Origin of the sequence: Streptomyces sp. NPDC017676 (assembly GCF_044329325.1) — a bacterium.
GTDB lineage: Bacteria > Actinomycetota > Actinomycetes > Streptomycetales > Streptomycetaceae > Streptomyces.
Genome location: NZ_JBIRJA010000001.1, coordinates 864,577 through 921,793 on the forward strand (window position 1 = coordinate 864,577; position 57,217 = coordinate 921,793).

Annotated in this window: 45 protein-coding genes and 1 pseudogene (2 of these 46 running past the window's edge); 25 read left to right on the forward strand and 21 right to left on the reverse strand. The window is 71.8% G+C overall.

The genetic code is table 11. From position 1 onward, the window contains the following. From ACH4LD_RS03890 to ACH4LD_RS03900, 3 genes are all read left to right on the forward strand, one after another. A protein-coding gene (locus ACH4LD_RS03890; RefSeq protein ID WP_398053513.1) for an exo-alpha-sialidase crosses the window boundary here: on the forward strand, positions 1-379 show its 3' end. The gene continues 695 nt to the left of window position 1, outside the view; only the last 379 of its 1,074 coding nucleotides appear in the window; its start codon lies off the left edge, out of view; the stop codon is at positions 377-379. 37 nt (positions 380-416) lie between these two features. Next, on the forward strand, positions 417-1,130 hold the full coding sequence (npdG, locus tag ACH4LD_RS03895) for an NADPH-dependent F420 reductase (RefSeq protein WP_132783744.1): 714 nt from the start codon (positions 417-419) through the stop codon (positions 1,128-1,130). A 71-nt stretch (positions 1,131-1,201) separates the two neighbouring features. After that, positions 1,202-1,414: a hypothetical protein gene (locus ACH4LD_RS03900; protein WP_398053514.1), complete on the forward strand. Its 213-nt coding sequence runs from the start codon at positions 1,202-1,204 to the stop codon at positions 1,412-1,414. On the opposite strand, the gene ACH4LD_RS03905 is transcribed toward ACH4LD_RS03900, so the two are convergent. Next, complete coding sequence (locus ACH4LD_RS03905) at positions 1,404-2,207, reverse strand: site-2 protease family protein (protein WP_398053515.1); 804 nt, start codon at positions 2,205-2,207, stop codon at positions 1,404-1,406. The two genes, ACH4LD_RS03900 and ACH4LD_RS03905, sit on opposite strands and share 11 nt — an antisense overlap. A gap of 112 nt (positions 2,208-2,319) precedes the next feature. Here ACH4LD_RS03905 and ACH4LD_RS03910 point away from each other — a divergent pair, with 112 nt between their 5' ends. Next, positions 2,320-2,835, forward strand: a complete 516-nt coding sequence (locus ACH4LD_RS03910) for a DUF6578 domain-containing protein (RefSeq protein WP_398053516.1) — start codon at positions 2,320-2,322, stop codon at positions 2,833-2,835. Between the two features lie 140 nt (positions 2,836-2,975). Further along, positions 2,976-6,233 carry a BTAD domain-containing putative transcriptional regulator gene (locus tag ACH4LD_RS03915; RefSeq protein ID WP_398053517.1) on the forward strand — a complete coding sequence of 1,086 codons (3,258 nt, stop codon included), beginning with the start codon at positions 2,976-2,978 and terminating at the stop codon, positions 6,231-6,233. Between the two features lie 13 nt (positions 6,234-6,246). On the opposite strand, the gene ACH4LD_RS03920 is transcribed toward ACH4LD_RS03915, so the two are convergent. The 3 genes from ACH4LD_RS03920 to panB form a co-directional block, all read right to left on the reverse strand. Then, positions 6,247-7,068 (reverse strand): ABC transporter permease, encoded by an 822-nt coding sequence (locus tag ACH4LD_RS03920; protein ID WP_398053518.1) that lies wholly within the window; start codon positions 7,066-7,068, stop codon positions 6,247-6,249. Next, the gene (locus ACH4LD_RS03925) at positions 7,065-8,090 is read right to left on the reverse strand and encodes an ATP-binding cassette domain-containing protein (protein WP_398053519.1); all 1,026 of its coding nucleotides are present in this window, start codon (positions 8,088-8,090) and stop codon (positions 7,065-7,067) included. Before ACH4LD_RS03925 ends, ACH4LD_RS03920 begins: the two co-directional genes overlap by 4 nt. Before the next feature lie 225 nt (positions 8,091-8,315). After that, the gene (gene panB, locus ACH4LD_RS03930) at positions 8,316-9,197 is read right to left on the reverse strand and encodes a 3-methyl-2-oxobutanoate hydroxymethyltransferase (RefSeq protein WP_132783750.1); all 882 of its coding nucleotides are present in this window, start codon (positions 9,195-9,197) and stop codon (positions 8,316-8,318) included. Between the two features lie 179 nt (positions 9,198-9,376). Here panB and ACH4LD_RS03935 point away from each other — a divergent pair, with 179 nt between their 5' ends. The 5 genes from ACH4LD_RS03935 to ACH4LD_RS03955 all read left to right on the forward strand — a co-directional run bounded on the left by ACH4LD_RS03935 (position 9,377) and on the right by ACH4LD_RS03955 (position 15,499). Beyond that, on the forward strand, positions 9,377-10,963 hold the full coding sequence (locus ACH4LD_RS03935; protein ID WP_398053520.1) for an MFS transporter: 1,587 nt from the start codon (positions 9,377-9,379) through the stop codon (positions 10,961-10,963). A gap of 76 nt (positions 10,964-11,039) precedes the next feature. Continuing rightward, on the forward strand, positions 11,040-11,669 hold the full coding sequence (locus tag ACH4LD_RS03940; protein WP_398053521.1) for a TetR/AcrR family transcriptional regulator: 630 nt from the start codon (positions 11,040-11,042) through the stop codon (positions 11,667-11,669). Between the two features lie 186 nt (positions 11,670-11,855). Beyond that, entirely contained in the window at positions 11,856-12,905 is a 1,050-nt protein-coding gene (locus tag ACH4LD_RS03945; RefSeq protein ID WP_398053522.1) for an endonuclease/exonuclease/phosphatase family protein, read from the forward strand. A 96-nt stretch (positions 12,906-13,001) separates the two neighbouring features. Then, entirely contained in the window at positions 13,002-14,225 is a 1,224-nt protein-coding gene (locus ACH4LD_RS03950) for an MFS transporter (protein WP_398053523.1), read from the forward strand. Positions 14,226-14,968: 743 nt separating this feature from the next. Further along, a complete protein-coding gene (locus ACH4LD_RS03955; RefSeq protein ID WP_398053524.1) occupies positions 14,969-15,499 on the forward strand; it encodes an STM3941 family protein in 531 nt (176 codons plus the stop codon). 353 nt (positions 15,500-15,852) lie between these two features. Here ACH4LD_RS03955 and ACH4LD_RS03960 read toward each other — a convergent pair whose 3' ends face one another. Both ACH4LD_RS03960 and ACH4LD_RS03965 read right to left on the reverse strand, forming a co-directional pair. Then, positions 15,853-16,209, reverse strand: coding sequence for an ATP-binding protein (locus ACH4LD_RS03960; RefSeq protein WP_398053612.1), 357 nt, complete (start codon positions 16,207-16,209; stop codon positions 15,853-15,855). An 8-nt stretch (positions 16,210-16,217) separates the two neighbouring features. Next, entirely contained in the window at positions 16,218-16,439 is a 222-nt protein-coding gene (locus ACH4LD_RS03965; RefSeq protein WP_030653361.1) for a hypothetical protein, read from the reverse strand. Positions 16,440-16,584: 145 nt separating this feature from the next. Between ACH4LD_RS03965 and ACH4LD_RS03970 the strand changes: the two are divergent. Beyond that, positions 16,585-17,414 (forward strand): annotated as a pseudogene (locus tag ACH4LD_RS03970) (helix-turn-helix domain-containing protein). Next, positions 17,386-17,589: a DUF397 domain-containing protein gene (locus tag ACH4LD_RS03975; RefSeq protein ID WP_398053525.1), complete on the forward strand. Its 204-nt coding sequence runs from the start codon at positions 17,386-17,388 to the stop codon at positions 17,587-17,589. Before ACH4LD_RS03970 ends, ACH4LD_RS03975 begins: the two are co-directional and overlap by 29 nt. A gap of 72 nt (positions 17,590-17,661) precedes the next feature. On the opposite strand, the gene ACH4LD_RS03980 is transcribed toward ACH4LD_RS03975, so the two are convergent. The 3 genes from ACH4LD_RS03980 to ACH4LD_RS03990 form a co-directional block, all read right to left on the reverse strand. Continuing rightward, on the reverse strand, positions 17,662-19,605 hold the full coding sequence (locus ACH4LD_RS03980) for a protease pro-enzyme activation domain-containing protein (RefSeq protein ID WP_398053526.1): 1,944 nt from the start codon (positions 19,603-19,605) through the stop codon (positions 17,662-17,664). Between the two features lie 210 nt (positions 19,606-19,815). Then, a complete protein-coding gene (locus tag ACH4LD_RS03985) occupies positions 19,816-20,445 on the reverse strand; it encodes a DUF305 domain-containing protein (protein ID WP_398053527.1) in 630 nt (209 codons plus the stop codon). Beyond that, a complete protein-coding gene (locus ACH4LD_RS03990; RefSeq protein WP_398053528.1) occupies positions 20,445-21,128 on the reverse strand; it encodes a DUF3105 domain-containing protein in 684 nt (227 codons plus the stop codon). Before ACH4LD_RS03990 ends, ACH4LD_RS03985 begins: the two co-directional genes overlap by 1 nt. A gap of 137 nt (positions 21,129-21,265) precedes the next feature. On the opposite strand from ACH4LD_RS03990, the gene ACH4LD_RS03995 reads away from it, so the two are divergent. The 3 genes from ACH4LD_RS03995 (at position 21,266) to ACH4LD_RS04005 (ending at position 24,866) form a co-directional block, all read left to right on the forward strand. Beyond that, positions 21,266-21,718: an RrF2 family transcriptional regulator gene (locus ACH4LD_RS03995; RefSeq protein WP_398053529.1), complete on the forward strand. Its 453-nt coding sequence runs from the start codon at positions 21,266-21,268 to the stop codon at positions 21,716-21,718. A gap of 308 nt (positions 21,719-22,026) precedes the next feature. Further along, the gene (gene glnA / locus ACH4LD_RS04000; protein WP_103811020.1) at positions 22,027-23,388 is read left to right on the forward strand and encodes a type I glutamate--ammonia ligase; all 1,362 of its coding nucleotides are present in this window, start codon (positions 22,027-22,029) and stop codon (positions 23,386-23,388) included. Positions 23,389-23,516: 128 nt separating this feature from the next. Beyond that, a complete protein-coding gene (locus ACH4LD_RS04005; RefSeq protein WP_398053530.1) occupies positions 23,517-24,866 on the forward strand; it encodes an MFS transporter in 1,350 nt (449 codons plus the stop codon). Positions 24,867-24,888: 22 nt separating this feature from the next. Here ACH4LD_RS04005 and ACH4LD_RS04010 read toward each other — a convergent pair whose 3' ends face one another. The 4 genes from ACH4LD_RS04010 to ACH4LD_RS04025 form a co-directional block, all read right to left on the reverse strand. After that, entirely contained in the window at positions 24,889-27,252 is a 2,364-nt protein-coding gene (locus ACH4LD_RS04010; RefSeq protein WP_398053531.1) for an Orn/Lys/Arg decarboxylase N-terminal domain-containing protein, read from the reverse strand. Positions 27,253-27,437: 185 nt separating this feature from the next. Next, positions 27,438-28,457, reverse strand: a complete 1,020-nt coding sequence (locus ACH4LD_RS04015; RefSeq protein WP_398053532.1) for a TolB family protein — start codon at positions 28,455-28,457, stop codon at positions 27,438-27,440. Then, a complete protein-coding gene (locus ACH4LD_RS04020) occupies positions 28,454-29,731 on the reverse strand; it encodes an MFS transporter (protein WP_398053533.1) in 1,278 nt (425 codons plus the stop codon). Before ACH4LD_RS04020 ends, ACH4LD_RS04015 begins: the two co-directional genes overlap by 4 nt. Position 29,732: 1 nt before the next feature. After that, positions 29,733-30,581 (reverse strand): alkaline phosphatase family protein, encoded by an 849-nt coding sequence (locus ACH4LD_RS04025; RefSeq protein ID WP_398053534.1) that lies wholly within the window; start codon positions 30,579-30,581, stop codon positions 29,733-29,735. A gap of 175 nt (positions 30,582-30,756) precedes the next feature. Here ACH4LD_RS04025 and ACH4LD_RS04030 point away from each other — a divergent pair, with 175 nt between their 5' ends. Both ACH4LD_RS04030 and ACH4LD_RS04035 read left to right on the forward strand, forming a co-directional pair. Then, complete coding sequence (locus ACH4LD_RS04030; protein WP_398053535.1) at positions 30,757-31,635, forward strand: DUF72 domain-containing protein; 879 nt, start codon at positions 30,757-30,759, stop codon at positions 31,633-31,635. Between the two features lie 531 nt (positions 31,636-32,166). Then, positions 32,167-35,187 carry a bifunctional [glutamine synthetase] adenylyltransferase/[glutamine synthetase]-adenylyl-L-tyrosine phosphorylase gene (locus ACH4LD_RS04035; protein WP_398053536.1) on the forward strand — a complete coding sequence of 1,007 codons (3,021 nt, stop codon included), beginning with the start codon at positions 32,167-32,169 and terminating at the stop codon, positions 35,185-35,187. On the opposite strand, the gene ACH4LD_RS04040 is transcribed toward ACH4LD_RS04035, so the two are convergent. Then, positions 35,169-36,029, reverse strand: coding sequence for a phosphatase PAP2 family protein (locus ACH4LD_RS04040; protein WP_398053537.1), 861 nt, complete (start codon positions 36,027-36,029; stop codon positions 35,169-35,171). The two genes, ACH4LD_RS04035 and ACH4LD_RS04040, sit on opposite strands and share 19 nt — an antisense overlap. A 68-nt stretch (positions 36,030-36,097) precedes the next feature. Then, entirely contained in the window at positions 36,098-37,132 is a 1,035-nt protein-coding gene (locus ACH4LD_RS04045) for a LacI family DNA-binding transcriptional regulator (RefSeq protein WP_398053538.1), read from the reverse strand. Between the two features lie 377 nt (positions 37,133-37,509). Here ACH4LD_RS04045 and ACH4LD_RS04050 point away from each other — a divergent pair, with 377 nt between their 5' ends. The 7 genes from ACH4LD_RS04050 to ACH4LD_RS04080 all read left to right on the forward strand — a co-directional run bounded on the left by ACH4LD_RS04050 (position 37,510) and on the right by ACH4LD_RS04080 (position 50,108). After that, on the forward strand, positions 37,510-38,778 hold the full coding sequence (locus ACH4LD_RS04050) for an extracellular solute-binding protein (protein ID WP_398053539.1): 1,269 nt from the start codon (positions 37,510-37,512) through the stop codon (positions 38,776-38,778). Positions 38,779-38,882: 104 nt separating this feature from the next. Beyond that, entirely contained in the window at positions 38,883-39,887 is a 1,005-nt protein-coding gene (locus tag ACH4LD_RS04055) for a carbohydrate ABC transporter permease (protein WP_132783771.1), read from the forward strand. A gap of 19 nt (positions 39,888-39,906) precedes the next feature. After that, positions 39,907-40,812 (forward strand): ABC transporter permease subunit, encoded by a 906-nt coding sequence (locus ACH4LD_RS04060; protein WP_132783772.1) that lies wholly within the window; start codon positions 39,907-39,909, stop codon positions 40,810-40,812. Between the two features lie 117 nt (positions 40,813-40,929). Next, entirely contained in the window at positions 40,930-42,666 is a 1,737-nt protein-coding gene (locus tag ACH4LD_RS04065) for an alpha-amylase family glycosyl hydrolase (protein WP_398053613.1), read from the forward strand. Positions 42,667-42,843: 177 nt separating this feature from the next. After that, on the forward strand, positions 42,844-44,220 hold the full coding sequence (locus ACH4LD_RS04070) for an alpha-amylase family protein (protein ID WP_398053540.1): 1,377 nt from the start codon (positions 42,844-42,846) through the stop codon (positions 44,218-44,220). Between the two features lie 93 nt (positions 44,221-44,313). Next, the gene (gene pulA / locus ACH4LD_RS04075; protein WP_398053541.1) at positions 44,314-49,713 is read left to right on the forward strand and encodes a pullulanase-type alpha-1,6-glucosidase; all 5,400 of its coding nucleotides are present in this window, start codon (positions 44,314-44,316) and stop codon (positions 49,711-49,713) included. Positions 49,714-49,745: 32 nt separating this feature from the next. Beyond that, positions 49,746-50,108, forward strand: a complete 363-nt coding sequence (locus ACH4LD_RS04080; protein WP_132783775.1) for an isomerase — start codon at positions 49,746-49,748, stop codon at positions 50,106-50,108. A 1-nt stretch (position 50,109) separates the two neighbouring features. Here the strand turns inward: ACH4LD_RS04080 and ACH4LD_RS04085 are convergent, their stop codons facing one another. The 3 genes from ACH4LD_RS04085 to ACH4LD_RS04095 all read right to left on the reverse strand — a co-directional run bounded on the left by ACH4LD_RS04085 (position 50,110) and on the right by ACH4LD_RS04095 (position 53,420). Further along, a complete protein-coding gene (locus tag ACH4LD_RS04085; RefSeq protein WP_132783776.1) occupies positions 50,110-50,799 on the reverse strand; it encodes a TetR/AcrR family transcriptional regulator in 690 nt (229 codons plus the stop codon). A gap of 157 nt (positions 50,800-50,956) precedes the next feature. Then, entirely contained in the window at positions 50,957-52,870 is a 1,914-nt protein-coding gene (locus tag ACH4LD_RS04090) for a hypothetical protein (RefSeq protein WP_398053542.1), read from the reverse strand. Between the two features lie 49 nt (positions 52,871-52,919). Further along, entirely contained in the window at positions 52,920-53,420 is a 501-nt protein-coding gene (locus ACH4LD_RS04095; protein ID WP_398053543.1) for a tetratricopeptide repeat protein, read from the reverse strand. A gap of 114 nt (positions 53,421-53,534) precedes the next feature. On the opposite strand from ACH4LD_RS04095, the gene ACH4LD_RS04100 reads away from it, so the two are divergent. After that, positions 53,535-53,927, forward strand: coding sequence for a hypothetical protein (locus tag ACH4LD_RS04100; protein WP_398053544.1), 393 nt, complete (start codon positions 53,535-53,537; stop codon positions 53,925-53,927). A gap of 88 nt (positions 53,928-54,015) precedes the next feature. Here ACH4LD_RS04100 and ACH4LD_RS04105 read toward each other — a convergent pair whose 3' ends face one another. From ACH4LD_RS04105 to ACH4LD_RS04115, 3 genes are all read right to left on the reverse strand, one after another. After that, positions 54,016-55,575 (reverse strand): DUF1996 domain-containing protein, encoded by a 1,560-nt coding sequence (locus ACH4LD_RS04105; RefSeq protein WP_398053545.1) that lies wholly within the window; start codon positions 55,573-55,575, stop codon positions 54,016-54,018. 180 nt (positions 55,576-55,755) lie between these two features. Then, on the reverse strand, positions 55,756-56,775 hold the full coding sequence (locus tag ACH4LD_RS04110) for an NAD-dependent epimerase/dehydratase family protein (RefSeq protein ID WP_398053546.1): 1,020 nt from the start codon (positions 56,773-56,775) through the stop codon (positions 55,756-55,758). A gap of 307 nt (positions 56,776-57,082) precedes the next feature. Beyond that, on the reverse strand, positions 57,083-57,217 hold the end of the coding sequence (locus ACH4LD_RS04115; protein WP_398053547.1) for a winged helix-turn-helix domain-containing protein. The gene runs 441 nt beyond the window's last position; the window shows 135 of its 576 coding nt (coding positions 442-576); its start codon lies beyond the right edge, outside the window; the stop codon is at positions 57,083-57,085.

The window sequence follows — 57,217 nt, forward strand, 5'->3', positions numbered from 1 at the left end:
CAACGACTCCCCGTCCCCCGGCAACCGCGCCGACGCCTGGTCCAGGGACGGCGGGAAGACCCTCGTCAAGCCGTTCCGGCCGCAGGCCGGGCTGACCGCGCCGGTCTGCGAGGCCGCCGTGCTCCAGCTCCGCGACCCCGACCTGCTCCTGTTCTCCGCCCCGGCCGACCCCGCCGCCCGCGCCCTGATGACGATCCGGGCCTCCGAGGACGGCGGCGTCACCTGGCGCCCGGCGTTCACCGTCGACGGGCTGCCCGCCGCCTACTCCGACCTGGTCCGCGTCGACCCCGACACCGTCGGGCTGCTGTACGAGACGGGCGACTTCAGCGCCTATACGACGATCACCTTCCGCCGGGTGCCCGTACACCGGCTGACCTGAGCCGGTACGGACCCGGCGGCGGACGTAGAGTCGGCCCATGACCTCTACCGACAGCGCACAGACCCCTGCCAAGGCCCCCGCCAAGGACCCCTGGGACCTGCCCGACGTCTCCGGGTACGTCGTCGGCGTGCTCGGCGGCACCGGGCCGCAGGGCAAGGGCCTCGCCTACCGGCTCGCCCGGGCCGGCCAGAAGGTGATCATCGGTTCCCGCGCCGCCGAGCGGGCCCAGGCCGCCGCCGCGGAACTCGGTCACGGCGTCGAGGGCGCCGACAACGCCGAGACCGCGCGCCGCAGCGACATCGTGATCGTCGCCGTACCGTGGGAGGGCCACGGCGACACCCTGAAGTCGCTGCGCGAGGAGCTGGCCGGGAAGCTCGTCGTGGACTGCGTCAACCCGCTCGGCTTCGACAAGAAGGGCGCCTACGCCCTCAAGCCGGAGGAGGGCAGCGCCGCCGAGCAGGCCGCCGCCCTGCTGCCGGACTCCCGGGTCGCCGCCGCCTTCCACCATCTGTCGGCCGTGCTGCTCCAGGACCCGGAGATCGAGCAGATCGACACCGACGTCATGGTGCTCGGCGAGGAGCGCGCCGACGTGGAGATCGTGCAGGCGCTGGCCGGGCGCATCCCCGGCATGCGCGGCGTCTTCGCGGGCCGGCTGCGCAACGCCCACCAGGTCGAGTCGCTGGTCGCGAACCTGATCTCCGTCAACCGCCGGTACAAGGCGCACGCCGGGCTCCGCGTCACCGACGTGTGAGCCGGATCCGGCCATGGGGGACACTGGTGGCCTCAAGCAGTGTCCCCCGACAGCATCCGGAGCCGACCCCCATGCCCCTCCTGCCCCCGCCCAGCCCGACCCGGCGACTCGCCCTCTACACCTTGATCGTCTGCCTCCTCGCCGTGGCCGCCGCGGTCGTCTCCTTCGTCCGGGGCAGCTGGCTGGGCATCGTCTGGGTGCTGCTGGCGGGCCTGTCCTCCAACATGACCTGGTACTACGTCAAGCGTGGGAAGACGGCCCGCAACGGGTCCGTCACGAGCTGACCGCGGAGCAGTACTCGTCGGTGTCCTGCCAGAACCGGTACAGGTCCTGACCGCAGTAGCGGGAGAAGTCGTCCACGTTCAGCGCCCGCAAGATCGAGTCGATCACGTCGAAGAACGCGTTGTTGACCGACGGCACCCACAGCAGCGCGAACACGAACAGCAGCCCGAACGGCGCGAACGGCTCCACCTGCCGCTTCACGCTGTACGACAGCCACGGCTCGATCACCCCGTAGCCGTCCAGGCCCGGAACCGGCAGGAAGTTCAGCAGCGCCGCCGTCACCTGGAGCAGCGCGAGGAACGCCAGCGCGAACCGGAAGTCCGCGGGCACGCCGTCCAGCGCGTCCAGCCAGAACGGGGCCGTGCACACCGCCGCGAACAGCACGTTCGTCAGCGGGCCCGCCGCCGAGATCAGGCTGTGCCGCCAGCGGCCCCGGATGCGGGCCCGCTCGATGAACACCGCGCCGCCGGGCAGACCGATCCCGCCCATGATCACGAACAGCACCGGGAGCACGATGCTCAGCAGCGCGTGCGTGTACTTCAGCGGGTTCAGCGTGAGGTAGCCCTTCGCGCCGACCGTGATGTCCCCGCTGTGCAGGGCGGTGCGGGCGTGCGCGTACTCGTGCAGGCACAGGGAGACGATCCAGGCCGCCGTCACGAACAGGAACACCGCGATGCCCGGCTGCGCGGCGAACCCGCTCCAGGCGGCCCAGCCGGTCACCGCCGTCACGGCCAGGATGCCGACGAACACGGGACTGATCTGCCGGTCGCCGTGACGGGTGGTGGCGGTGGTCATGGGCGAGCTCCTGTGCTGCGGCCGGGGACGGTCGGGAACTGCGACCGTACCGGCCGCGGACACGAGGGGAAAACGTCTCGCGGTGGCCGTCCGGTTCCGGGAAGGTGAAGGAATGCCACGGATCAGGGTGTATTACGCGGATTGGCAGATGGAGTGCTGCGGCAGACCGTTCGCCGTCGGCGACGAGGTCGCCTGGCGGCTGGTGCCGGCGGGTGAGGAGGACGACTGCTACGGCGCCACGGCGTGGGTGGAGAATCACGGCGGGCCCGACGAGGAGACGGTCGGCCGCGTGGACGCCGTCGAACTGGTGCACCAGCAGTACGTGGTCCACACCGACCCGCGCGCCCGCGAGCGCGTCGACCGGGCCCTCGACCCGGACGAGGAGCCCGGCGGGCTCGTCCTGCTCCCGTCCCCGTACCGGTGGGAACCGGTTCCCGGCGCCCACGTCCTGGAGCCGGTGGCCGCCTGCCCGAAGTGGTTCGCGGAGGAACACCCCGGACCCGGTCCGGGCCCCCGGCGGATCCGCCGCACCACGGGCGCGCTCGTCACCCTGGACGTCACCGGCACCAGGTCCGTCCGCCGCCGCCCCCGGAAACCCCGCCGCACCCGGGGTTCCGGACACGGCTGAGACCCCGCCGAGGGTCTCCGGCGGGGTGGCGTCGCGGGCGTGGGGATCGCGCCGGCGGTCCGCGGGGCGCCGCCCGCCCCCGGACTCCCCGGCGCCGCGCCGGAGGAGCCCGGTGACTGGCGCTGATCCCTCCAGGGACAATGGACCCCGTGCGCTATCGGCTGCTCGGCACCACCCAGGCGATCCGCCCCGACGGTACGGCCGTTCCGGTCGGCGGGGCGCGGCTGCGTGCCCTGCTGAGCGTGCTCGCGCTCAGGACGGGGCGGACCGTGCCCGCCGGTGTGCTGGTGGACGAGGTGTGGGGCGCCGACCCGCCCGCCGACGCCACCGGCGCCCTCCAGGCACTCGTCGGCCGGCTCCGCCGGACCCTCGGTGCCGACGCGGTCGTCTCCTCCGACGGCGGCTACCGGCTCACCGCCGCCCCCGACGACGTCGACCTCGGCCGCTTCGACCGGCTGACCGGCGACGGCCTCGCCGCCCTCGCAGACGGCGACCCGGCCAAGGCCGCCGCCGTCCTCGACGACGCCCTCGCCCTGTGGCGCGGCCCCGCCCTCGCCGACCTGCCCGACCGCACCGCCGAGGCGGCCCGCTGGGAGACCCGCCGGCTCGACGCCCTGCGCGCCCGGCACACCGCCGCCCTCGCCCTCGGCGAGGCCGAGCGGGCGCTGCCCGAGCTGACCGCCCTGTGCGACAGCCACCCGCTGGACGAGCCGCTCCAGGCGCTGCGCCTGCGCGCCCTGCGCGACACCGGCCGCCCCGCCCAGGCGCTCGCCGCCTACGAGGACGTACGACGTCTCCTCGCGGACCGGCTCGGCTCCGACCCCGGCCCCGAACTGCGCGCCCTGCACGCCGAGCTGCTGCGCGAGGAACCGGCCGAGCGGCCCGCCGAGGCCCGCCCGGGCAACCTGCCCGCCCGGCTCACCTCCTTCGTCGGCAGGGAAGCCGACCTCCGGACCATCGGCGCCGACCTGGCCACGGCCCGCCTGGTCACTCTCCTCGGGCCCGGCGGCGCCGGCAAGACCCGGCTGTCCCAGGAGGCCGCCGAGGCGGTACGGCACACCGTCCGGGACGGGGTGTGGCTCGCCGAGCTGGCCCCCGTGGACGCCTCGGACGCCGTACCGCAGGCCGTGCTCACCGCGATCGGCGCCCGCGAGACGGTGCTGCACGGCGCCGGCGTGGACGGCATGCGCGCGGTCTCCGACCGGCACGGCGACCCCGTCGAACGACTCGTGGAGCACTGCGCCCGGCGCCGCATGCTGATCATCCTGGACAACTGCGAGCACGTGGTGGACGCCGCCGCCCGGCTCGCCGAGCACCTGCTGGCCCGCTGCCCGGAGCTGACCGTCCTCGCCACCAGCCGCGAACCCCTCGGCGTGCCGGGGGAGCTGGTGCGGCCCGTGGAGCCGCTGCCCGAGCCGGTCGCGCTGCGGCTGCTCGCCGACCGGGGCGCGGCGGCCCGCCCCGGCTTCCGGGTGGAGGACGACCCGGAGGCGTGCGCCGAGATCTGCCGCCGCCTGGACGGACTGCCCCTCGCGATCGAGCTGGCGGCGGCCCGGCTGCGCATCCTGACACCCCGTCAGATAGCGGACCGGCTGGACGACCGCTTCCGGCTGCTCACCTCCGGCAGCCGCACCGTGCTGCCCCGCCAGCAGACCCTCAGAGCCGTGGTCGACTGGTCCTGGGACCTGCTCGACGAAGCCGAACGGGACGTCCTCGCCCGGCTGTCGGTGTTCGCCGGCGGCTGCGACCTGGCCGCCGCCGAGGCGGTGTGCGGGCCGGCCGCCCTGGACGCCCTCGGCTCCCTGGTCGACAAGTCCCTGGTGGTGGCCGCCCCCGCGGCCGACGGCGGCATGCGCTACCGGCTGCTGGAGACCGTCGCAGAGTACGCCGCCGAACGCCTCGCCGAGACCGGCCACCGCGCGGAGGCCCAGCGTGCCCACCTGACCCACTACCGGGAACTCGCCCGCACCACCGACCCGTTGCTGCGCGGCCGCGAGCAGCGTGCCGCCATCGACCGGTTCCAGCTGGAGTACGAGAACCTGCGCACCGCCTTCCGGCACGCCGTCGCCGAACGCGACGAACAGGAGGGCCTGTGCCTGGTCCTGTCCCTGTTCTGGTTCTGGCAGATGCGCGACCAGCGCATCGAGATCCGCTCCTGGTGCCGGGAGGTCATGGCGCTCGGCCCCGACCCGTTCACCGAACCGGTCCGCCGCGCCGAACCGGTGTGGCAGCGCTGCACCGACGCCCCGCCGCCGTACACCGGGGAGATCCTCGCCGAGGCCCGGCGCGGGGTCCATCTGGCCCATCTGGCGTGCATGGACACCGAGATGGACCTCTGGCAGACCCCCGAGGCGAAGGCGAAGCTCCGCGCCGTCGCCCAGGCCTACGAGCCCGGCCTGCCGCAGACCTGCCGGCCCCCGGGCATGCTGTGGTTCTTCGCCGGGCTGCTGACCGGCGGCACCGACCGGGTGCGCACCATCGTGGACGCCAACGTGCGGACCTGCCGGGAGACCCCGGGCTACGAGTGGGAGCTGGCCGGCGCCCTCCACCTGCGCGCCAACCTCCTGGCCAACCGCGCCTCCTGGGCCGGTGACGCCACCCGCGACGCCGAGGAGTCCCTGGAGATCTACCACCGGCTCGGCGACGCCTGGGGCACCACCGAGGCCCTGTCCGCCCGCGGCGAGGCCAACGAGCGCAAGGGCGCCTACAGCGAGGCCGCCGCCGACTACCAGGCCGCCATCGAACACGCCGAACGCCTCGGTGCCCGCGGCCAGGTCGACGTACTCCGCGCCCGGCTGGGGAGCGTGCTCGTGCAGGCCGGCGAGAGCGAACGCGGCGAGCGGATGCTCCGTGACGTCGCCATGAGCGAGGCGGGCACCCCCAACGAGGCTGTGCCCTTCGCGCGGCTCTTCCTCGCCGGCTGGCTCAGCCTGACCGGCCGCACCGCGGAGGCCCGCGAACAGCTCCGGCTGACGCGCGAGGAGGTCACCATCGCGCGCTTCGTCGTGTTCGACGCGCTGATCACCTCCCAGGAGGCATGGGTGGACGCCGTGGACGAGCGCACGGAGGAAGCCCTCACCCGGGTCCGCAAGGCCCTCCGTCTCGCCTCCGACCCGTTGTCCGAGGCCCTCAACCCGCACCTGAACTCCATCTGCCTCACCATCGCGGCGATGGCCCTCGCCCGCGCCGACGGCGGCAGCCGCGCCGCCGACGCCGCCCGCTGCCTGGGCGCCGCCGACGCGCTGCTGCCGCCCGGCCACGTCCCCTCCGACGTGGAGCGGCGGTGCCACGCCGTGACCGAGGCGCGGATACGGCAGGCGCTCGACCCGCGGTCGTACGAGGCCGCGTACGCCGAGGGCGGTGGCCTCTCCCTCGCGGAGGCCACCGCCCTGGTCTGAGCGCCGGGGTACCTCAGCTCTTCGTGCGGAACTTGTGGATGGCGACCGGAGCCATGACCGCGGTCAGGCCGACCGACCAGATCAGGGTCACCCACAGGTCGTGCGCGACCGGGCCGCCCTCCATCAGGCCGCGCGCGGTGTCGGCCAGCGACGACAGCGGGTTGTAGTCGGTGAACGCCTGGAGCCAGCCCGGCATCGAGGCGGTCGGCGCGAAGATCGACGAGCCGAACTGGAGCGGCATCAGCACCAGGAAACCCATCGCCTGCACCGACTGCGCGTTCTTCATCACGACGCCGAGGGTCAGGAACACCCACATCAGGGCCGAGCCGAACACCGCCGACAGCCCCACGGAGGCCAGCAGACCGGTCCAGCTGTTGATGTCGTAGCCCACGAGCAGGGCGACCACCATCAGCACCACGGTCGCGAACAGCATCCGCATCAGCTCCACCGCGATCTTCGCGAAGAGCACGGAGCCGCGCCCGATCGGCAGGGACCGGAAGCGGTCCATGACACCGGAGTTGAAGTCCTGGTTGAAGCCGGTGCCCACGCCCTGGGCCATGTTCATGCCCATCATGGCCATGAGGCCGGGGATGACGTACTGGACGTACTGCTCCTGCCCGCCCCCCAGGGACTTCCCGATGGAGCCGCCGAAGACGTACACGAACAGCAGCGTGAAGACGACCGGGAACAGGATCGCGTCGAACATCGACTCCGGGTCCTGTCGGATCCACAGCAGGTTGCGGCGGATCAGCGCGCCGGTGTGGCGCAGATGGGCCCGCAGCGGGATCGGTGTGTCGGTCTTCGGGGCGGCCGGGGACAAGGTGGCGGCGGTCATACGGCGACCTCCTGACGGTCGTCGGCGGGCATGGCGTCCTGCGGGGCACTGGCGCGGTGGCCGGTGAGCGACAGGAACACCTCGTCCAGGCTGGGCAGTTCGGTGGTGATGGAGGAGATCGTGATGCCGCGCGCGGTGACCGCGCCGACCACGGCGGTGAGCTGCTCGTCGCTGAGGATCGGCACCAGCAGGGTCCCGGTCTCGGTGTCCACGGTCGTCGCGGCGAGCCCGGTGATGCCCAGCTCGTCGAGCATCGTGGCGAGCGGGCCCAGCTCCAGCGGGTCCACCGGCCGCACCCGCAGCGTGCGTCCGCCGACGCGGGCCTTCAGCTCCTCGATCCCGCCGTTCGCGATGACCTTGCCCCGGTCCACCACGGTCAGCTCGGTGGCGAGCTGCTCGGCCTCCTCCATGTACTGGGTGGTGAGCAGCACGGTGACGCCGTCGCCGACCATCGCCTTCACCTCGTCCCAGACCTCGTTGCGGGTGCGCGGGTCGAGGCCGGTGGTCGGCTCGTCCAGGTACAGCACGGCGGGCCGGCCGATCATGGACGCGGCCAGGTCCAGCCGCCGCCGCATACCGCCGGAGTACGTGCCAGCGGGCCGCCTGGCCGCCTCCGTCAGCGAGAACCGCTCCAGCAGCTCGTCGGCGCGGGCGCGGGCGTCCTTGCGGGGCAGGTCCAGCAGCCGGCCGATCAGGTACAGGTTCTCCCAGCCGGGCAGCTTCTCGTCCACCGAGGCGTACTGCCCGGTGAGGCCGATGACCCGGCGCAGCTGGCGGGGCTGCCGTACGACGTCGTAGCCGGCCACCGTGGCCTGCCCGGCGTCGGGGGTGATGAGGGTGGACAGGATCCGTACGAGGGTGGTCTTGCCGGCGCCGTTCGGCCCGAGCACACCCATCACGGTGCCCTCGCGCACGTCCAGGTCGACGCCGTCCAGCGCCTTGGTCTCGCCGTAGTGCTTGACCAGTCCCCGTACGGTCACGGCGGAGCGTCCGCCGACGGGGGTGTCGTCGATGCGTGTCATGCGGACGACAGTGCCAGGCCCCACCGACAAACCACCGACAGCCGACCGACACCCGCCGACAGACGGCCGACACCACCGCCACATCCCCGACGATCACCGCAACCATCCATTGAGGCACCACGACGGCGAGCACCACATCCGCGAGAGCGGCGCCGGTTCAGGCGCAAAGAGGGCAGCCCACCGACGGGGGAAGATCGGCGGGCTGCCCGGTGGTGCCGCGATGGTCTAGTGGACGGAGTGCTCCTCCAGCGGGAACGTCCCGCCGACGACGTCCTCCGCGAACGCCTTGACCGCGTTGCCCATGACCTCACGCAGGTCGGCGTACTTCTTGACGAACTTCGGGACCCGGCCGGAGGTCAGCCCCAGCATGTCGGTCCACACCAGGACCTGCGCGTCCGTCTCCGGGCCCGCGCCGATGCCGACGGTCGGGATGTGCAGCACCCGCGTCACCTCGGCCGCCAGCTCCGCCGGAACCAGCTCCAGCACCACCGCGAACGCCCCCGCGTCCTGCACGGCCTTGGCGTCGCGCAGCAACTGCTGCGCCGCCTCCTCGCCACGCCCCTGCACGCGGTAGCCCATCGCGTTGACGGACTGCGGAGTCAGCCCGATGTGGGCCATGACCGGGATGCCGGACTCCACCAGCAGCCGGATCTGCTCGTGCGACCGCTCGCCGCCCTCCAGCTTGACCGCGCCGACCCCGGCCTCCTTCACCAGCCGGGTCGCCGAGCGCAGCGCCTGCACCGGGCCCTCCTGGTAGGAGCCGAAGGGCAGGTCGCCGACGATCAGGGAGCGGGTGGTGCCGCGTACGACGGCCGCCGACAGCATGGTCATCTCGTCGAGGGTGACGGGGACGGTGGTGTCGTACCCGAGGTGGCAGTTGCCCGCCGAGTCGCCGACCAGGATGACCGGGATCCCGGCCTCGTCGAAGACGGACGCGGTCATCGCGTCGTAGGCGGTGAGCATGGGCCACTTCTCGCCCCGCTCCTTGGCGAGGGCGATGTCGCGGACGGTGATGCGGCGGGTGCCGCCCTTTCCTCCGTAGAGGCCCCCGTACAGCGCCTTGCTGCCGTCGGAAGGCTTGTTCTGGGCAGCCGAAAGCTGCGTCATGGCAACGGCTCCTTCAGTCATCTCGAGGCGCCCTGACGGCGTCCCCGGACCGACTCCATGGTGGCACCTCGTGCCATTCGGGGCCAGGGGTACCCCCTGTGAGCCGAGCCGCGTAAGGTCTTGGTAAAGAAATAAGATACGAGACGGTTCCGTATCGGAATGATCGTAGGCTCGAACACATGACAAGTCCCGTCCCTGCCTCCCGAATACCGGAAGCGGTCCACCGGCGCCGCTGGGCGATCCTCGGCGTGCTCATGCTCAGCCTGCTGATCGTGGTGCTCGACAACTCGATCCTGAACGTCGCCATCAAGACCATCGCCACCCCGGCGCCCACCGGCCTCGGCGCCACGCAGAGCCAGATCGAGTGGGCGATCAACGCCTACACCCTCGTCTTCGCCGGCCTGCTCTTCACCGCCGGACTCGTCGGCGACCGGCTCGGCCGCAAGAAGGTGCTGCTCGGCGGCATCCTCGTGTTCGGCATCGGCTCCGCGCTCGCCGCCGAGTCCGGCTCGCCCGGCCAGCTCATCGCCTACCGCGCGCTGATGGCCCTCGGTGCCGCCTTCGTCATGCCCGCCACCCTCGCCGTGCTCATGAACGTCTTCGAGCGCGAGGAACAGCCCAAGGCCATCGGCATCTGGGCCGGCGGTGTCGGCCTCGCCATCGCCATCGGTCCGATCACCGGCGGCGCGCTCCTCGACCACTTCTGGTGGGGCTCGGTCTTCCTCATCAACGTGCCCATCGTGATCGTCGCGCTCGTCCTGATGACCTGGCTGGTGCCCGACTCCCGCGACCCGCGGCCCGGCCGCCTCGACCCCATCGGCGTGGTCCTGTCCGTCGTCGGCCTCGTACTGCTCGTCTACGGCATCATCAAGGGCGGCGAGCTGGCCGACTTCACCGACGCCAAGGTGCTCGTCACCATCGCCGCCGGGCTCGTCGTCCTGACCGCCTTCGTCGTCTTCGAGAAGCGCAGCGACCACCCGTCGCTGGACGTCACCTACTTCCGCAACAAGGTCTTCTCGGCCGCCATGAGCGCCATCGCGCTGGTCTTCTTCGCGCTGATGGGCGTCACCTTCTTCGGTGTCTTCTACACCCAGAGCGTGCGCGGCTACTCCCCGCTGGAGTCCGGCGTGCTGATGCTGCCCCTCGCCGCCGCCCAGCTGATCTTCGCGCCCCGCGCCCGGCTGCTGGTCGACCGGTTCGGCAACAAGGCCACCACCACCGGCGGTCTGCTGCTGATCGCGGCGACGCTGGCCGCGTTCGCCACGTTCGAGGCCGACACGCCGATCTGGCTGCTGGAGGTCGTCTTCTTCCTCATGGGCACCGGCATGGCGCACATCATGACCCCGACCTCGGTCGTCATCATGCAGGCCCTGCCCCGCGAGAAGGCCGGCTCCGCCTCGGCGCTCAGCAACACCTTCCGCCAGGTCGGCGGCGCCCTCGGCATCGCCGTCCTCGGCTCGGTGCTCGCCACCGCGTACCGCAACGGCATCGAGGACAAGCTCGGCCTGCTGCCGCCGGGCCTGCGCGAGACCGCCGGCGAGTCCATCGAGGCCACCCTCGGCGTCGCCGAGAAGCTCGGCCCGCAGGGCAAGGCCCTGGTCACCCCCGCCAACGACGCGTTCCTGCACGCCATGCACGTCACCGCCCTGTGCGGTACGGGCGTCGCGCTGATCGGCGCCGTGGTGACCTTCCTGTTCCTGCCGGGCAAGCCGCCCGCCGGTCAGCGGCAGGAGACGGAACCGGAGTTGGTCACCGCCGGGGAGTGAGGTCCGCGTACGGTTCCACGGGGGGAGGAGGCGGCTGCGGGACAATTCCCGCAGCACAGTGAGAGGACGGATCGTCGTGAGCCTTGCCGAGAGCCGGCCGCGCCCGGACGGACCCGCGCGGGGCCGGCCCCGCAGCGAAGCGGTGGAACGCGCCATCCTGGAAGGCGTGATGAAGCTCCTGGAGGAGGGCGTGCCCCTCGCCGAGCTGTCCATCGAGCGGGTCGCCCGCACGGCCGGGGTCGGCAAGGCCACCATCTACCGCCGCTGGAGCGGCAAGGAGGAACTGTTCGTCGACGTCGTGCGCGCCGCCGAACCCCCCGACCCCGAGCTCCCCGGCACCTCCCTGCGCGACGACCTCGTCGCCCTGCTGGAGTCCCTGCGCCGGCGCGGCCTGGTCAGCCGCTCCTCGGCGATCCTGCACAACGTGTACGCGCAGATGAAGAGCAGCCCGCGGATCTGGGCGGCGTACCACGCCAGTGTCATAGCGCCTCGCCGCGACCTCGCCCTGGACCTGCTGCGCCGCGCGCAGGAGAACGGCGAGATCCGCGCGGACATCGACCTGGACCTGGCCAACGACATGTTCGTCGGCCCCATGCTCGTCCGCTCCGTCATGCGCCCCGACGCCGATCTGCCCGAGGGACTGGCGGAGCAGATCGTCGACGCGGTCCTGGACGGCCTACGCCCCGTCAGGTCCACGGTGCCGTAGCACTAATGTGCGCGTTTCGTCACAGACCCCGCGCGCCCCGGGGGTCACCGGAACTCGCGACCCCGGCTCGTTCGTCCTCGTCTTCCGTACGGCCGTCATGGGACGGCGGAACGGAGCCGATCATCCCCTAGGGTCGGAAGAGCACGGGGGCGAACGGTGTGCACGGCAGGCAGTGAGGCAGACGGTATGGCGCAGCAGGCGTACATGACGGAGACGGTGGACGACGGCTCGGGGCCCGAGCGACCGGGATCCCGGCTCCGACGCCTCACGCACCGCCTGTTCACCGGGTGGCGGAACGATCCGCGCGTCTGGCGGCGCGGCGCGGTCCTCGCCGTACTCGCCCTGCTGCTCGCCCTGGTGATGCTGCTGCACGCGCACATCCCCAACGCGGTGGGCAACCTCGGCTCGCTCACCGAGACGTTCCTGCCCTGGCTGGGCCTGGCCGTCCCGGTGCTGCTGGTCCTCGCGCTGATCCGCCGGTCGGCGAGCGCGCTGATCGCGATCGTGCTCCCGGCGATCGTCTGGCTGAACCTCTTCGGGGGGCTGCTGACCGACAGGGCGGGCGAGGGCGGCGACCTCATGGTGGCCACCCACAACGTCAACGCCGACAACCCCGACCCGGCCGCGACCGCCACCGACGTGGCCGCGTCCGGCGCCGACGTCCTGGCCCTGGAGGAACTGCCCGCCTCCGCCGTGCCCGTCTACGAGAAGGCGCTCGCGTCGACGTACAAGTACCACGCGGTCGTCGGCACGGTCGGGCTGTGGAGCAAGTACCGGATGTCCGGCGTCCACGCCGTCGACATCAAGCTCGGCTGGAAGCGGGCCATGCGCGCCACGGTCGCGACGCCGAAGGGCCCGGTCGCGGTCTACGTCGCCCACCTGCCCTCGGTGCGGGTGAAGATGGAGGCGGGCTTCACCGCCCGGCAGCGGGACAGGAGCGCCGACGCGCTGGGCGAGGCCATCGCCGACGAGCCCCTGAAGCAGGTGGTGCTGCTCGGCGACCTGAACGGCACCATGAACGACCGCGCGCTCAACGCCGTCACCGCCCAGATGCGCTCCACGCAGGGCGCGGCGGGCAGCGGCTTCGGGTTCAGCTGGCCGGCGTCGTTCCCGATGGCCCGCATCGACCAGATCATGGTGAGGGGCGTGGAGCCGGAGAAGAGCTGGACGCTGCCGCGCACGAACAGCGATCACCTGCCCGTAGCGGCCCGTGTGAAGCTCGACACAGGCTCTTAACCTGCCGGAATACTGGACCTGAGAGAGTTTGTTCCGTCCAGGAACATACTGCGAGACTCGAACCTGTACGGCACTCCGCTCTCTGAAAGGTCCCTCATGCCCCTGGCCCTGCTCGCCCTCGCCGTGGGCGCCTTCGGCATCGGTACGACCGAGTTCGTGATGATGGGCCTCCTGCCCGACGTCGCGGACGACCTGCACATCTCGATCCCCGCCGCCGGCCACCTGGTCTCGGCGTACGCGCTGGGCGTCGTCATCGGCGCCCCGCTGCTGGCCGCGCTGACCGCGCGGATGTCCCGCCGCACGGTCCTGATCTCCCTCATGGCCCTGTTCGTGGCGGGCAACGCCCTGTCGGCGTTCGCCCCCGGCAACGGCTCCCTGCTGGCCGCCCGCTTCCTCAGCGGCCTGCCGCACGGCGCCTTCTTCGGCGTCGGCGCGGTCGTCGCCACGGCGATGGTCCCACCGGAGCGCAAGGCCCGCTCGGTGTCCCTGATGTTCCTCGGCCTGACCATCGCCAACATCGCGGGCGTCCCCGTCGCCACGCTGATGGGCCAGCACCTCGGCTGGCGGGCGACCTTCCTGGGAGTGAGCGTGATCGGCATCGCGGCGATCGCCTCCCTGGCCCTGCTCATCCCGCACGACCGGAACCACGCGGCCACGTCGACGGGCCTGCGCGGCGAACTGGCGGCTCTGAAGTCGGTACCGGTCTGGCTGGCCCTCGGTACGACGGTGGCGGGCTTCGGCGCGCTCTTCGCGGCCTACAGCTACGTCACCCCGATGCTGACGGACGCGGCGGGCTACGCCGACACCAGCGTGACCCTGCTCCTGGCCCTCTTCGGCGTCGGCGCCACGGCGGGCAACCTGCTGGGCGGCCGGCTCGCCGACCACTCCCTGCGCGGCACCCTCTTCGGCGGCCTGGCGTCCCTCGGCGCGGTGCTGGTGCTCTTCCCCGTGCTGATGCGGGCGGAGTGGAGCGCGGCCCTGGCGGTGACCCTGCTGGGCATGGCGGCGTTCATCACCGGCTCGCCGCTCCAGCTGATGGTGATGGAGAAGGCGTCGGCGGCCCCCTCCCTCGCCTCCTCGGCCAACCAGGCGGCGTTCAACCTGGCCAACGCGGGCGGCGCCTGGATCGGCGGCCTCGCTCTGGCGGCCGGTTTCGGCACGACGTCCCCGGCACTCGCGGGAGCGGCCCTGGCCGTCCTGGGCCTGGGAGTGGCGAGCGTGGCCTACGCGGTGGACCGCCGCCGGGAGACTCCGTCGGTGGGGCGGGTGGTGGCGTCCCGGGTTCCGGAGGTGGAGGACTCGGGGGCGCTGTACCGCTGAGGGCGGCCCCGTAGGGCTTGCTGCACCGGCCCGAGCTGCCAAGGCGGCCGTCGGGCCGCTCGCTTCCCGGTCAGTGTCGGGCTTCCGCGAGGTGAGTCAAGGGCGCTGCGCGTCGCCTTCGGCGATGGCCCTCCGGGCCACCCTTGACACACCTCGCTCCAGCCCGGGGAAGAAGCGAGGCGAGCACCCCGAAACAGCAGTGGCCCCGGCCGGTAACGGGCCCCCACGGCAACTGGGTGCGCGCCGTCGGCGAGGGCACGCGTCCGCGCCTCGCCAGCACGCCGGGTGGGCTTGGCGGCGAACGGTGGGTGGATGGCTGTGGTGCGCCACCGCGCCTCGCCTGCACGCCGGGTGGGCTGAGCGGCGAACGGTGGATGGGGGGTGCGCCACCGCGCCTCGCCTGCACGCCGGGAAGGCTTGGCGGCTTGCGGCCGGTGGGGGTGCGCGGTGGGGGTGCGCGTGCACGCCGGGGGTTTGGCGGCTTGCGGCCGGTGGGTGGGGCGTGGCCGCGGCTCGCCCGGACTGGGAGGCAGAGTCGCGGGTGGCCGGGCCTCCCACTGACCACCGGAGGCTGTGATTGGCGGATTTGTGCCAAGGGGCGCTGCAGTGGTGCAGGTCAGAGGGGTGGCTGTGCGGCAGGAGTGGCCCAAATACGCCAATCACCCGTAGCCAACCCGGTCACGGCACAGGTCGCCTGCAGAAGGGTTCCGTTGGCGAGGGGGCTGGTCCTATCGTCTGAGCCCGTGACCGAAAGAGCGGCTCCGCTGCCCCCTACCGTCTTCCCGCTCGCCAAAAGGCGTTCGTGGGCCATGCTGGCCGGCTCGCTGGTCTTCGTCGCTCTGGGCATTGTCTTCCTGGTCGCTCACAGCGCCGTGAAGATGACTGTGGCGGGGGCGCTGGCCGTCCTCTTCTTCGGGTTCTGCTCGGTGATCTTCATCCAGCGCCTGTTCCGCGACCGACCGGAGTTGGTTCTGGACGACGCGGGAGTGGACCATGTGAGGCTGGGCCGGTTCGGCTGGGACGAGATAGCCGCCGTGCGGATGCGGGAGCAGCGGGTACGCAACACCTCGCAGCGGTTCATCGAGCTGGTGCTGCACGATCCGGATGCCTACCTGGCCCGAGCGCCCAAGCTCGTCCGGAGGACCGCGGCCATGAACGCACGACTCGGCTTCGGTCCGGCCAACATGGCCACGAACACCTTGCCGGTGCCGCCCGAGGCGGTCCTGGACGCGATGCGGCGTCACTGCCCCGGACTCCGAGTACAACAGCACTGAGCGCGCCCCCCGCCCCACCATCCGTAAGCCGCCAAGCCGCCAACCCCCGGTGTGCAGGTGAGGCGCGAGTGCACCCACATCCATCCACCGTTCGCCGCCCAACCGGCCCGGCGTGCTGGCGCACCCCGGCCATCCACCCACCGTTCGCCGCCAAGCCCACCCGGCGTCCATGCGAGGCGCGACCGCGTGCCCTCGCCGACGGCGCGCACCCAGCCGACGCCAGGGCCCGTTACCGCTGGGCCCACCGCTGTTTGGGGCCGCTCACCTCGCGGAAGCCCGACACTGGCCGGGAAGCGGGCGGCCCTACGGCCACTTCTCAGCCTCCGCCCACATCAGTTCCCCGCGGCCCTGCCTCAGTTCCTCAGTTCGCACCACACCGTCTTCCGGTCCGGCCCCTGTTCCACGCCCCACCGCTCGGCCAGCGCGTCCACGAGAGCCAACCCCCGCCCCGACTCCGCGACCTCCGTGGCGGACAGCAGGACGGGCAACGCGCGCGGGTCAGGATCGGTCACCTCGATCCGCGTACGGCCCCCCACCGCCGTACCCCCGACCCGGACGGTCACCGGTGTTCCCTCGCCGAGGTGGTCGATGACGTTCGTCAGCAGCTCCGTCGCACACAGGCGGACGTCGAAGCCGTACGCGCGGAGGTGGTGGCGCAGTTCCGGTGCGGCCTTGGGCGTGGCCAGCAGGTGCAGTTCCAGCGGTGTCATCGGCGTCGTCACTCCGCCGCCGCCTTCCTCAGCACGGCGGCCAGTGCACGCGCCGTGGCCGTGTTGCAGTTCCCGAGCGTGACGAGTCCGGCGGGCGGGGCGTACGTACCCGCGAAGCTCGGCAGGTCGACGCGGAGGGAGGGGAGCGTGATGCCGTGCAGCGCGAGCGCGGCACGAAGGTCCTCGACGCAGAGGGTGACGTCGTAGGCGGTGGGGGAGCGGTCGGGCATGAGGGGCGGCAACCTTCTGTGCGGTCTGTGACGAACTCCTCACAGGGTGTCGCCGGTCTCGCTACCGTGGAAGAGGTTTCGCGTTCGCGACCAGGGCAGCGGAGGAGAGTGAGCGGTGGCTCGGGGCAAGGACATTGACGGCTCGATGAGCGTCCCGACCTTCTACGGCAAGGAGTTGCGGTGGAAGCGGGAGGCGGCCGGCCTGTCGCTGGAGGCGTTCCTTGAGGGCAGTTTCTACGGCAAGACCTACCTCAGCGACATCGAGCACGGGGAGCGACGGATGCCGCTCGACCTGGCTCGGCATGCGGATCGAGTGCTGAACACCGACGGCTTCTTCGAGCGCCATTGCGAGGACGGAAGGCCAAGAGAGGTGCGCATGCCGCGTACTTCGAGAAGGTACTAGAGGCGGAGAAGTTCGCCGAATCGATTGATGAATGGTCTCCCAGCACCTTGCCCGGACTGCTTCAGACCGCTCCGTATGCGCGGGCGCTGGTGCAGGCGGCTCACCCGTCGGCCTCCGATGACTGGGTCGAGGAGAAAGTGCGGGCCCGGCTCGACCGCGCTCGCCTCTTCCAGGACGACCACTCGGTCCCGGAGTACTGGGCCATCCTGCATGAGTCGCTGTTCACTGACGCCATCGTGCCTCCAGACGAGATGACCGCACAGCTCGACCACATCGCGGAGTTGGCGCAGCGGCGCCGTATCACTCCGCAGATCGTTACGCGGAAGAGCGGCGCGTATCCGCTCATGGCCGCTTCGATCATGATCATGGACTTTCCGGACGCCCCGCCGTTGATCTACACCGAGGCGTCATACAGCGGCAGCACCATCGACGATCCGGCTCTCGTGAGGCAGTACCGCAAGGCATACGATCGGCTCAGGGCCGTCGCGCTGTCACCAGACACGTCCCTCGCCATGATCAAGGCAGCGGCAGAGGATTATCGAAATGGCAAGCAACCGGATCGACTTGAGTGACGCTCTCTGGTTCAAGAGCAGCTACAGCAACGGCGACGGCGGCAACTGCGTAGAGGTGGCCGACAACATCCCCGGAGTCATCCCCGTCCGCGACTCAAAGCTCCCCCACGGCCCAGTCCTCCTCCTCCCCCCCACCGCCTGGACCCCCTTCATCACCTCCCTCAAGGCCCAGTAACCAGCAACGCAAACGGGGCGTGAAGTGCACAGACACCCCACGCCCCGTCAGCGTTACAGCGAGCCCGGCGCCTTACCGCTGCCGGAACGACTGCACGTACCCGTTGGCCGGCGAACCGACCCCCGTCACGTCGTCGTACCCCTTCACCGCGGACAGCGAGCTGTCCTTGCCCAGGCTGCGCACCGACGTCAGAAGACCGTCAGCCGCGTCGTACCCGTTCGCGAAGTCCACGCGGGCCACAGCCAGCCCCGACCCCGTCGGGTTGTCCGTGACGTCGTGGAAGACGCCCTTCTTGCCGTACTTGGCGTAGATGGCCGGGTTGGCGAAGCCGAGGGCCTTGCCGCCGCGGGCCTCCTGGGCCAGGGCCTGGACCGCCGCGATGACCGGCGCGGCCAGCGAGGTGCCGCCGATGCGGTACTCGCTGTACTGCTCGGTGCCGTCGGGGAAGGTCTGGGTCTGGCCGACCAGGAAGCCGGTGTTCGGGTCGGCGATGGCCGCGATGTCCGGGACGACGCGGTTGCCGGCGGCGTTGTTGGCCGTGGCCAGCGCGTTCGGGACGACGCCCTTCTGGTAGTACGGCTGCGGCACCGTCTTGCTGGTGCCGCCGCCCGCGCCCGAGGTGAACGCGCCGGGGAAGCCGACCCAGCTCTTGCCGTCGGGGGACAGCGACGCCTTCTCGGTGCCCCAGCCGGTCTCCCACTGGTACTTGTCGCCCTTGCCGACGGCCAGCGAGGTGCCGCCGACCGCGGTGACCCAGGCGGAGTTGGCCGGGGTGTCGACCTGCTTCACGCCGGTGTTGGCGACCTGGTCGCCGTCGTCACCGGAGGAGAAGTAGAAGCCGATGCCCTGGACCGCGCCCAGCTGGAAGACCTGGTCGTAGGCGGCGGCGAGGTCCGGCGTCTGGTTGGCCTCGATGTCGCCCCAGGAGTTGGAGACGATGTCGGCCAGGTGGCTGTCGACGATCTTGCTGAGGGAGTCCAGCAGGTCGTCGTCGTAGCAGGAGGCCGCGCCCACGTAGGTGACGTCGGCGTTCGGCGCGACCGCGTGGACCGCCTCGACGTCCAGGGTCTCCTCGCCGTACCAGCCGGCCGCCCCGCACTCGTCGGTCTTCGTGTAGTTCTTCGGCAGCACCTGGTGCAGCTGCCCGGTCTTCCAGGCCGCGTCACCGTTCTTCAGCGCGTACTTGCCGGCGTCGTAGGCGATCGTCGGGGAGGCGTACGCGTCGGTGATCGCGATGCGGACGTTCTTGCCGGTGTACGTGCCCGCGCCGTACGCGGCGCGCAGCTGCTTGCCGGTGTAGCCCTTGATCGCGTACGGGATCTTCTGGCCGTAGGCGTCCGGGAGCGTGCTCGCGACGTTGGAGCCGTAGTACGAGGAGAACGGCCCGGCGTTCTTGAAGACCGCGTCCGGCGGCGGAAGCTGGTCGTCGTGGTTCGCCTTGTGCGGGGCGTTGTCCAGGCCGGTGACCGTGAGGACCGCGCCCTTGAGGGCGGCCGGGGCGGAGGCCGTGCGCGCCGGGGCGCGGTAGGTCTTGGAGCCCTTGGCGTAGTTGTGCAGCTGGGTGCCGAACGCCTTCTCGGCGGCGGCCACGTCACCGGAGACGGCGACGTAGTGCGGGGTGACCGCGGTGACCGTCAGGCCGGCCGACTTCAGCCAGGACGTGACGGCGGCCACCTGGGCCTTGGTGGCCCCGAAGCGGGCCTGCGCCTTCTTGGCGCTGAGGTACTTGCCGTACAGGGGCGAGCTGGGGTCGGACACCGCCTTGGCGTAGGCGGCGAGTCCGGCCGCGTCCCGGCCGGCCAGGTAGACGCGGGCCTTGACCTGGGACTTGTCCGAGGTCGCGCCCTTGTCCGCCTTGGCCGTGGCCCAGAGCGGCTTGGTGCCCTTCAGTACGTCACGAGCGGGGCTGTCCGCGGCGTGTGCCGCGGGTATGCCCAGCGCCAGCGCACCGGCGATCATGGGCAGTGTCGCTGCCATGCTCACACCGGCGCGCACGGTGGCGCGGTTGGATCTCATAGAACCCCCTGCGATGCGGTTCGCATGCATGTAGTGGTTGGCACGTCGTGGAGGCGCGCGCCGGCCCGCGGCGGTGTCGGCCGGCGAGTGGATCACACGATGGGGGCCACTCTTGCGATGAACCGTTCATGCAAGGGGAACGTAAAAGTCAAGAGAAGCTCAAGTAACCGCCACGGAGGGTGATTTGACCCTTTGATCCTTACGGCGGTGTTACGAACGGGCTTGCGCGCCCCGCTCCTTGAGCATTCCGGCCATCAGCTCGATCTCCGACTGCTGCGCGTCGACCATGCCCTGCGCGAGCCGCTTCTCCACGCCGACGGTGCACTTGGCGACACAGCCCTCGGCCATGTGGATGCCGCCCTTGTGATGGTCCGTCATGAGCTGGAGGTAGAAGATCTCCGCCTGCTTGCCGTTCAGCGTCCCGAGCTTCTTCAGCTCGGTGTCGGTCGCCATCCCCGGCATCAGCGCGCCGTCCTTGCCGGAGGCCATGCCGCCCATGCCCATCCAGGTCATCGGCGGATCGGCCGACACCTTCGGCAGGTTCCACAGGTCCAGCCAGCCCAGCAGCATCCCGCGCTGGTTGGCCTGCGTCTGCGCGATGTCGTAGGCGAGCCGCCGTACCTCCTCGTCCTTCGTGCGGTCGCGCACGATGTACGACATCTCGACGGCCTGCTGGTGGTGGACGGCCATGTCCCGGGCGAACCCGGCGTCCGCCGAGTCCGCGCCCGGCGTCTTCGCGTCTGATCCGCCGGTCTCCTCGGCGACCGCGTAGGTGATCGCACCGGCCGCGACGAGCACCGCCGCCGCGGCCCCGGCGACCCAGCCGATGTGCCGCCGCATCACTTCATGACCCCGCCGGTGCACGAGGCGCCCGGCTCGGGCGTCTGCTGCCCCTGCACGTACGTGGCGAAGAACTTGTCCACTTCCGGGTCCTTCGCGCTCTTCACCGCCACCTGATGGCCCCAGGCCGACAGGATCAGCGGGGCCTCCTGGTTCTGGTACGGGCTCATCAGCGAGTACGGCGTCTTCTTCACCTTCGCCGCGAGCGCGTCGACATCGGCCTTGGCCGCCTTGTCGGTGTACGTCACCCAGACCGCGCCGTGCTCCAGCGAGTGCACGGCGTTCTCCTCCGGCACCGCCTTGGTGTAGACGTCGCCGTTGCAGTTCAGCCAGACCGGGTTGTGGTTGCCGCCGACCGGCGGGTGCATCGGGTACGACACCTTGGTCGTCACGTGCGTCCGGGACAGCTTGCCCGACCAGGTCTTCACCCCGTCCGCGCCGGTGGTGAACTTCCCGGAGTCCCCGGCGTTCTTGGCGTCACCGCTGGGCGTCGCCTGGTCCTTGCCGGAGTCGCCCTGCGTCTTCACCAGGACCACACCGCCGACGACGAGACCGACGACGACCACCGCGCTGGCGGCGATGGTGAGCACCCGGTTGCGGCGCTCGCGGGCACGCTCCGCGCGCCGCATCTCCTCGATGCGCGCCTTGCGCGCCGCGGTGCTGCTGTTCTTGCCGGAACCCATGAGGCGTGTCCTTCTGGGGAAGGGGACGTGGACGGTGGGGCCCGCTGATCGTAATGCGGCGGGGCCGCCCTTCCGTAGGTAGGGCACAGGAACCGGATAATTTTGAACCGCCGATGCGCATTATCTACCCTCGCGGTATGCGGCTGCTGCGCTCCACCGATCTGGCCCTGCGCGTCCTGATGCGACTCGCGGTCGTCGCCGACGCGACGCCCACGACCCGCCAGGTCGCCGCCGACATGGACGTGCCCTACACGCACGCCGCGAAGGTCGTCGCCGAACTCCAGCACCTGGGCCTGGTCGACGCCCGGCGCGGGCGGGGCGGCGGGCTGGCGCTCACGGAGCGGGGCCGTACCGCGTCGGTGGGCGCGGTCGTGCGGACCTTCGAGGGCGAGGGCGACGTGGTGGACTGCGAGGGGACGCAGAGCACCCCGGCCTGCCCCCTGCGCTCCGGCTGCCGCCTGCGGGGTGCTCTGCGGGGGGCTCAGGAGGCGTTCTTCGCCGCGCTGGACTCCGTCACGATCGGAGAGCTCGTCGCCGATCCGACGGGGCCGCTGCTGCTGGGGATCTCTCGGCGGCCGGGGCTGGACTGAACGCATCGCGACCAGCCACGAAAGGTCGTCAGGCGTGTGCCGCGCCGTCGTGGCTGGTCGCGCGGTTCCCCGCGCCCCTTCGGTCACGGGGGAAGCGGACCGGCCATTACGGATGTCGGCCCGAGCAGGCAAGATGGGGCGAGAGCGCAGTACACCTGCCGTACGGGAGGCGTTCAGAGCGAGGACGCCCGGGCGATCAAGGTCCGCAACGCGCGTGAAATGGTGTTGTGGTGGGATGCTCAGGTGCCCGACCGCCTCCCGTGGTACGGGGGACAGGCGGCCTGACCAGCAAGGATGGGAAGCGGAAGATGGACAAGCAGCAGGAGTTCGTGCTCCGGACCTTGGAGGAGCGCGACATCCGGTTCGTACGCCTGTGGTTCACGGACGTGCTGGGCTTCCTCAAGTCCGTCGCCGTGGCCCCCGCCGAGCTGGAACAGGCCTTCGACGAGGGCATCGGCTTCGACGGCTCCGCCATCGAGGGCTTCGCCCGGGTCTACGAGTCCGACATGATCGCCAAGCCGGACCCGTCCACCTTCCAGATCCTGCCGTGGCGCGCGGAGGCCCCCGGCACGGCCCGCATGTTCTGCGACATCCTCATGCCGGACGGCTCCCCGTCCTTCGCCGACCCGCGGTACGTCCTCAAGCGCGCCCTCGCCCGCACCTCCGACCTGGGCTTCACCTTCTACACCCACCCGGAGATCGAGTTCTTCCTGCTGAAGGACCGCCCGCTGGACGGCTCCCGCCCGACCCCCGCCGACAACTCGGGCTACTTCGACCACACCCCGACCAACGTCGGCATGGACTTCCGCCGCCAGGCGATCACCATGCTGGAGTCGATGGGCATCTCGGTGGAGTTCTCGCACCACGAGGGCGCCCCGGGCCAGCAGGAGATCGACCTGCGCTACGCGGACGCCCTCTCCACGGCCGACAACATCATGACGTTCCGGCTGGTCATGAAGCAGGTGGCGCTGGAGCAGGGCGTGCAGGCGACGTTCATGCCGAAGCCCTTCTCCGAGCATCCCGGCTCCGGCATGCACACCCACCTGTCCCTCTTCGAGGGCGACCGCAACGCCTTCTACGAGTCCGGCGCCGAGTACCAGCTCTCCAAGGTCGGCCGCTCCTTCATCGCGGGCCTGCTGCGGCACGCGGCGGAGATCTCCGCGGTCACCAACCAGTGGGTGAACTCCTACAAGCGGATCTGGGGCGGCTCCGAGCGCACCGCCGGCGCCGGCGGCGAGGCCCCCTCCTACATCTGCTGGGGCCACAACAACCGCAGCGCCCTGGTCCGGGTCCCGATGTACAAGCCCGGCAAGACCGGCTCGGCCCGCGTCGAGGTCCGCTCCATCGACTCCGGCGCCAACCCCTACCTCGCCTACGCCGTCCTCCTCGCCGCCGGCCTGAAGGGCATCGAGGAGGGCTACGAGCTGCCTCCCGGCGCCGAGGACGACGTCTGGGCCCTCTCCAACGCCGAACGCCGCGCCATGGGCATCGAGCCCCTGCCGCAGAACCTCGGCGAGGCCCTGACCCTGATGGAGGGCAGCGACCTGGTCGCCGAGACGCTCGGCGAGCACGTCTTCGACTTCTTCCTGCGCAACAAGAAGTCGGAGTGGGAGGAGTACCGCTCCGAGGTGACGGCGTTCGAGCTGCGGAAGAACCTGCCGGTGCTGTAGGGCAGGTCAGGGCGGACCTCCGCCGCACGTCCCGTGGGGGGCGACGGTCGCGTGCCGTGGGCCCCCGCGGTCGTGAACACGCACCCGAGGTCGTCGATCCGGCCTTCCCCCGGCCCTAGCATGCGCCTGTGGCACCGCTGCTCGCCGTGTGCGCCGGGTACTTCATGGTCATCCTGGACGTCACGATCATCAATGTCGCCGTGCCCGCGGTGGGCCGGGAGCTGGCGGCCTCGCTCACCGGGATCCAGTGGATCACGGACGGCTACACCCTGGTTCTCGCCGGGTTCCTGATGACGGGCGGTGCGCTCGGTGACCGGCTGGGCAACCGGCGGGTCTTCTGCTCGGGTGTGGCGCTGTTCACCGTGTCGTCGGCCGCGTGCGCGGGCGCGCCCAGTGCCTCGGCCCTCGTCGCGGCCCGGCTGGTGGAAGGGCTCGGCGCGGCGCTGATCGTTCCCGGCTCGCTCGCCCTGCTCCAGGAGGCCTACCCCGAGCCGGCGGCACGCTCACGCGCCTTCGGGCTGTGGGGGTCGATGGCGGGGATCGCCGCCTCCGCAGGGCCCCTGCTGGGCGGGCTCCTGGTGTCCACCGTGGGCTGGCGGTGGGTGTTCCTCATCAATGTGCCCGTCGGCGCGGCCTGCCTCATCCTGACGGCGCGGTTCGTCGCGCCCTCGCCGCGGCATCCGGACCGGGCCGTGGACTGGCCGGCGCAGGCCGCCGTGGTGGCGGCCGTGACCCTGCTGACCGCCGCCCTGAACGAGGCCGGACGGCGCGGCTGGTCCGATCCCGCCGTCCTCGCCGGACTGGGTCTGGCGGCCCTGGCCGTGGCCGGGTTCGTGGCGCGTGAGCGGTTCGCCCGGGCTCCGGCCCTCCCGCTGCGGCTGCTGCGCTCACCGGCGATGAGCGGAGCGGCCCTCGTGGGCCTCCTGTTCAACCTCGGCTTCTACGGCATGGTGTTCACCGCCAGCCTGTACTTCCAGCACGAGCGCGGCTTCAGCGCGCTGCGGACCGGGTTGGCGTTGTTCCCGGCCGTCGCGGTGACCATGTTCGCCTCCGTCCTGTCCGGGCGCCTGACCCGCCGTACCGGAGACCGTCCGCTGGTGGTCTCCGGCATGCTCCTGGGCGCGCTCGGACTGGCCGGCTGGGCCGCGGCCGGGACCGATCCGGCCTACCCGCTGCTGGTGGCACCGATGACGGCCGCCGGGTTCGGTACGTCCTTCGCCCTGACCGGCTCGACCGCCACGGTGATGGGCGCCGCGCCCCGGGCGTACGCGGGAGCCGCCTCCGCCCTGTTCAACACCACCCGCCAGATCGGCAGCGCCACCGGCGTCGCGCTCGGCGGCAGTCTGCTGGCGACCAGTGCCGGCTACGGCTCCGGGGTGCGCCTCGGCATGGTGGTCGGCGCCCTGGCCTACCTGCTCGCGGCGGGTGTCGCGTGGCGGTGCGTGCCCGCCAGGACGGCCCGCACCATGGCCCGGTGACCGCAACGGGCCGACGGCCGGCTCAGTGGTCGCGCAGGCACTCGATCTCGTAATCCCCGCTCTCCTCGTCGATCGTCACCCCGTGCGTCTCGCTGCGGAAACCCGGGAAGTGGCGGTCGAAGGTCTCCAGGGCCGCGAGGTAGCGCAGGAGGGGGCCGTCGGGGGTGCCGGTGGACTCGCCCGGCATGAGGACCGGGATGCCGGGCGGGGTGACCGTGACCATCGCCGCCGCCACCCGGTGCGCCGCGTCGGCGATCCGCACCCGCTCGGTACCGCCCCGCACCAGCCGCTGGTAACAGTGCTGCGGCGGGTGGACCGGCTCCGGGAGCTGCTGGAACGCGGTGTCCAGCAGCTCCACCAGGCGCGCCGAGCGCAGCTGCTCGTGCATCTGCCGGCACAGCTCGCGCAGGGTCAGGCCCGAGTAGCGGCGAGGGTGCGCGGCGACCGCCCCGGGAAGGACCCGGCCGAGCGGGGCGTCGGCGTCGTACAGCGCCTTGAAGTCCATCAGGGCGTCCAGCAGCGTGCCCCACTTGCCCTTCGTGATGCCCATCGAGAACAGGATCAGCGTGGTGTAGCTGTCCGTCTTCTCGACCACGATGTTCCGGGTGGCCAGATAGGCGGTCAGGACGCGGGCGGGGATGCCCTCCCCGGCCATCTCCCCGGTCGCGGTGATGCCGGGGCAGGTCAGTGTGACCTTGACCGGGTCCAGCATGCAGTGGCCCTCGGTCAGCCCGGGGAAGCCGTGCCAGGCGGCGCCCGGCTCCAGCAGCCAGCAGGACTGCTCCGTGCGCAGCAGCTCCGGCGGGGCCTCGTCGAAGGGCAGGCGCTCGCCGGTCGCCGGGTCGGTGACCTCCTCCGGCTGCCAGACGCCGAAGAACCACGGCGGCCGGTCCCCGGCGTTCTCCACCCGTCGGCGCAGCCGGACCATCTCCTGCCGGAAGCGGACCGCCTCCGTCACCGCCTCGTCCACCAGCCACTCGCCCTGCGGGCCGTCCATCATGGCCGTCGCCACGTCCAGCGAGGCGATCATCGGGTACAGGGGCGAGGTGGTGCCGTGCATCATCAGGGCCTCGTTGAACCGGTCGTGCTCCACCGGCGCCCGGGGCGCGGGCCGCACGTGCACCATCGCCGACTGGGACAGCGCGGCCAGCAGCTTGTGCGTGGACTGGGTCGCGAAGACCGTCGGCCGGTCCGGGCCGGGGAAGGCGTCGGCGTCCACCGACATGCCGTACCGGCCCCGGTACAGCGGGTGGAAGCGGGCGTACGCGAACCACGCCTCGTCGAAGTGCACCCGGGGCGTGCTGGCCGCGAGCGCCCGCGCGGTGGGGACGGCGGCGTAACACAGGCCGTCGTAGGTGGAGTTGGTGAACACCGCGTACTGCGGCTCCTGGGATGCGGCCCCCTCGGCCAAGGGGTGTCCGGCGATCCGGGCCGCGATCGAGTCCGCGGCCAGCTCGGCCGGGGGCAGCGGCCCGGCGAGGCCGTACCCGTTGCGCGTGGGCACCAGGTAGACGGGCCGGGCACCGGAGACCACCAGGCCGTGCAGCACCGACTTGTGGCAGTTGCGGTCCACCAGCGCCAGCTCGTCACGGGTGACGCTGAAGTGGCCCACCAGGCGGTTGCAGGTGGAGTCGCCGTGCAGCACGAAGTAGGTGAGGTCGGCGCCGAAGACGCGGGCCGCGTTGCGCTCCGCCTCCCCGATCGGGCCGGTGTGCTCGAACAGCGAGCCCAGCTCCTCCACCGAGATCGACAGGTCGGAGCGGAGCAGCCGTTCGCCGAAGTAGTCGTGGAAGGCGCGCCCCGCGGGTGACTTGAGGAAGGCGACGCCACCGGAGTGGGCCGGGGTGTGCCAGGAGTACTCGTGGGCGTCGTCGAAGCGCCGCAGCGCCCGGAAGAACGGCGGCAGCACGTCCTCCCGGTAGGCGCGGGCCGCGCTGGTGATGCGGCCCGCGATGAATCCCGGGGTGTCCTCCAGCGGCCACACGTACCCGACGACGGTCTCCGACACCCACAGCGGCAGCTCCCGCACGCCCTCCTCGGCCATGACCAGGAACACCGGCAGGTCCCGGAACCGCCGCCCGATCCGGCGCAGTACGGCCGCCCCGCCCGGGTCCCCGCCGAGGGCGCCGTCCGCCGGGGCGAGCGCGGCGCCGGGACCGTCACCCCGCCACCGTGCCCCGCCCCCGGGCAGGTCCCAGGCGACCACGGCCGCCGCGAGGCCCGCCTCGGTCCGCAGCACCGCCTCGGCGTCCTCGGCGCTGACCGCCCAGCGCACCTCGAAGCCGTCCGCCTCCACGGCGTCCCGGATCTTGCGCAACTGCTCGGCCCCGGCGCCCTCGGCGCGCGGATGCTGCGGTACCGCGACCAGGATCCTGCTGTCGGCCATCGCGTGCCCTCGCCTTCCCCGGCGGCCACGCGGCCACCACGCCGGAAAGTCTCGGGCGGGACCGGACACGTCGACGGCGGCCGGGTACGGCAAACCACCGGGATGACGGAAAACGGGGTTGCCGCGTTGACGTCCGCCGGGCCTGGCCGGGGTGCGCCGTGACACCGCGCCGAGCTGATCCGGGCCTAGCCGAGGTACGCCGGTGACACCGCCGCCGAGCTGATCCGGTGGGGCCGTCCGGAGCCGTCCGCCGGGACCTCGTACAGGTCGGCGCCGTAGTCCCCGGGCAGCGCGTACACGAGCGTGCGGGTGTCCTTCCACACCGCCTGGTCGTCCACGCTGCGCGGCTCGGCGAGCGGGGTCTCGCGCATCGTGCGCAGGTCGAGGACGTACAGCCGCCAGGGCGCGTCCTTCGGCAGCCCCGCGACCCGCTTCTTGTACGCGATCCGGGTGCCGTCGGGCGACAGGGACGGGCACTCCACGTTGGCGTGCAGCGTGGTGACCGTACGACGGCGCAGGTCACCGCGGACCAGGTACGTCCGCCCCTTGGTGGCCAGGGTCGCGTAGAACGTGCGGTCGTCGGCCGCGAACGTCACCCCCCAGAAGTTGGCGTCCGCCGCCCGGTACGGACGCCCGTCCTTGACGATCCGGAAGGCTTCGAGGGACGGGATCAGCTTCCCGCTGCGGGTGTCCACGATGGCCGCGCGCGTGGAGAAGTCGGTCCCGGCGTACGAGTCGCCGCCCACGAACGCCGTCCAGGCGGCGAAGTGCCCGGTGGGGGAGACCCGGGCGCGGGAGGGGATGCCCGGCACGTCGTAGCGGTCCACGGTCCGCAGGCGCGCGTCCAGGACCAGCGCGCGGTAGGTGTCCGAGACGGGCCCGTGCACGGCCTGGAGGCACACCCCGGTGCCCGAAGCGGCGTAGAACCGCAGGCACTTGAGGCCGGACGCGGTGCGCGGCGCGTCCGGCGCGGAGGCCGGGACGCTGGTCAGCTCGTCGCGGTGCGGCCCCCACGCCATGTTGCGGAACACGAGCCGCCCCGACTGGCGCAGCGTCACCGTCCCCGGTGCGACGCTCGGCCCGCCGGCCTGCGTGTGGTCACGACGCTCCGCCCGCGCGGAGGCGTGCAGCACCGACGCCAGCCCGACCGCCGCCAGCACGGCGACGGCCGAGACCAGGATCAGGACGCGGGTGCGTACGGTCATGCGGGCACCGTTCCCTTCGGGCGCAGGGTGAGGGAGAGGGCGGCACACGCGGCCAGCGCCACCGCCGCGCCCGCCAGCGCCGCCCGGTCGCCCCACACCGTCCAGGCCGCGCCGAACAGCAGCGAGCAGGCGAACCGGGTCAGCGCCTGCCCGGTCTGTACGACGGCCAGCCCGGAGGAGCGCAGCCGTTCCGGCACGCTGTCCGAGGCGGCGGCCATCAGCACCCCGTCGGTGGCGGCGTAGAAGCAGCCGTGCAGGGCGAGCACGAGGTACGGCAGGCCGGTCCCGTGCCAGGAGGTGAGCAGCAGCGCGTACGCGGCGAGCAGGGCGCCGTGGCCGGCCAGGAAGACCGTCCAGCGGCCCACCCGGTCCGCGAGCCGGCCGAGCGGCACCGCCAGCAGCAGGAAGGCGGCGGCCGTGCCCAGGGGCAGCAGCGCGAACCAGCGGTCGGGGACGCCGAGCCGGCGCTGGAGCAGCAGGTAGACGAAGGAGTCGCTGACCGTGGCGAGGCCGAGCAGCAGCGCGCACACGGTGATCCGGCGCAGGTCGCGGCCGCGCAGCAGGGCGAGGGCCGCCCGGATGGTGGGCCGTTCGGCCGCGACCGCGTCACCGCGGCCGCCCGGGACCGCGTCACCCCGCCCGCCCGGCACGAAGAGCACCAGCACCAGGACGCCCAGCACGGCGACGCAGAAGCTCACGGTGAACACCGCGTCGTACCCGTCGACGGTGGCCCGCAGGATCAGGAACGCCACCAGCGGCCCGAGCAGGGCCCCGGCCGTGTCCATCGCCCGGTGCACCCCGAAGGCCCGCCCGCGCGTCTCCGGGGTGCTGGCCAGCGAGATCAGCGCGTCCCGGGGCGCCGTGCGCAGCCCCTTCCCGGTCCGGTCGGCGGCGAGCACCAGCCCGATCGGGGTCAGTGCGTGGGCCACCAGCAGCAGCGGCTTGCACACGGCCGAGATGCCGTAGCCGAGCCCGGCGACCCACTTGTGCCGCCCGCCGCCCCGGTCGGCGAAGTGCCCGCCCACCAGGCGCACGAGCGCCGAGAACCCGTTGTAGACGCCGTCCAGCAGCCCGAACCCCAGCGGCGACAGGCCCAGGCCGGTCACCAGGTACAACGGCAGCACCGCCGTCACCATCTCCGACGAGACGTCGGTGACCAGGCTCACCGTCCCCAGCGCGAGCACGGTCGGCGCGACCGCCGCACGGCGCCGCCCGGCCGAAGGCCGGACGGCACCCTGAGCGGACGTACTCGCACGGCTGTCCGCTACGTACACGTCAGGACGTCCAGATGCCGGTGATGTCCTGGGCGGAGGCCGCGTTGCCCGCGTGCGTGGTCAGGCCCTGGGTGTCCTCCAGGGTGCGCAGCAGGTCGTAGTGGTTGTACGTGGTCGAGGAGCTGGACCCGGCGGCGACGGGCTGCCCGTAGAACACGGTCGGGATCTTGTTCCCGCTGAGCCGGTTGTCCTCGTCGAAGGTGACGACGAGCAGGCTGTTGTGGGTCTTGGCCCAGGTCGCGTACGCGCCCAGGTTGTTCTTCAGCCAGGTGTCACCGGTGGACACCGAGCAGTCGTGCATGTCGCTGCACAGGTTCGGCACCACGAACGACATCTGCGGCAGCGTCGAGTAGTCCGTGGGGAACTGGGCGAAGGTCTTCGCGGTCGAGGTCGGCACGTTGCTGAAGCCGAACCAGGGGTTGTGCTTGCGGGCGTAGTTGCCGCTGCTGCACGTCGTGGAGCCCTGGCTCGGCAGCGTCTCGTTGTAGCTGGCCCAGGTGCGCCCGGCGCCGATCACCTCGGACGCGAGGTTGCGCGCCGAGGAGAACCCCGGGGTGTAGCAGCTGTCGTCGGTGATCCCCTGCGTCGACCCGGAGAACAGCGCGAAGTAGTTCGGCTGGCTGGGGTGGGTCTCGGCGTACGACTGGGTCAGGTTGGCACCCCCCGCCTTCAGCGAGTTGATGTACGGCGCGCTGGAGGAGCCGATGACCTGGCTGTAGGCATGGTTCTCGAAGACCACGACGACCACGTGGTCCGGGCTGGGGACGGCGCCCGCGGCGTGCGCGGACCCCTCACCGAGCCCGGTCCACAGCCCGACCGCGGCCGCGGCGAGGGCGGCCGCGGACGCCACGACGGCGCGGGCACGGCGATACGCCGAACGAGCAGAACTGCCGGACACATCAACCTCCGGGTAAGGATGGACGGCTGGCGGTGCGGACAGAGCATGCTCACGCCAACGTGCTCCTGGCCCACGCCGGCCAACCTCACGGGTGAAGACCCGATGAACGCCGGGTACTCACGCCCGCATGGCGGACATCCTCATCGGCACCTGCGGCTGGACCGACCCGGCGCTGCTCCGGAGCGGCTGGTACCCACCCGGCCACCGGGACGCCGAGAAGCGGTTACGCCACTACGCCACGCGCTTCCCCCTCGTCGAGGCGGACTCCCCGTACTACGCCCTGCCGGCCCCGCGCACAGCCACCCTCTGGGCCGAACGCACACCTCCCGGCTTCCGCTTCGACGTCAAGGCGTTCTCCCTGCTCACCGGCCACCGCACCCGCCCCGCCACCCTCCCCCCGGACCTGCGCGGCCACCCGCACGACGAGGCCCTGCGCACGGAGGTCTGGACCCGCTACGCCGAAGCGCTGGCCCCCCTCCGCGACGCCGGCCGCCTGGGCACCCTCCTCTTCCAGTACCCGCCCTCCCTCACCCCCGGCCCGGAGGCCGAGGCCTTCATCCGCACGGCCCGCGAACGCGCCCACGACTGGCCGTTCGCCGTGGAGTTCCGCGACCCCGCCTGGTGGCACCCCGACCGGGCGGACCGTACGGCGGCGTTCCTCGGGGACCTGAACGCGACGGCGGTGGCCACCGACACCCCCGACGCCCCGCCGCCCGCCCCCGTCACCACCCCCCACCTGCACCTGATCCGCTTCCACGGCCGCAGCCCGCACTGGGGAAGGGGCACGAAGGAGGACCGCTTCCGCCACGCGTACACCGAACAGGAACTCTCGGCCTGGCTGCCCCCCATCCGGCAGACGGCCGCCCACGCCGAAGAGGTGCACATCCTCTTCAACAACTGCTGCGGAGACGCGGCCCCGAGGGCGGCCCAGACCCTGCACGACCTGCTGGCGACGGCACTCCCACACCAACAGCGCCGCCCCGCCCCGCACCCGTACACGGCGTGACAGGTTCCGCGTACGGCCCGCACCCGCACGGGCCGTGCGCGGGAACCCGCGACGGCCCGCACTCGCGCACGGCGGGAAGGGGACGTGTCGGGTGGTGTCCGCCCGCAGCGGCCGGCGAAAACCCCGGCACCGCACGAGCAACAGTCCGCCGGACCGAGGACGGACACCACCCGGCGCGGCCCCGACCCCCACCCCACCGCAGGCGCGACCCGAGCCACGACTCACCCAGACGGGCCGCCGCAGGCACAGGGCCGGCAGCCCGGCGCGGACGGGCCGTCGTGGGCACAGGGCCGGCAGCCCGGCGCGGACGGGCCGCCGGTACTGGGCTGGTGGCGCCCGCCAGGGCGGCGGTGCCGCAGGCATCGGGGTGTACCGGGGCGGGGGCTGGGCCCCTACGGACGGGGCTCCCGGACAGAGGGCGGCGGCGCCCATAGGCGCGGCTTCCGCCCCCTCGCCCCCAACCGCCGGACGGCACCCCCTCCGGTTAGGCTCTGGCCAGGACGACAGCGGATCCGAGGGGAGACCACGGACATGACGCCGGGGCGCAGAAGCAGCACTTTCACCCGTCTGCTGCGGCACGGCTTCACCGATCCGTCCGCCGCCGAACGCCTCCTCGACGGCCCCGAACTGGCCCCCGTGCGCAACGACCCCGTCCTCCTCGAAGCCCTCGGGGCCACCGCCGACCCCGACCTCGCCCTGCACGGCCTGGTCCGGCTCCTGGAGGCCCAGCCCACCCCCACCGCCCACCGGGAACTGCTGGACACCCTCATCGCGGCCAAGCCGCTGCGCGACCGCCTGCTCGGCATCCTCGGCGCCTCCGCGGCCCTCGCCGACCACCTCGCCCGCCACCCCGGCGACTGGCACGCCCTGGTCACCTACGAGCCGCACGACCTCCACCCGGGCGTCGCGGAGTTCGAGCGCGGCCTGGCGGAGGCCACCGACCCGGTCTCGCTCCGCGTCGCCTACCGCCGCTGCCTGCTCTCCATCGCCGCCCGCGACGTCTGCGGCACCACGGACGTCGCCCAGGCGGCCGCGGAGCTCGCCGACCTGGCCACCGCCACCCTCCGCGCGGCCCTGTCCCTGGCCGAACGCGCGGCCCCCGAGGACGCCGCCGCCTGCCGTCTCGCGGTGATCGCGATGGGCAAGTGCGGCGGCCACGAGCTGAACTACGTCTCCGACGTGGACGTGATCTTCGTGGCGGAACCGGCCGAGGGCACCCCCGAACCCCAGGCGCTGAAGGCCGCGACGAAACTCGCCTCGCACCTGATGCGGATCTGCTCCGAGACCACCGTCGAGGGCTCCATCTGGCCGGTGGACGCCAACCTCCGCCCCGAGGGCCGCAACGGCCCCCTGGTGCGCACCCTCAGCAGCCACCTCGCCTACTACCAACGCTGGGCGAAGACCTGGGAGTTCCAGGCCCTGCTCAAGGCCCGCCCGGTGGCCGGGGACGCGGCGCTCGGCCAGGCGTACCTCGACGCCCTCGAACCCCTCGTCTGGAAGGCGGCGGACCGCGAGAACTTCGTGGCGGACGTGCAGAAGATGCGCCGCCGCGTCGTGGAGAACATCCCCGCGGCCGAGATCGACCGCGAGCTCAAGCTGGGCCCCGGCGGCCTGCGCGACGTCGAGTTCGCCGTCCAGCTCCTCCAGTTGGTGCACGGCCGCACCGACCCCGCCCTGCGCAGCGGCACCACCCTGGACGCCTTGGCGGCGCTCGCCGCGGGCGGCTACGTCGGCCGCGAGGACGCCGCCCGCCTGGACGAGGCGTACCGCTTCCTGCGCTCCATGGAGCACCGCATCCAGCTCTACCGCCTGCGCCGCACCCACCTCGTGCCCGAGGCGGAGCCGGACCTGCGCCGCCTCGGGCGTTCCCTGGGCCTGCGCGCCGACCCGGTGGCCGAGCTGAACCGTGAGTGGAGGCGGCACACCGGCGTCGTGCGCCGGCTGCACGAGAAGCTGTTCTACCGCCCGCTGCTCGACGCGGTCGCCCAACTGGCCCCCGGCGAGGCCCGGCTGCGCCCGGAGGCGGCCCGCGAACGCCTGGTCGCGCTCGGCTACGCCGACCCGGCCGCCGCCCTGCGCCACCTGGAGGCCCTGGCCTCCGGTGTGAGCCGCAAGGCGGCGATCCAGCGCACCCTCCTGCCGGTCCTCCTCGGCTGGTTCGCGGACTCCGCCGACCCGGACGCCGGCCTGCTGAACTTCCGCAAGGTCTCCGACGCGCTCGGCAAGACCCCCTGGTACCTGCGCCTGCTGCGCGACGAGGGCGCGGCGGCCGAGAACCTGGCCCGCGTCCTGTCGGCGGGCCGCCTCGCCCCCGACCTGCTGATGCGCGCCCCCGAGGCGGTGGCCCTGCTGGGCGACGGCAGCGGAGCGGGCCCCACGGCCGTCGGCGGTGGCCTCGCGCCGCGGCAGCGGGCCGCGCTGGAGCAGGAGATCATGGCGGCCGTGGGCCGCGCGGAGAACGCCGCGCAGGGGGTCACCGCGGCCCGTGGCGTCCGCCGCCGTGAGCTGTTCCGTACCGCCGCCGCCGACATCGTCGGCTCCTACGGCACCGAGACCAGCCCCGCCGAGGCCGACCAGGGCGCGCTGGTGGACCGGGTCGGCGCGGCCGTCTCGGACCTCACCAAGGCGACCCTGGCCGGCACCCTGCGCGCGGTGGTCCGGGAGGGCTGGGGCGACACCCTGCCCACCCGGTTCGCGATCATCGGGATGGGCCGCTTCGGCGGGCACGAACTGGGCTACGGCTCCGACGCGGACGTGCTGTTCGTGCACGAGCCGCAGGACGGCGTGGACGAGCACGAGGCGTCGGCCGCCGCGAACAAGGTCGTCGCCGAGATGCGCCGTCTGCTCCAGCTCCCGAGCGCCGACCCGCCGCTGCTCATCGACGCCGATCTGCGCCCGGAGGGCAAGTCGGGTCCGCTGGTGCGCACCCTGAAGTCGTACGAGGCGTACTACCGCCGTTGGTCCCTGGTCTGGGAGGCACAGGCGCTGCTGCGGGCCGAGCCGGTCGCCGGCGACGCGGACCTGGGCCGGCGGTTCGTCGAGCTGGTCGACCCGCTGCGCTACCCCGCCAAGGGCCTCACCGAGGACGGGGTCCGCGAGATCCGCCGGCTGAAGGCCCGCATGGAGTCCGAGCGGCTGCCGCGCGGCGCCGACCCCAAGCTGCACACCAAGCTCGGCCCCGGCGGCCTGTCCGACGTCGAGTGGACGGTCCAGCTCCTCCAGATGCGCCACGGCCACCAGGAGGCGGCTCTGCGCACCACCCGCACCCGCCAGGCCCTGGCCGCCGCCCGCGAGGCCGGGCTGCTGTCCGCGGAGGAGGCGGAGATCCTGGACGAGGCGTGGGTGCTGGCCACCCGGGTGCGCAACGCGGTCATGCTGGTCCGCGGCCGGGCCGGGGACACCTTCCCGACCGAGCCGCGCGAGCTGGCCGCCGTGGGCCGCTACCTGGGCTACGGCGCCGGGCACGCGGGGGACATGCTGGACGCGTACCGCCGTACCACCCGCCGGGCGCGCACGGTGGTGGAGGAGCTGTTCTACGGCGACAGGGCCTGAGCCGGCGCGGGGGTCCGTGCCGGGACCAGCCGCGGCAGGGCGTGCGGCAGGCTGCCGTACCACACCCGGGCCACCGTGAACCCGAAGGTCAGGCAGAGCACACCGCCCACCGCGTCCAGCCAGAAGTGGTTGGCGGTGGCGACGATCACCAGCAGGGTGGCCGTCGGGTACAGCAGCCCCAGCACCCGCACCCACGGCACCGACGCCAGCGCGAAGACCGTCAGCCCGCACCACAGCGACCAGCCGATGTGCATCGACGGCATCGCCGCGTACTGGTTCGACATGTGCTTGAGGTCGCCGGAGGCCATCGAGCCCCAGGTGTGGTGCGCCATCACGGTGTCCACGAAGTGCCCGCCGCGCATCAGCCGGGGCGGGGCGAGCGGGAACAGGTAGTAACCGACCAGGGCCACACCCGTGGTCGCGAACAGCGCCAGCCGGGTCGCCGCGTACCGGCCGGGATGCCACCGGTACAGCCACACCAGCACCCCGAGCGTGACGACGAAGTGCAGTGTGGCGTAGTAGTAGTTCATCCCGATGATGAGCCAAGTCACCGAGTTGACGGCGTGGTTGACCGACTGCTCGACGGCGATGCCCAGCGCGTGCTCGGCGCGCCAGATCCAGTCCGCGTTGCGCAGCGCGGCGGACCGCTGCTCCGGCACGGCGTTGCGGATCAGTGAGTACATCCAGTAACTCACCGCGATCAAAAGGATCTCGAACCACAGCCGGGGCCGTCTCGGCCGCCGCAGCCGGCCCAGCGGACCGCGTGGGACCTCGCCCGTGACGGCCCGCGGAACGGCCACCTCCTCGCGACCTTCCGGCTCTGTCACGGTCGAGTCACTCATAGGCACAGAGTCTGCCAGACAAGGCTTCCTCGGCCGATCATCCCAAGGTTGGGTCCGCAGCGCACCTTCTACGACGTACGGAGGACATTCGGCGCCGAAGCGGTGGAACCGCGCACCACCAGTTCCGGCATGAACACGAACTCGCTGTGCGGTGCCGGTGTCCCGCCGATCTCCTCCAGCAGTGTGCGCACCGCCGCCTGTCCCATCGCCGGGACCGGCTTGCGGATCGTGGTCAGCGGCGGGTCGGTGAAGGCGATCAGCGGGGAGTCGTCGAACCCGACCACCGACACGTCCCGGGGCACTTCCAGACCCCGCTGCCGGGCCGCCCGTATCGCGCCCAGCGCCATCATGTCGCTGGCGCAGACCACCGCGGTGCAGTCCCGCTCGACCAGCGCCGTCGCCGCCGCCTGACCGCCCTCCAGGGTGTACAGCGAGTGCTGGATCAACTCCGTCTCGACGGTCTGGGCGGCCAGCCCCAGCTGGTCCTGCATCGCCCGGACGAAGCCCTCGATCTTGCGCTGTACGGGCACGAACCGCTTCGGCCCGAGCGCCAGCCCGATCCGGGTGTGCCCCAGCGACACCAGGTGCGTGACCGCCAGCGACATCGCCGCCCGGTCGTCGGGGGAGATGAACGGCGCCTGCACCTTCGGCGAGAACCCGTCCACCAGCACGTACGGCACGCCCTGGGCGCGCAGCCGCTCGTAGCGCTGCATGTCGGCGGTGGTGTCGGCGTGCAGCCCGGAGACGTAGATGATCCCGGCGACCCCGCGGTCCACGAGCATCTCGGTCAGCTCGTCCTCGGTCGACCCGCCCGGGGTCTGCGTGGCGAGCACCGGCGTGTAGCCCTGGCGGGTCAGCGCCTGGCCGATGACCTGTGCCAGGGCCGGGAATATCGGGTTCTCCAGCTCCGGCGTGATCAGGCCCACCAGGCCCTCGCTGCGCTGCCGCAGCCGTACCGGGCGCTCGTAGCCCAGGACGTCCAGCGCGGCGAGCACGGACTGGCGGGTGGTGGCGGCGACTCCCGGCTTCCCGTTGAGGACCCGGCTGACGGTCGCTTCGCTCACCCCCGCCTGCGCAGCGATGTCGGCAAGCCGTGTGGTCACGGCACCGGACTGTACCGGTCGTATCTCCCCTTGCACACCGGCCGGACGCCGGGCGCGGGCGGGCGTACGGCCTGCCGTGGGTTGCTGCGTCATCGCGCTCCCTCGGGATTCTCGGTGGCAAGAGCTTGCAAGTCTTGCACAAGTGTCGTCATCGCCGCTCAGCGCCTGCGCCACTGGGTCGCGCCGCGGTCGACGGCTGGTCACGACGGGGTAACCATCGTGTCCCCTTGCACTTTTTTTCTGCAAGGTCTTTCGCAACGCTTACATGACTGTTACGTTCCCAGTCGCCCGGCCGCGGCAACGGCGCAGTCGGCAAGTCGCAGGGGCGGACGGGACCGTCCCCTGTACCACTCGGGCTTAACCCTCAAGGAGAACTCATGCGGCGTGGCATAGCGGCCTCCGCGCTGGTGGCGTCCCTCGCCCTGACGGCGACGGCGTGCGGCGGGAGCGACAGCGGGAAGTCGGACGGCCCGGTCACCATCACCTGGTGGGACACCTCCAACGCCACCAATGAGGCGCCGACGTACAAGGCCCTGATCCAGCAGTTCGAGGCTGCCAACAAGGACATCAAGGTCAAGTACGTCAACGTCCCCTTCGACCAGGCGCAGAACAAGTTCGACACCGCGGCCGGCGCCAAGGGTGCCCCGGACGTGCTGCGCTCGGAGGTCGGCTGGACCCCCGCCTTCGCCAAGAAGGGCTTCTTCCTGCCCCTCGACGGCACCGAGGCCCTCGCCGACCAGGGCAAGTTCGAGCCGAACCTGATCAAGCAGGCTCAGTACGAGGGCAAGACCTACGGCGTGCCGCTGGTCACCGACACCCTCGCGCTGGTCTACAACAAGGCCCTGTTCAAGAAGGCCGGCATCACCGAGGCCCCCAAGACCTGGGACGAGCTGAAGGCCGACGCCGCCAAGATCAAGGACAAGGCCAAGGTCGACGGCTACTGGGGCTCCACCCAGGCCTACTACGCCCAGCCCTTCCTCTACGGCGAGGGCACCGACACCGTCGACGCCGCCGCCAAGAAGATCACCGTGGACTCGCCGGCCGCCAAGAAGGGCTACGGCACCTGGCTGAGCCTGTTCTCCGGCAAGGGCCTGCACAAGGCCGACGCCACCGCCGACGCCTACGCCCACATCCAGGACGCGTTCGTCAACGGCAAGGTCGCCGCGATCATCCAGGGCCCCTGGGAGATCACGAACTTCTACAAGGGTTCGGCCTTCGCGGACAAGTCCAACCTCGGCATCGCCACCGTCCCGGCGGGCTCCACCGGCAAGGCGGGCGCCCCGACCGGCGGCCACAACCTCTCGGTCTACGCCGGCTCGGACAAGGCCCACCAGGCGGCGGCCCTGAAGTTCGTCAAATTCATGACCTCGGCGCCGTCCCAGGAGACCATCGCCCTGAAGAACTCCACCCTGCCCACCCGCTCCGACGCCTACACCGACAAGGTCAAGGCCGACCCGGGCATCGCCGGCTACCAGGGCGTCCTCGCCGCCGCCCAGCCCCGCCCGGCGCTGCCCGAGTACAGCTCCCTGTGGGGCCCGCTCGACACCGAGCTGCCCAAGGTCGCCAGCGGCAAGGAGTCGCTGGACAAGGGCCTGGGCAACGCCGAGCTGGCCATCTCGAAGCTCGTGAGCGGCTTCAGCAAGTAAGCCCGCGTGGCCGTCGGATCCTTCCGCGAGAACGGGGGGAAGGATCCGACGGCCACCACCCTGTGCCCGGCCCAACCCCTTGATCTTCTTGAAGGTGTCGAACCATGACAGTCGCCATCGACCGCGCGACCGGCAAGCGCCGCGGTGACCGCGCGCCTCGGCCCGGGCTGGGGCAGCGCGTCCGAAACGGTTTCCAGAAGTACTGGTACGCCTACGCGATGACCGCCCCGGTGGTCGTCGTGCTCGGCGTCCTCGTGGGCTACCCGCTGGTCCGGGGCTTCTACCTGACCCTCACCGACGCCAACAGCCTGAACTCGGCGCGCACGATCGGCGTCAACCACATCGACGCCACGTACAAGTTCATCGGCCTGGACAACTACCACGACATCCTCTTCGGCCCGACGGCGTACGACCGGTTCTGGTCGCACTTCCTGTGGACCGTGTTCTGGACGGCCGCCTGCGTGGCCCTGCACTACGGCATCGGTCTCGGTCTCGCGCTCATGCTCAACCAGAAGCTGCGCGGCCGTACGGCGTACCGGCTGCTGCTCGTCCTGCCCTGGGCCGTGCCGACCTTCGTCACCGTCTTCTCCTGGCGGATCATGCTCGCCGACTCCGGCGTGCTCAACCAGATCCTCGGCTCCCTCCACCTGCCCCAGCCGGAGTGGCTGGAGGACACCTTCTGGCAGCGGTTCTCCGCGATCATGGTCAACACCTGGTGCGGTGTGCCGTTCATGATGCTGTCCCTGCTCGGCGGCCTGCAGTCCATCGACTCCTCGCTCTACGAGGCCGCCGAGATGGACGGCGCGAGCGCCTGGCAGCGGTTCCGGCACGTCACCCTGCCCGGCCTGCGCTCGGTCAGCTCCACCGTCGTGCTGCTCGGCATCATCTGGACCTTCAACCAGTTCGTCATCATCTTCCTGCTGTTCGGCAAGAACTCCGCCCCGGACGCCCAGATCCTCGTCACCTGGGCCTACCAGCTGGGCTTCGGCCAGCAGCCGCGCGACTTCGCCCAGTCCGCCGCGTACGGCGTGCTGCTGCTGTCGATCCTGACCGTCTTCACCTCCTTCTACTTCCGCTGGCTGAAGCGCAATGACCAGCTCGCCGTCTGACGCCGCAGGAGCCGCCGCCATGAGCACCACGACCCTGGACAAGACCGAGACCGCCCCGGCCCCCGCGACCGCGCCCCGGCGCCGGGTGCGCCGGCGCGGCGAGCGCGGCCCGGCCGGCGCCGCCCTGCTGCACGGCGGCCTCGCCCTGGCGAGCCTGATCGCCCTGGCCCCGGTGGCCTGGCTGTTCTACCTGTCCCTCGGCCCGGACAAGGAGGACTACCTGCACCCGGCGGACATCGCGGGCAAGTTCAGCTTCTCGAACTACAGCTTCGTGCTGGAGCACACCGGGTTCCTGGACTGGTTCAAGTCGACGATGATCGTGGCGCTCGGCACGACGTTCATCGGTGTCCTGGTCGCCGCCACCACCGGCTACGCGGTCTCCCGGATGCGCTTCCCCGGCTACAAGCAGCTGATGTGGGTCCTGCTGCTCACGCAGGCCTTCCCGATCGCCATCCTGATCGTGCCGATGTACGAGATCTTCAGTGAGCTCGGCCTCATCGACACCTACTGGGCGCTGATCCTCATCAACTGCACCACCGCCGTGCCGTACAGCGCCTGGCTGCTCAAGGGGTACTTCGACACCATCCCCTTCGAGATCGACGAGGCCGGCCGGGTGGACGGGCTCAGCCCCTTCGGCACCTTCTTCCGGCTGATCCTGCCGCTGGCCCGCCCGGGCCTGGCCGTGGCCGCGTTCTACAACTTCATCACCGCCGTCGGCGAGGTCGCCTTCGCGACCACCTTCCTGCTGGACGACTCCAAGTACACCTTCGCCGTCGGCCTGCAGACCTTCGTCAGCGAGCACGACGCCCAGTGGAACTACATGGCCGCCACCGCGGTGCTGATCGCGATACCCGTGACCGTGTTCTTCTACCTCGTGCAGAAGAACCTCGTCACCGGTCTCACCGCCGGCGGCACCAAGGGCTGACGCCCGCCACTGTCCAGGCGGGCCGCGGTGCCCATCCGACCCCGCTGTCACCGCGGCCCGCCTCGCCGCCGCACCCATCGACCTCCCACCATGCCCCAGTTACGTATCAAGGACGCCATGAGCCAGCAGCACCCTGCCGCACCGGCCCGCCACTCCGCCGTCGCCACCGTCGCCGACCGCCGCGACTGGTGGCGGGACGCGGTCATCTACCAGGTCTATCCGCGCAGTTTCGCCGACAGCAACGGCGACGGCATGGGCGACCTGGAGGGCGTACGCTCCCGTCTGCCCTATCTGCGTGACCTCGGCGTCGACGCCGTGTGGCTCAGCCCCTTCTACGCCTCCCCGCAGGCCGACGCCGGCTACGACGTCGCCGACTACCGCGCCGTGGACCCGATGTTCGGCTCGCTCCTGGACGCCGACGCGCTCATCCGCGACGCCCACGCGCACGGCCTGCGTATCATCGTGGACCTGGTCCCGAACCACTCCTCCGACCAGCACGAGTGGTTCAAGCGCGCCCTCGCCGAGGGCCCCGGCTCCCCGCTCCGCGACCGCTACCACTTCCGCCCCGGCAAGGGGAAGAACGGCGAACTCCCGCCCAACGACTGGGAGTCCATCTTCGGCGGCCCGGCCTGGACCCGGGTGACCGAGCCGGACGGCACCCCCGGCGAGTGGTACCTGCACCTCTTCGCCCCCGAGCAGCCCGACTTCAACTGGAACCACCCCGCCGTCGGCGACGAGTTCCGCTCCATCCTCCGCTTCTGGCTGGACATGGGCGTGGACGGCTTCCGCATCGACGTCGCCCACGGCCTGGTCAAGGCCGACGGCCTGCCCGACCTCGGCGCCCACGACCAGCTCAAGCTGCTGGGCAACGATGTCATGCCGTTCTTCGACCAGGACGGCGTGCACGAGATCTACCGCCAGTGGCGCAAGATCCTCGACGAGTACGCGGACAAAAGGGGGCCCGAAGGGCCTTCGTCAGAAGGGCGGTGGTGGGAGACGGGCGGGCGGATCTTCGTCGCCGAGGCCTGGACCCCGACCGTCGAGCGCACCGCCAACTACGTCCGCCCCGACGAACTCCACCAGGCCTTCAACTTCCAGTACCTGGGCACGGAGTGGGACGCGGCGGAACTGCGGACCGTCATCGACCGCACCCTGGAGGCCATGCGCCCGGTCGGCGCCCCCGCCACCTGGGTGCTGTCCAACCACGACGTCACCCGGCACGCCACCCGCTTCGCCAACCCGCCCGGCCTCGGCACCCAGATCCGCACCGCGGGGGACCGGGAGCTGGGCCTGCGCCGGGCCCGCGCCGCCACCCTCCTGATGCTCGCCCTGCCCGGCTCGGCGTACGTCTACCAGGGCGAGGAACTGGGCCTCCCGGACGTCGTGGACCTGCCCGACGAGGTGCGCCAGGACCCGGCGTACTTCCGGGGCGCCGGCCAGGACGGCTTCCGCGACGGCTGCCGGGTGCCGATCCCGTGGACCCGCGAGGGCTCCTCCTACGGCTTCGGCAGCGGCGGGAGCTGGCTCCCGCAGCCCGCCGAGTGGGCCGGGCTGAGCGTGGCGGCGCAGACCGGTGTCCCCGGCTCCACGCTGGAGCTGTACCGGGCCGCGCTGCGCGCGCGCCGCGCCCACCCGGACCTCGGAGCGGGGGAGGCGGTGGAGTGGCTGCGGGCCCCCGAGGGCGTCCTGGCCTTCCGGCGCGGCGACTTCGTGTGCGTCGCGAACACCACGGGCGAGTCGGTGACGACCCCGTCGTACGGCCGCGTCCTGCTCACCAGCGGTGAGGTGACCGAGGCGGACGGCGAGACGAAGGTGCCCGCCGACACCACCGTCTGGTGGACGGCGACGGACTGACACCCGGACGCGGGGCCGCTCCTGAGGCCCCGTCGACAAGTTCTTGCATCAAGTTCACAACGGCCCGCTGCGCTTCGGCCAGCGGGCCTTTAACATCTGCGTCACCGCAAGTTTGCTGAAAGATTTCAGCAAGCGCCTTCAGCGGTCCCTTTGCCTTCAACGTCGAAGGAACCCCACATGGCACGCAGGACCCTCCCCACGGCGGTCGCCCTCACGGCCGCCGCCCTGGTTGGCATGACCCCGACGGCCGCCGAGGCCTCCCCGCCCGGCACCAAGGACGTCACCGCCGTCCTCTTCGAGTGGAACTACGCCTCGGTGGCCAAGGAGTGCACCACCACCCTCGGCCCCGCCGGCTACGGATACGTCCAGGTCTCCCCGCCCGCCGAGCACATACAGGGGGCGCAGTGGTGGACGTCGTACCAGCCCGTGTCCTACAAGATCGCGGGCCGCCTCGGCGACCGCACGGCGTTCCGGAACATGGTGAACACCTGTCACGCGGCCGGCGTGAAGGTCGTCGTCGACAGCGTGATCAACCACATGTCGGCGGGCAGCGGCACCGGCACCGGCGGCTCGTCGTACACGAAGTACGACTACCCGGGTCTGTACTCGGTCTACGACTTCGACGACTGCACCTCCCAGGTGTCGAACTACTCCGACCGCTGGAACGTCCAGCACTGCGAACTCGTCGGCCTCGCCGACCTGGACACCGGCGAGGAGTACGTCCGCAAGACCATCGCCGGCTACCTGAACGACCTCCTCACCCTCGGCGTCGACGGCTTCCGCATCGACGCGGCCAAGCACATCCCGGCCGACGACCTCGCGAACATCAAGAGCCGCCTGACCAACCCGTCCGCCTACTGGAAGCAGGAGGTCATCTACGGCGCGGGAGAGGCCGTCCAGCCCTCCGAGTACACCGGCAACGGAGACGTCCAGGAGTTCCGCTACGCCTACGACCTCAAGCGCGTCTTCACCAGCGAGAAGCTCGCCTACCTGAACAACTACGGCGAGGGCTGGGGCTATCTGAAGAGCTCGGTCGCGGGCGTCTTCGTCGACAACCACGACACCGAGCGCAACGGCAGCACGCTGAACTACAAGAGCGGCGCCGACTACACCCTGGCCAACGTCTTCATGCTCGCCTGGCCGTACGGCGCCCCGGACGTCAACTCCGGCTACGAGTGGTCGGACGCCGACGCCGGTCCCCCCAACGGCGGCCAGGTGAACGCCTGCTGGCAGGACGGCTGGAAGTGCCAGCACGCCTGGCCGGAGATCAAGTCGATGGTGGCCTTCCGCAACGCGACCCGCGGCCAGGCGGTCACCAACTGGTGGGACAACGGCAACAACGCGATCGCGTTCGGCCGGGGGAGCAAGGGCTACGTGGCGATCAACCACGAGTCCTCGTCCCTGACCCGCACCTACCAGACGTCCCTCCCGGCCGGGACGTACTGCAACGTCCAGAACAACACCCCGGTGACCGTGAACTCCAGCGGACAGTTCACCGCCACCCTCGGCTCGAACACGGCCCTCGCGCTCTACGCCGGCAAGTCGAGCTGCTGAGCACCCGCCTGACGGAGCGTGAAATCTCTTACCGGAGGTTTCACGCCCCTTGCTGCAAAATCCCTCAGTCACCCTCGCAAGGAGTCATCCCCTGTGATACCGAGATGGCCGGCGCCGCACAGACGCCGAACCCCGCAGCGCCGACGGGCCGCGGCCGTCACCGCCGTCGCCCTCGCCGCCGCACTGCTCCAGCCACTGGCCGCCCACGCGGCCACCCCGCCCGCGCCCCCCTCGGACGCGAAGCTCGCCGCCGTACCCGCCCGGCACGACGACACCCGCGAGCAGTTCTACTTCGTCATGCCGGACCGCTTCGCCAACGGGGACACCTCCAACGACCGGGGCGGCCTGACCGGATCCCGCCTGTCCACCGGGTACGACCCCACCGACAAGGGCTTCTACCAGGGCGGCGACCTCAGGGGCCTGACCAAGCGGCTCGACTACATCAAGGGCCTCGGCACCACGGCCATCTGGCTGGCGCCGATCTTCAAGAACCGCCCGGTGCAGGGCACCGGCAGCAACGCCTCGGCCGGCTACCACGGTTACTGGATCACCGACTTCACCCAGGTCGACCCGCACTTCGGCACCAACGACGACCTCAAGTCCCTCATCTCCAAGGCCCACGCCAAGGGCATGAAGGTCTTCTTCGACGTCATCACCAACCACACCGCCGACGTCGTGGACTACGACGAGAAGTCCTACGACTACCTCTCCAAGGGCGCCTTCCCCTACCTGACCAAGGACGGCAGGCCCTTCGACGACGCCGACCACGCCGACGGCAGCCGGAGGTTCCCGGCCGTCTCCGGCGCCTCCTTCCCGTACACCCCGAAGGCCACCAGCGGGAGCAAGGTCCCGGCCTGGCTCAACGACCCGACGATGTACCACAACCGGGGCGACTCGACGTACGCCGGCGAGTCCACCACCTACGGCGACTTCTCCGGCCTGGACGACCTGTGGACCGAGCGTCCCGAGGTCGTCCACGGCATGGAGAAGATCTACGAGCGGTGGGTGCGGGACTTCGCCGTCGACGGCTTCCGGATCGACACCGTCAAGCACGTGAACATGGAGTTCTGGACCCAGTGGGCCACCGCGCTGGACCGGTACGCGGCCGGGCGCGGGCGGAAGAACTTCTTCATGTTCGGCGAGGTGTACTCCGCCGACACCGCCGTCACCTCCCCGTACGTCACCCAGGGCCGACTGGACGCCACCCTCGACTTCTCCTTCCAGGACGCGGCCCGCGCCTACGCCTCCCAGGGCGGCAGCGCACGCAGACTCGCGAGCGTCTTCGGTGACGACTACCGGTACACGACCGACAAGGCCAACGCCTACGAGCAGGTCACCTTCCTCGGCAACCACGACATGGGCCGCATCGGGTACTTCCTGAAGCAGGACAACCCGAAGGCCACCGACGCCGAGATCCTGAAGAAGGACAGGCTCGCCAACGAGCTGATGTTCCTCAGCCGGGGCAACCCGGTCGTCTACTACGGCGACGAGCAGGGCTTCACCGGCTCCGGCGGCGACAAGGACGCCCGCCAGACCATGTTCGCCTCCAAGGTCGCCGACTACCTGGACGACGACGAGATCGGCACCGACCGCACCCACGCGAGCGCCGCCTACGACACCGGGGCCCCGCTGTACCGGCAGATCGCCGCGCTCGCGAAGCTGCGCAAGACCGATCCTGCCCTGACCGACGGAGTGCAGACCGAGCGGTACGCGGCCGACGGGCCCGGTGTCTACGCCTTCACACGCACCGACGCCCGGACGGGCCAGGAATACGTCGTCGCCTTCAACAACGCCGACTCCGCGAAGACGGCGACGTTCGCGACCGGATCCGCGGACATGTCGTACCGGGGCGTCTACGGCGCCACCGGCACCGTGCGGACGGACGGCGACAGGGAGGCCACCGTCACCGTCCCGGCCGGTTCCGCCGTCGTCTACAAGGCCGCCGGCACCCTCGCCGAGCCGGCCACCAAGCCAGGGATCACCCTGACCGCCCCGGCCGCCGGAGCCACCGGGACGGCCGTCCTGAAGGCCGACGTCGACGGCGGACAGCTCAACCGGGTCGTCTTCGCCGCCCAGGTCGGAAACGGCACGTGGAAGACGCTCGGCTCCGCCGACCACGCCCCCTACCAGGTCACCCAGACCCTCGGCAAGGACGTGCCCGCCGGCACCGCCCTGCGCTACAAGGCCGTCGTCATCGACTCGGCCGGGCGCACCGCGAGCGCCACGGCGAGCAGCACCACCGGGACCCCGCCCACGCCCGAGGTCCCCACGGCCTCCTCCCGGGACTACGCGATCGTCCACTACCAGCGCACGGACGGGGACTACGCCGACTGGGGCCTGTACGCCTGGGGGGACCTCGCCGACGGCGAGGCCACGAACTGGCCGGCCAGCCACCCCTTCATCGGCCGGGACGCCTACGGCGCCTTCGCCTACGTCAAGCTCAAGCCCGGCGCCTCCAACGTCGGCTTCCTGGTCATCGACAAGGACGGCGACAAGGACGTCTCGGCCGACCGGTCCATCGACGTCACCAGGACGGGTGAGGTCTGGATCGAGCAGGGCAAGGCCGAGGTACGGACCGAACGGCCCGGCTATCCCGCCCAGGACAAGACCAAGGCCGTCCTGCACTACCACCGTACCGACGGGAACTACGACGGCTGGGGCCTGCACGTCTGGACGGGTGCGGCGCACCCCACCGACTGGTCGGACCCGCTGGAGCCGGTGAAGACTGATGCCTATGGCGCGGTCTTCGAGGTGCCGCTCACCGAGGGTGCCACCAGCCTCAGCTACATCATCCACAAGGGCGACGAGAAGGACCTCCCGGCCGACCAGTCCCTGGACCTCAGGGCCAGCGGCAACGAGGTCTGGCTGGTGAACGGCCAGGAGCAGTACCTGCTGCCCCAGCCGGCCGGCAGTGCCGCCGCGCTGGACCTGACCACGTCCAAGGCGGTCTGGATCGACCGGGACACCCTCGCCTGGAACGGCGTCGACGGCGCCGCCTCCACCCAGCTGCTGTACTCCCGCGACGGCTCGATCACCGTCGAGGACGGGACGCTGACCAGTGACGACGAACGCTGGATCCGGCTGGAGAAGACCGCGCTGACCGACGCGCAGAAGGCGAGGTTCCCGCATCTGAAGGACTACACCGCCTGGTCCGTCGACCCGCGCGACCGCGACCGGATCCGCGAGGCCCTCAAGGGCCAGCTCGTAGCCTCCCAGCGCGCCGCGGGCGGCGCCGTACTGGCCGCGACCGGTGTGCAGATCGCCGGCGTGCTGGACGACCTCTACCCCGGTGCGAGGAAGGCGAAGCTCGGCCCGGTCTTCCACGACGGCAGGCCCACGCTGTCCGTCTGGGCGCCCACGGCCCAGAGCGTCTCACTCGAACTCGCCGGCGACCCCGTGCCGATGCACCGGGACGACACCACGGGGGTCTGGTCCGTCACCGGCCCCGCGTCCTGGAAGGGCAAGCCCTACCGGTACGTCGTCAAGGTGTGGGCGCCCAGCGTCCGCAAGCTGGTCACCAACAAGGTCACCGACCCGTACTCGGTCGCGCTCACCGCGAACTCCGGGCGCAGCCTCGTCGTGGACCTGAACGACCCGTCCCTGGCCCCGGCCGGCTGGACGTCGCTGCGCAAGCCGAAGGCGGTCCCGCTGAAGGACGCGCAGATCCAGGAGCTGCACATCCGGGACTTCTCCGTCGAGGACCGCACCGCGAAGCACCCGGGCACCTACCTGGCCTTCACCGACAAGGACAGCGACGGCTCCAGGCACCTGCGGGCGCTGGCCCGCGCCGGGACGTCGTACGTCCACCTGCTGCCCGCGTTCGACATCGCCACCATCGCCGAGCGGAAGGCCGACCAGGCGCGGCCGGACTGCGACCTGGCCTCCTACCCGGCCGACTCCGACCAGCAGCAGGAGTGCGTGGCGAGGACCGCCGCGAAGGACGCCTACAACTGGGGCTACGACCCGTACCACTACACGGTCCCGGAGGGTTCGTACGCCACCGACCCGGACGGCACGGCCCGTACCGTCCAGTTCCGCCGGATGGTCCAGTCGCTGAACCAGGACGGGCTGCGGGTCGTCATGGACGTCGTCTACAACCACACCGCGGCCGCCGGTCAGGCGGACACCTCCGTGCTGGACCGGATCGTGCCCGGCTACTACCAGCGGCTCCTCGCCGACGGCTCGGTGGCCAACAGCACGTGCTGCGCCAACACCGCGCCGGAGAACGCGATGATGGGCAAGCTGGTGGTGGACTCCATCGTCACCTGGGCCAAGCAGTACAAGGTCGACGGGTTCCGCTTCGACCTCATGGGCCACCACCCGAAGGCCAACATCCTCGCCGTCCGCAAGGCCCTGGACGCGCTGACCGTCGAGAAGGACGGCGTCGACGGCAAGAAGATCATCCTGTACGGGGAGGGCTGGAACTTCGGCGAGGTCGCGAACGACGCCCGGTTCGTGCAGGCCACGCAGGCCAACATGGCCGGCACCGGCATCGCCACCTTCTCCGACCGCGCCCGTGACGCGGTGCGCGGCGGCGGCCCCTTCGACGAGGACCCCGGCGTCCAGGGCTTCGCGTCCGGGCTCTTCACCGACCCCAACGCGTCCACGGCCAACGGCACCGAGGAGGAGCAGAAGGCACGCCTGCTGCACTACCAGGACCTGATCAAGGTCGGCCTGACCGGCAACCTGGCCGGGTACCGGTTCACCGACACCGACGGCAAGGAGGTGACCGGCGCCGGGGTCGACTACAACGGCGCGCCCGCCGGGTACGCACACGCGCCCGGTGACGCCCTGGCCTACGTCGACGCCCATGACAACGAGTCCCTGTTCGACGCGCTGACCTACAAACTGCCGAAGGACACCTCCGCGTCCGACCGGGCCCGGATGCAGGTCCTCGCGATGGCCACGGCGGCCCTCTCCCAGGGACCCGCGCTCTCCCAGGCCGGCACCGACCTGCTGCGCTCGAAGTCCCTGGACCGCAACTCCTTCGACAGCGGGGACTGGTTCAACGCCATCCACTGGAACTGCGCCGACGGCAACGGCTTCGGGCGCGGGCTGCCCCCGGCGGCCGACAACCAGTCCAAGTGGCGGTACGCGAAGCCGCTGCTGAGCACGGTCAAGGTCGGCTGCGAGCAGATCACCGGCGCCTCGGCCGCCTACCGGGACCTGCTCAGGATCCGCACGACCGAGAAGGCGTTCTCCCTCGGGACGGCCGCGCGGGTGCAGGAAGAGCTGTCGTTCCCGCTGTCCGGGAAGGACGAGACGCCGGGCGTGATCACCATGCGCCTCGGTGACCTGGTGGTCGTCTTCAACGCGACCCCGCAGCGGCAGGAGCAGGAGATCGCCGCCCTCGCCGGGACGCCGTACCGGCTGCACCCGGTGCAGGCGGCGGGCGCCGACGAGGTGGTGAGGACCGCCGCCTACGCGGCCGGCTCGGGCACGTTCACCGTCCCCGCGCGGACCGTCGCGGTGTTCACCCGCGCGGGGAACTAGGGTGAGGCCGTTGCCCTAGAACAGGAGTGCGCATGCCGCAGATCACCATCGACTACTCCGCCACCATGGAGAACGCCTTCGACCGTGCGGGCTTCGCCCGGGCGCTGCACGAGGCGACCGTGGAGATCGCGGCGGCGAAGCCGGAAGCCTGCAAGACGCAGTTCCGGCCGAGCGCGTACACGGTGTTCGGGTACGAGGACCCCGAGGCGCGCGGGCACGCCGTCGTGCACGTGACGATCGGGCTCCTCGCCGGACGCAGCGACGAGACGAAGGCGAAGCTGACGGAGACGGCCCTGGAGCTGCTCCGCGAGCACGTGGCGGACGCGGCGTTCACGCTGCACGCCTCCGCCGAGATCCGCGACCTCGACCCGTCGTACCGGAAGTCCGACCGGTAGGTCAGGGCGCCAGGGACAGCAGCCGGCCGACCAGCTCCGCGATGGGGCCGTCGGCCGGCTCGTCCCGCACCATTGTGCGGAGCAGGGCGGCCATGCCCTCGTCGTGGGCGGCGCCGACGGCGGCCAGCGCGGCGAAGTCGTGCACGAGCTGCCGCTCCAGCTCGGCGCGCGGGATGCGCCGGCCGTCCAGCCAGATCAGCGCCGTGGACTCGGCGAGCGAGATCCAGGAGCGGACGACCAGTTCCAGGCGCGGGGAGGCCTCGGCCACGCCCAGATGGGACAGGATCTGTTCGTACGCGGCCTGCCGGACGGAGTCGACGAGCGCGTTCGTCGTCGTGGAGCCGACGGCGGGGCCGCCGCGCATCAGGGCCGAGAAACCGGGGCCGTGCTCGTCCACGAAGTCGAAGAAGCGGCCCATCACGCGCAGCAGCCGGGCGCCCAGCGGGCCCTCGTGCGGCTCGGCGAAGCGGCTCGCGAGATCCTCCGAGGCACGCTGCAACGCGGCCTCGTACAGGCTGAGTTTGCCCGGGAAGTAGTGGTAGACGAGCGGCCGCGAGATGCCCGCCGCCGAGGCTATCTCGTCGATGGAGACCTCGTCGGGCGAGCGTCGGCTGAACAGGTCGAGGGCGACGCCGATCAGCTGCTGCCGACGTTCCTCGACGCCCATCCTGCGGCGAACCCCGGTACTCATGCGAACACTTTACCGATCGGTTCCGGCCGCTCGTGATCACATGTCGAGCACCGGGCGATCACTCCGTGCCCGGGAGACACGACCCGGAACGGCATCGAGGCCCGCTCGCCCCCCCCCGCGTACAGCAACCGCCAGCCGGCACGGTCACTCGTGTCAGCTAGTGCAGCCCGCTGATCTCCCGATCGTCCGTCAGGGTGCCCTTCAGGTCCGCCCGTGCGCCCTTCTCGGCCTTGACGGCGAGCAGCGGCCCCTCCGCGGACCCCGTGACCCCGCCCGTCGCCGAGACCGACGACGTCCCCTCGCTGCCCGCCGCGAGCAGGTACCAGCTCCCCGCCGGTGACTTCCACAGCACCCCGGCCAGCACATGAGGATCACGCGGCCCGCAGGCCGGCACATCCGTGCCCTTGGCGACGACCGCCCCGGCCGCCCCGCCCGGCGTGCGGAACTGGGCCAGCGCGGCCGTGCCGTCGCCGCGCCAGGTCTCCGCCCTGGTGCACACCCACGCACCGGACCCCCTGCCCTCGGGCAGCGGCTGCTCGGCGAACGCCCAGGCGTTGACGCTCCGGACGCCCGACGAGCGCTCGGCCGCCAGGGAGCAGGCGAACGGCGCCCAGGTGCGCAGCCCCCACGCGCCGGACGCCTCCCCGGCCGCGCCGGGCCGGCCGGCCGTGAGGTGGGCCGGGACCAGCTCGCCCAGGTCGGTGGTGAGCCGGGTGCCGGAGGCGTCGGTCAGCTGGAGCACGGTCCACGAGGCGCAGCCGCCGGTCCGCACGGCGGGGCTGGCCAGCGGCGCGGTGACACCGTCGGCGAGCATGAGCGGCGTCGCCTGCGCGTCCGGCTTCGTCAGGTCCCGCTGCGCCGCCTTCGTCACCCACGGGGCGGTCAGATAGCGGACGTTGCCGTCGGAGCGGCCCAGCACCAGCGCGCTCGCCCCGGCGCCCGTCGCGCCGTCGACCCGGGCGAAGTCCAGTGCCGCGCCCCGCGTGCCGTTCTCCGGCTCGGCGTAGCGGGCGATGCGCAGGCCGTCGTAGAGGATCACCACCCGGGCGGTGTCGACCTCGCCCGCGTACAGCAACTGGGGCGGGCCGGCCGGGCCGCCGGTCTGGGTGCCGGGGGTCGCCGAGACGCGGACCGTCTCCCCGGGGCGGGCCCAGACGGCGAGGGCGCGGCGCAGCAGGGCCTTGTCGCCGGTGAGCGGGCCGCGCGCGGGCCACACGGAGAAGTCGGTACGGGCCGAGGTCCGCCAGGCGGTGGGGGAGACCCGGGTCACCTTGCCGGGGTCGAGTGCGGCCTCGGCGGCAGGGTTCCCGGCGTAGGGGGGCGCGGCGGCACCGTCGGGGCCCCAGCCGTCGCCCGGCAGGGCGACCAGCGCGCCGCACACCGCGAGCGCCGCGGCGGCGGCGAGGGCGGCCTTGGTGTGCCGGCGGCGGCGCATCAGATCGGTGGGCCGGGCCTGGAGCGAGCACGGGTCGAACTCCGGCGAGGAGAGCAGCCCCGGCTGCATGGGCACACCGTTCGCCGCGGCCAGCGCGCCGCCCGGATCGGTGACCCCGGCGGCGTGGAGCAGGTCGCGGATGTCCGGGTCGGGCAGCTTCTCCAGGCCGCGTAGCACATAGGCGGCGCGGGCCGGGCCGGACAGGGCGGACAGCCGCTGGTCCAGGGCGAGTTCGTCGGCGCCGCCGGAGCGCGGGAACAGTCTCAGGCCCCACACCTGGGGGAGCAGCGGCGGGGCGAGCCGGGGCAGGCCCTTGCGGGGGCGGGCCGCCTCCAGGGCCGTGCGCAGGATCCGCTCGCGCAGGTAGGCGTACCCGGGGTCGCCGTCCCGGCCGGCGGCCTGGGCCGGGATCACGGACGGCTGTGTGCGGCCCCGGGGCAGGGCGCGCTGGACGAGGGCGTGTGCGGTCAGGACCCGGCGGCCGCGGCCGAGGCCCGGCGGCAGCACCAGGTAGGCCAGCCGGACCAGCCGGGGGTAGTGCTCGACGAGCGCGGCCTCGGCCTGCTCGACGTCGACCGGACCGGCGCTCCCGGCGGGGGAGGGTGCGTGGCGCTGGGATACATCCTGTGACTGCACGTCCGGGAGAACGAGCGAGCCGGCGGTTGGTCACCGCCGGACGAGTGGTTCACACCCGGGGTTCGACCAGGGCGCGCGCGTAGTTCGCCATCGACCGCTGGTAACGCGGCAGATGGGGGGCGAGCGCGCCGAGCACCAGGGACAGGCCCTCGCGGTCACGGCCGAGACTGGACAGGCACAGGGCGAGAACGGCCCGTATCGCGTCGTCCAACTCGTCGGACGGGGCGTCCAGTTCGGGGGTGAGGAGTTCGACGCCCTCCTCCGCCCGACCGGTGTTCCGCAGCGAGCTCGACAACTGGATCTTCGCTCGGCGGCCCTTGTACCCGTCGAGTCCTCGGGCCAGGGCCTCCCGGTACAGCGGCACCGCCTTGTCGGAGTGCCCGGTGGAGTCCCAGGCGCAGGCCTGCTCGAAGGGGCCGAGCGGGCTGTCGTCCGGCAGTTCGGCGACGAGGGTGTCGATCAGCGCGCGGAACTCGTGCGCGCGCTCCTCCGGATACGCGTCGAAGGCGGCCCAGGCGGCGGTCACGCGGTCTTCCCAGTTCTGGTTCACCGCGTCACCTTCGCACAGCCGTGCGCGCCCGGTCACCGGATTTGAGCGCAGCGCGCGCGGGAGCCGTATCCGAAGGCGCTGGGGCATGCTTGGCACACCGGACCGGAGGAACAGATGAGGCTGACAGGACTGCTGTTCGGCGCGGCGGCCGTACTGACGCTGGCGGGCTGCGGCTCGGGCGGCAGGACGGAGTCCGTGCCGCCGACCGCGACCGGCAGCCTGGAGCACCTGGCCGCCCAGGTGAAGTGCGAGCCGAACATGCAGACCGACGCGGACGAGATCCGCCAGGCCATCTGCCGTACCGGAGAGGGCAGGTTCATCCTCGCCACCTTCGCCACCGACCGCGGCCAGCGCGAGTGGATCAACGACGCCAAGGACTACGGCGGTCACTACCTGGTCGGCCGCAAGTGGGTCGCCGTCGGCGACGACGGGGTGGTCAAGGCGCTGCGCGGCAGGCTCGGCGGCGACCTGGAGGACGGCGCCGACCACCACGCGCACAGCGGCTGACGAGCGCGCCCGGGCGCGAGGGCACGACGAAGGCCGGTGACGGGAGGGGGATTCGTCACCGGCCTTCTGTCCTGCGCCCGTTACGGGATCATGAGCAGTTCTGACCGCGGTTGACGCAGTTGGCGATCTTGTTGGCCAGACCGTTCTTCGTGACGCTGATGAAGTCGTCGTGGTCCGTGGCCGCCTTGTGGAGCTGCTCCGGGAACCCGTCCACCGCGTAGGCGTTCTTCACCTGGCCGTTCTGGATGGTGGGCGGCGTGATGTTGTACACCAGGCGCATCGTCAGCTGCGGGATCGCCTTGAAGCCGTTCTGGCAGTTGCCATTGGCGTCGGCGAACGCGACGTGCGTGCGGTGGTTGGCGCTGTCGACGTTCTGGCCGTCCCAGCAGCTCTGGAAGGCGAACGTCCGCACCACCTTGCTGCCCTGCGGGCAGATCGGGTACTGCGTGGTCAGCTGGACCTTGTTCTCGAAGCCGGTGCAGCTCCAGTGCGCGTTGGCGTTGGCCAGACCGTTGGTGGTGGTCTTGGCGTCACCGGTGATGATCCGCAGGAACTGCGGCATCGCCACGACCTTGCTCCGCGGGCTGCCCACGTACTTGATCTGCGCCTGCACCGGGGTCAGGATGCGGCCGACGTTGCCTTCCTTGCCACCGCCGTCGGCGTTCTGGTCGAAGTCCTGGGTGCCGTCCTGGACGCGCACCACCGGCCAGTAGTACGACGACAGGTCGCTCTGGTTCTGGCAGCTCGTGGCGGCCTGGAGGAACGTCTGGTTGCTGGAGAAGGCGTTGACCTTCTGGTTGCCGACGTAGTCGTGCAGGTGGTGCGCGCCGTTGGCCACGCCGGGCGCCACGATCACGTTGTCGGTGTTGTGGTTCTTGTTGGCGTTCACACCGCAGCGCGTGGTGAAGCTGCCGGTGGAGGCGTTGCGGCCGGCGCGCGGCTTGGCCTTGACGTTCGCCTGGACCTTGGTGATGTCCACGAAGTCGGCCGCGACCGGGCCGTTGCCGGCCTGCCCGCCGATGTTGCCCTGCTGGCCGTTCTGCCCCTGCTGACCGCCGTTCTGCTGCTGACCGCCTTGCTGCTGACCGCCTTGCTGCTGGCCGCCGTTCTGCTGCTGACCGCCCTGCTGCTGGCCGCCGTTCTGCTGCTGGCCGCCGGCGGTGGTCTGGTTGGCGTTCTGCGCCGTGCAGGTGGCCAGGGTGTCCAGGCTGCTGGGAGCGGTGCCGCCGACGCGGGTGATCTCCAGCCTGATCCGGTCGAGGATCGCCTTCCGCCGGTCCTGGAGCGGCTGCAGGATGGAGTTCTGCACGAAACTCGCGTCCCTGGCCTGTGCGTCCCGCGTGGTCGCCAGACGCTGGTAGGCGTCGGTGATCTGGCGGTCGAGGTTGGCCAGTTCCCCGGCGACCTCGGTACGGGCCTGCGCCGGCACGTTGGTGAGCTTCTGCCCCACGTCCGGGCAGGAGATGGTCGCGACCTGCGCCGTCGCGGCCTTCGTCTGGTTGCCTCCCCACGACTGGTTGTCCGACTCGTGAGCCGAGGCGTAGAAGTTCGCCCAGATCAGCCCGCCCCCACCGAGCGCTAGGGCCGCCGATGCGGCTATGGCCTTGGTGGCCAGCGGCGTACGGCGTTTTCGTGTGTTGCGTCCCATGGAACTCCTCTGACTTCCTTGCGGGGCAGCATCGAGGCGCCCGACAGGAGTGAAGCGGCGCCCTTCCATACGGACGCCGCCCCGGAGGTGTTCAGCGGTCTCACGAATTCCTCACGGAACCACCGTGCGACAGCGGCCCCAACCACCGCTTGGCCAGCGGAAGTTCACGGGAATCGTCGGTCATGTCGGGTCCTGCCCGGTCCGTGCCAGCAGTTTCGCCTCCACCTCCGGGTCCAGGCCCTTGCGGGTCCGGTCCGGGCGCCGGGGCGCGCTGCCGCCGATCTCCGTCAGCCACCGCCAGGTGTCCGCGACGGTCTCGCCCACCGGCCGGCACACCAGCCCCGTGGCCACCGCCCGCGACACGTCCGCGCGGTGCACGGCGTCGTACATCTCGCCGCCCGGCGGCACCCACACCGGCAGCTCGGTCCACGGCTCGATCCCGGCCTCCAGGATCGGCTCCGGGTCGGTCCAGCGCAGCTCCGCGTCCGCGCCGGTGACCCGCAGACACGCCTGGAGCAGCTCGCCCATGGTGGTGTGGCCGGGCGGGCTCACCAGGTTGTACGGCCCGGACAGCCCGCGCTCCAGCGCGCCGAGCAGCCAATCGGCGAGGTCGCGCACGTCGACGTACTGCACGGGCAGGTCCCGTGGGCCGGGGGCCAGGACCGGGCCGCCGCGGGCGATCCGGGTCAGCCACCAGGGCAGCCGGCCGACGTTCTCGTACGGGCCGAGGATCAGCCCGGCCCGGACCAGCAGCGAGTCCGCCGCGCCGAAGGCCCCGACGGCGGCCAGTTCGCCGCCGCGCTTGTCCCGCGCGTAGTCCGTCGGCCCGGCGTCCGCGGCGGCGCCCTCGACCAGCGGAGCGTCCTCCGCGCCCCCGCACGGCCAGGGCCAGGCGTACACCGACCGGCTGGAGACGTACGCGTACCGCCCGGCCCGGCCGCGCAGCAGCCGGGCCGCCTCGTGCACGGCACGCGGGGCGGCCGACCAGGTGTCCACCACGGCGTCCCAGCCCTCGCCGCCGTCCGCCGCGAGGGCGGCGAGGCCGCCGGGCGCGGTGCGGTCGCCGTGCAACGACCGCACTCCGGACGGTGGTCGGTGCCGTCCCCGGTGGAAGACGGTCACCTCCCAGCCGCGTCCGAGCGCCCCCTCCACCACGGCCCGTCCCACGAACTCCGTCCCGCCCAGCACAAGAAGTCTCATACCGGGATCGTGCCCGGCCCGGACCCCCGACGGCGCGGGGCTCTGCCGAGGGCAGAACGGCCGGTGGGGAGTGGGCGTTGGCGCGTGGACGCCGGAGCCGGGGGTTCCGCCGGGGGTCGTGCGGTCGTTGAAGCCGGGTCCCCGGGGCCGAGTGGTCGGCGGAGCCCGGGGCCCCGACGGGGTCGTACGGTTGTTTGAGTCGGCGATCCCGTCAGGGCCGTACGGTCGCCGACCGCCGGGCCCCCCGGACCCGGCGGTCGGCGAGACCCGGCCCGTGGGAGTTGGAGCCCTGTCGGTGGCGGGGCGGTCAGTGGGCCGTCGGCGGGGTGTACTTGTACCCGACCCGGCGCACCGTCTGGATCGCCTGGCGGTGCTCGGCGCCCAGCTTGCGGCGCAGCCGGGCGATGTGGACGTCGACGGTGCGGCCGTCGCCGACGTGGCC

Excerpts from the sequence above, each read along its gene's own strand:
- ACH4LD_RS04110 (WP_398053546.1), bottom strand. The coding sequence starts at position 56,775 with ATGAGACTTCTTGTGCTGGGCGGGACGGAGTTCGTGGGACGGGCCGTG.
- ACH4LD_RS03900 (WP_398053514.1), top strand. The coding sequence starts at position 1,202 with ATGCCCCTCCTGCCCCCGCCCAGCCCGACCCGGCGACTCGCCCTCTAC.
- ACH4LD_RS03920 (WP_398053518.1), bottom strand. The coding sequence starts at position 7,068 with ATGACCGCCGCCACCTTGTCCCCGGCCGCCCCGAAGACCGACACACCG.
- ACH4LD_RS03925 (WP_398053519.1), bottom strand. The coding sequence starts at position 8,090 with ATGACACGCATCGACGACACCCCCGTCGGCGGACGCTCCGCCGTGACC.
- ACH4LD_RS03985 (WP_398053527.1), bottom strand. The coding sequence starts at position 20,445 with ATGCGGCGGCACATCGGCTGGGTCGCCGGGGCCGCGGCGGCGGTGCTC.
- ACH4LD_RS03935 (WP_398053520.1), top strand. The coding sequence starts at position 9,377 with ATGACAAGTCCCGTCCCTGCCTCCCGAATACCGGAAGCGGTCCACCGG.
- ACH4LD_RS03990 (WP_398053528.1), bottom strand. The coding sequence starts at position 21,128 with ATGGGTTCCGGCAAGAACAGCAGCACCGCGGCGCGCAAGGCGCGCATC.
- ACH4LD_RS04030 (WP_398053535.1), top strand. The coding sequence starts at position 30,757 with ATGGCGGACATCCTCATCGGCACCTGCGGCTGGACCGACCCGGCGCTG.
- ACH4LD_RS04035 (WP_398053536.1), top strand. The coding sequence starts at position 32,167 with ATGACGCCGGGGCGCAGAAGCAGCACTTTCACCCGTCTGCTGCGGCAC.
- ACH4LD_RS04080 (WP_132783775.1), top strand. The coding sequence starts at position 49,746 with ATGCCGCAGATCACCATCGACTACTCCGCCACCATGGAGAACGCCTTC.
- ACH4LD_RS04085 (WP_132783776.1), bottom strand. The coding sequence starts at position 50,799 with ATGAGTACCGGGGTTCGCCGCAGGATGGGCGTCGAGGAACGTCGGCAG.
- ACH4LD_RS03950 (WP_398053523.1), top strand. The coding sequence starts at position 13,002 with ATGCCCCTGGCCCTGCTCGCCCTCGCCGTGGGCGCCTTCGGCATCGGT.
- ACH4LD_RS03945 (WP_398053522.1), top strand. The coding sequence starts at position 11,856 with ATGGCGCAGCAGGCGTACATGACGGAGACGGTGGACGACGGCTCGGGG.
- glnA (WP_103811020.1), top strand. The coding sequence starts at position 22,027 with ATGGACAAGCAGCAGGAGTTCGTGCTCCGGACCTTGGAGGAGCGCGAC.
- ACH4LD_RS04010 (WP_398053531.1), bottom strand. The coding sequence starts at position 27,252 with ATGGCCGACAGCAGGATCCTGGTCGCGGTACCGCAGCATCCGCGCGCC.
- ACH4LD_RS04015 (WP_398053532.1), bottom strand. The coding sequence starts at position 28,457 with ATGACCGTACGCACCCGCGTCCTGATCCTGGTCTCGGCCGTCGCCGTG.
- ACH4LD_RS04105 (WP_398053545.1), bottom strand. The coding sequence starts at position 55,575 with ATGGGACGCAACACACGAAAACGCCGTACGCCGCTGGCCACCAAGGCC.
- ACH4LD_RS04065 (WP_398053613.1), top strand. The coding sequence starts at position 40,930 with ATGAGCCAGCAGCACCCTGCCGCACCGGCCCGCCACTCCGCCGTCGCC.
- ACH4LD_RS03995 (WP_398053529.1), top strand. The coding sequence starts at position 21,266 with ATGCGGCTGCTGCGCTCCACCGATCTGGCCCTGCGCGTCCTGATGCGA.
- ACH4LD_RS03965 (WP_030653361.1), bottom strand. The coding sequence starts at position 16,439 with ATGCCCGACCGCTCCCCCACCGCCTACGACGTCACCCTCTGCGTCGAG.
- ACH4LD_RS03980 (WP_398053526.1), bottom strand. The coding sequence starts at position 19,605 with ATGAGATCCAACCGCGCCACCGTGCGCGCCGGTGTGAGCATGGCAGCG.
- ACH4LD_RS04060 (WP_132783772.1), top strand. The coding sequence starts at position 39,907 with ATGAGCACCACGACCCTGGACAAGACCGAGACCGCCCCGGCCCCCGCG.
- npdG (WP_132783744.1), top strand. The coding sequence starts at position 417 with ATGACCTCTACCGACAGCGCACAGACCCCTGCCAAGGCCCCCGCCAAG.
- ACH4LD_RS03915 (WP_398053517.1), top strand. The coding sequence starts at position 2,976 with ATGGACCCCGTGCGCTATCGGCTGCTCGGCACCACCCAGGCGATCCGC.
- ACH4LD_RS04055 (WP_132783771.1), top strand. The coding sequence starts at position 38,883 with ATGACAGTCGCCATCGACCGCGCGACCGGCAAGCGCCGCGGTGACCGC.
- ACH4LD_RS04050 (WP_398053539.1), top strand. The coding sequence starts at position 37,510 with ATGCGGCGTGGCATAGCGGCCTCCGCGCTGGTGGCGTCCCTCGCCCTG.
- ACH4LD_RS04040 (WP_398053537.1), bottom strand. The coding sequence starts at position 36,029 with ATGAGTGACTCGACCGTGACAGAGCCGGAAGGTCGCGAGGAGGTGGCC.
- ACH4LD_RS04070 (WP_398053540.1), top strand. The coding sequence starts at position 42,844 with ATGGCACGCAGGACCCTCCCCACGGCGGTCGCCCTCACGGCCGCCGCC.
- ACH4LD_RS03975 (WP_398053525.1), top strand. The coding sequence starts at position 17,386 with ATGGCAAGCAACCGGATCGACTTGAGTGACGCTCTCTGGTTCAAGAGC.
- ACH4LD_RS03905 (WP_398053515.1), bottom strand. The coding sequence starts at position 2,207 with ATGACCACCGCCACCACCCGTCACGGCGACCGGCAGATCAGTCCCGTG.
- panB (WP_132783750.1), bottom strand. The coding sequence starts at position 9,197 with ATGACGCAGCTTTCGGCTGCCCAGAACAAGCCTTCCGACGGCAGCAAG.
- ACH4LD_RS03960 (WP_398053612.1), bottom strand. The coding sequence starts at position 16,209 with ATGACACCGCTGGAACTGCACCTGCTGGCCACGCCCAAGGCCGCACCG.
- ACH4LD_RS04100 (WP_398053544.1), top strand. The coding sequence starts at position 53,535 with ATGAGGCTGACAGGACTGCTGTTCGGCGCGGCGGCCGTACTGACGCTG.
- ACH4LD_RS03910 (WP_398053516.1), top strand. The coding sequence starts at position 2,320 with ATGCCACGGATCAGGGTGTATTACGCGGATTGGCAGATGGAGTGCTGC.